This window comes from Undibacterium sp. Ji83W (genome assembly GCF_049340385.1).
Lineage (GTDB): Bacteria > Pseudomonadota > Gammaproteobacteria > Burkholderiales > Burkholderiaceae_D > Undibacterium.
The window spans coordinates 1-57,671 of the sequence record NZ_JBMPOZ010000009.1 but is presented as its reverse complement, the minus strand read 5'-3'; the positions used below and the strand labels follow the sequence as shown (position 1 = coordinate 57,671).

The following is a 57,671-nucleotide window of genomic DNA, read 5'->3' as shown; positions in this document are numbered from 1 at the left end:
GATTAGCCACGCCTTTGCCAGCGATATCCGGCGCAGAACCATGGGAAGGCTCATACAAACCCTTGTTATTCGCATCCAGTGAAGCAGATGGCAACATGCCGATAGAACCGGTCAGCATGGATGCCTGGTCAGACAGGATGTCGCCAAACATATTGCCGGTGACGATGACATCAAATTTCTTTGGTGCGCGCACCAACTGCATGGCGGCATTGTCAACATACATATGGTCCAGCGCCACGTCTGGGTATTCTTTATGCACTTCAGTAACGATATCTTTCCAGAACTGGAAAGTTTCCAGTACATTGGCTTTGTCTACACTGGTCAGGCGCTTGCCGCGTTTTTGCGCAGCCTGGAAAGCCACGTGGGCAATACGACGGATCTCTGACTCGGCATAACGCATGGTATCAAAACCCTCGCGCTCACCTTTGAACGGACCATCAGGACACTCACGCACACCACGTGGCTGGCCAAAATAAATATCACCAGTCAATTCACGGATGATCAGGATATCCAGGCCAGAAACCACTTCCGGTTTAAGTGTCGAAGCACCGGCCAGTTCCGGATACATGATGGCCGGACGCAAATTAGCGAACAGCTTGAGGTTTTTACGCAAACCCAAAATGGCTTGTTCGGGGCGTAATGGGCGATCCAGAGTGTCATATTTCCAGTCACCAACTGCGCCAAACAATATGGCATCTGCTTCCAGCGCCAGTTTCAGCGTCGCTTCTGGCAAAGGATGACCAGAAGCTTCATAGCCAGCGCCACCGACGGGCGCAGTTTCCATTTCAAAAGACTCGCCCAGCGCGTTCAAGACCTTGACTGCCTGTTCAACGATTTCCGGACCTATGCCGTCACCCGGCAAAATAGCAATTTTCATATTCTCAACAAATTAATTTAGATGGCTGATTCAGGTAGCTTATTTAGGCAACTTAGATAGTATTGGCAAGCCAGGGTTGCGCAGCGATATGGCGCTCTTCAAAGGCACGTATCTTGTCAGCCTGACGTAGCGTCAAGCCAATATCATCCAGACCATTGAGCATGCAATATTTGCGGAAGGCATCAACATCAAAGCCATAGCTGGCACTGCCATTGGAGGTGCGCACGACTTGCTGTTCCAGATCAACGATCAGACGATAGCCAGGGAAGGCTTTGACTTCATTGAACAGAGCATCAACTTGCGCTTCACCCAATACGATAGGCAGCACACCGTTTTTATAGCAATTATTGAAGAATATATCTGCAAAACTCGGCGCGATAATGGCGCGAAAACCAAATTGCTCCAAGGCCCAGGGGGCGTGCTCACGTGAAGAACCGCAACCAAAATTTTTACGCGCAAGCAAGATGGATGCACCTTGGTAGCGAGCCTGATTCAGGACAAAATCCGGATTGACAGGACGCTTGCTATTGTCCATGCCAGGCTCACCGTGGTCGAGGTAACGCCATTCATCAAACAGATTAGGGCCAAAGCCACTGCGTTTGATGGATTTCAAAAACTGCTTGGGGATGATAGCGTCAGTATCCACGTTGGCCCTGTCCATGGGCGCAACCAAACCATCAAGTAAAGTAAATTTTTCCATGTCGGTGCTTATTTTTTGCCTGCATTTTCGACTGCTTCGCCAGCCTTTTTAACGTCTTTACCCAAGCCCTGAACGGTATTGCAGCCTGCCAGGATGAAAGCGCAAATCGCCAGCGCAAATAATTTTTTCATGTCTTTCCTCCGCAATAATTAATTCAAGTTACGTACATCAACAAAATGTCCGGCGATACCAGCTGCAGCTGCCATCGCAGGCGACACCAGGTGGGTACGACCACCCTGCCCCTGGCGGCCTTCAAAATTACGATTCGAGGTAGAAGCGCAACGCTCACCCGGTTCCAGCCTGTCGGCATTCATGGCCAGGCACATGGAGCAACCTGGCTCGCGCCATTCAAAACCGGCCGCCTTGAATATCTGATCCAGGCCTTCACGTTCGGCCTGCTCTTTTACCAGACCTGAACCTGGTACGACCATCGCCAGTTTGACGTTTGATGCACGATACTTGCCACGCACCACCGCAGCAGCAGCACGCAAATCTTCTATGCGTGAATTGGTGCAGGAACCGATAAAGACTTTATCAATACGGATGTCAGAAATTGCAGTATTTGGTTGCAATGCCATGTAGATCAGGGCTTTTTCTATCGCATCGCGTTTAACGGCATCTTTTTCCTGCTCAGGATCAGGTACACGGCTATCTATCGCCACCACCATTTCAGGAGAAGTACCCCAGGTGACTTGTGGCTTGATTTCGGCAGCATTCAGCGTCACGACCATGTCGAATTTGGCACCCGCATCAGTATGCAAGGTGCTCCAGTATTCAACTGCCCTGTCCCAATGCGGACCAACCGGCGACAATGGGCGGCCTTTGACGTAGTCGATGGTAGTTTGATCTACCGCCACCATGCCAGCGCGCGCACCTGCTTCAATCGCCATATTACAAACGGTCATGCGTCCTTCCATGGACAAACCACGGATAGTCGAGCCAGCAAATTCAATTGCATAGCCCGTACCACCTGCCGTACCTATATTGCCGATAATGGCCAGGACGATGTCCTTCGCTGTCACGCCCACAGGCATGGCACCATCAACTTGCACCAGCATGGACTTGGATTTTTTGGCGATCAGGGTTTGGGTCGCCAGCACATGTTCGACTTCAGATGTACCAATGCCATGCGCCAGGCAGGCAAAAGCACCATGAGTCGATGTATGTGAATCACCGCAAACGACCGTCATACCTGGCAAGGTTGCACCTTGCTCAGGCCCGATGACATGCACGATACCCTGGCGTTTGTCGGCCATGCTGAAATAGGTTAAACCATATTCTTTGGCATTCGCGTCCAGTGTTTCAACTTGCAGACGGGAAATCGGGTCATCAATACCATTGATGCGGTTTGTGGTTGGCACATTATGATCTGCCACCACCAGATTGGCGGATAGGCGCCAGGGTTGACGTCCAGCCAGCTTCAAGCCATCAAAGGCCTGCGGACTGGTGACTTCATGCAACAAATGGCGGTCTATATAGAGAATTGCAGTGCCATCATCTTCGGAATGGACTACATGGGATTCCCATAATTTATCGTAAAGCGTTTTAAGCATAATCTGAAGCCTGGAAATAAGTCATCGGTTCTTGCTACATCCTGTACTGCATCTTTTTTTCGCATTTGATTATGCCACAATTGTGCAACGCAAAACCAACCCTCACGCCAAATTGGTGCATGAAAGTTTCAGTATAAATGCATGGGTTTGATGAAAATCGCCAAATTTTCATCTGGATTTTGATGGGAATCTGGAAAATTGCCAGTGAATATTTTGGGACACATCCAGAGACATGGCACACAGAATTGCGCCTGCGGGGAAGGAGTACGGCATCAGAAAAAGCAAGCACCCGTAAGATGCATAAGCCAGTGTAACATGTTCCTGCCCCACTCTTGAGAAGAGAAGGCACAGGAACAATGGGCAAATATCAATTACCCGGTTTGACGTCACCACATTGCGCCCTGTGACGCAAGGCATGATCCATCAAAACCAGCGCCAGCATGGCTTCTGCAATCGGGGTAGCGCGTATGCCAACGCAGGGATCATGTCGGCCAAAAGTTTCAACCATGACAGGATTACCGTCTTTATCCACCGATCTTCTTGGCGTGCGTATTGAAGATGTAGGCTTGATGGCAATGGAAACCGTAATATCCTGACCAGTGGAAATACCACCCAGTATGCCGCCAGCATTATTGCCGACAAAGCCCTCAGGCGTCAGTTCATCGCCATGCTCAGAGCCACGTTGTGCAACTGAGCGGAAACCGGCGCCAATCTCCACGCCCTTGACCGCATTAATCCCCATCATGGCGTAGGCAATTTCTGCATCGAGCTTGTCATAAATAGGCTCGCCCAGACCAATTGGCACATTGGATGCGACCACATCGATCTTGGCACCGATGGAATCACCATCCTTGCGCAAGGCATCCATATAGTCTTCAAGTTGCTGTATTAACGCAACATCAGTCGTAGGCGCGAAGAATGGATTAGCTGCAGCATGCTCCCAGGCTTGAAAAGGGATGACTATCTCACCCAACTGGCTCATACCACCATGGAACACTGTCCCATATTGTTGATTCAGCCATTTCTTGGCGATCGCCGCGGCACCAACAACTGGCGCAGTCAAGCGCGCAGAAGAGCGGCCGCCACCACGCGGATCGCGGATGCCATATTTATTCCAGTAAGTGAAATCGGCATGTCCAGGGCGAAAGGTTTCAGTAATATTGCCGTAATCCTTACTGCGCTGATCCTGATTACGGATCAACAGGCCAATAGGTGTGCCCGTGGTTTTACCCTGATACACACCAGACAGGATTTCCACCGTATCAGGCTCTTGCCGCTGGGTCACATGGCGCGAAGTACCTGGCCGACGACGGTCAAGTTCTGGTTGTATGTCTGCCTCAGACAATTCCATGCCCGGCGGGCAGCCATCAATCACGCAACCTATGGCCGGACCGTGGGATTCGCCGAAGGTTGTAACAGTAAACAAGGTGCCAAAAGTATTACCGGACATAATATTTCGAAAATGAGAGGTTAGACAGAATAAACCCCATTTTACCAGTGAAGCGCCCTGTACAGAATTTAGCCGTAGTCTGAAGTGGCAAAAGATTTCACTATTTTTCGCACTTTACAGCCGAATTCAGGGCATTTTTCTTCCCGTTCAGACGAATCTTGTTTTATTCTTACCAATGAAAAATATATGAAGCTTGGCTCTTGATACTTTTAGTGTCATAGTTCCGCAAGGAACCAATTTTGCAGTGCCCTTACCATACGATATGCCAAGCATGGAGCCGCATTACAGATGAATTCAACGATCCACTCTTCTGAAGATGATCTGGTTTTCCTAGACGAACCAGACAGCGATGAAACTGCGGCGACCTCGCGGCCAGCCCAGACTTGGCGGATCATGATTATTGATGATGATCCAGATGTCCACTCGGCCACAACGTTTGCGTTGGGCAGCCTGGAGATCCAGCATCGCGCCCTGAGTTTTCTGCATGCTTATTCAGCGGCAGAAGCACGCGACATTCTGAAAAATGAAACAGACATCGCCATCATCCTGCTGGATGTAGTCATGGAGCAGGAAGACGCTGGCCTGCAATTGGTCAGCCATATACGTAAAACTCTAAATCTGACTGATGTGCGCATCATACTGCGCACCGGGCAACCAGGTTATGCGCCAGAAATTGATGCGATACGCGATTACGACATCAACGACTATAAAACCAAATCCGAACTGACACGTACCAAGCTGTACACTGCGGTTACATCAGCCATCCGCTCTTACGAACAGATTTGCGCTATCAGTGCCAGCCGTCGCGGCCTGGAAATGATTATCCATGCCAGCACAGAGTTAATGGCCTTGCAGGGCCTGCAAAATTTTGCGGCGGGCGTACTGGTGCAGATTGCCGGCTTGCTGGGCCTCAATACCGAAGGATTTGTCTGCGCCAGGCAGGTGCCCGTGGAACTGCAGGATGATAGTGACGACCTGTACATTATCGCCACCACCAATATGTATCTGGGCAGCCTGAATAAGCCACTGGAACAGCTAAGTAGCCATGCAACTGGCGATATCGTCAAACGTTCGCTGGAAGCCCGTCAAAGCATATTTGAAGCCGAATCAACTGCACTGTACTTCAATAACGTTGCGCAAAAAGATTTCACGCTTTACCTCAATACCGGTCTGCACTTGAATGAAATGGACAAGCGCCTGCTAGGTGTATTCTGCGGCAATGTGTCGGTAGGCCTTGATAATGTCATGTTGACTTCACGTCTGCATAATTACGCCTTCTATGACCCGCTGACAGGATTGGCGAACCGTCTCAAGCTGTTACAGACCTTGAATGAGACCCTGCTGACCTCACTGAAAAACCACAGCTCACTGTCACTCATAGACATAGACCATTTTGCCGAAACCAATGATGCGCTTGGCCATCAGTTTGGTGACCAGTTATTGTCCTCAGTTGCACAAAGACTGGTGGCGAATTTTGGCGAGCATTGCCAATTAGCAAGAGTAGGCAGTGACACCTTTGCCTTGCTGGGTGATGAAACTTTGGTCTGCCCGGATAAAATTCTGGCCTTATTCAACTCACCTTTCGATGTTGATCAGCAAGATGTGCAGCTATCTGCGACCATAGGCCTGATCAAGCTTGATGATTATGACAGCGATGGCTCAGAAGCACTGAAGGACACCAATATCGCACTGAAACGTGCAAAAATGAACCGTCGTGGTGGTTACGAGTATTTCACCCGCAATATGGGTGTAGAGATACGTGAACGCGTCCTGCTCATGCATGCCCTGCGTGCAGCATTTGAACAAAAAAAATTATTCCTGGTTTTCCAGCCTCAGATCGATATGCGCGATGGTCGCGTACTCGGGGCAGAAGCTTTGCTTCGCTGGAAAACCGATGAGGGTAAATTTATTCCGCCAGATCAGTTTATTCCTATCGCAGAATATTCTGGCCTGATTGTCGATATAGGTGAATGGGTCTTGCGTACCGCATGCCTCGAGCTCGTGCATTTACGCAGCCTTGGCTATACCAATTTCCAGATGGCCATTAATGTCTCGCAGGCACAGTTTTCACACCCCCTGTTCATGCAATCACTGAACAAGGCGCTGGCCGATACCCAAGTACCGCCAAAATATGTAGAACTGGAAATTACCGAATCCATGGCCATGAAAGATCCGGAATTGCTGATCAAAACCCTGCATCAGATCAAGCAGCTGGGCATGAGTATCTCGATAGATGACTTTGGCACCGGATTCTCTTCACTGAGCCACTTGCAAAAACTCGATGTAGACAAATTAAAAATTGATCGTGCCTTTGTCAATGAAATCCAGAAAAACCCGAATGAGGGCAGCATTGCCAAAATGATTGTTCAACTCGGTAAAAACCTGGGGCTTTCCATCATCGCCGAAGGTGTGGAAAGTGAAATGCAGGCAAACACCCTGCTTTCTTATGATTGTCATATCGCTCAGGGCTATCTGTACTCCAAACCCCTGACCCGCGATGATTTGCATGCCTGGCTGGCAAGCAGATAATCCCATGGCACGCAGCAAGCTGCCTATAAAGCTCTGATGCGTGCAACAAAGCCTACCCTTCTGACACTTCTGCGTCTACAAGCATGCATATTAAATGAGGCATTTTCCATTCTGTCCTGCATTTTTTGCAGACTGTCGCAAGTCGCTATCCAAGCAAGGACGATTTCCCTACAGTATCAACATGGACTGAAGAGTCGCACGCAGCCAGTGCATGGCACTGCAGCTGATATGTCAGGGATAACCGTTAAAAGAGAAGCATCATGAATAATACCAATGCAGATACGATCAAGCAGCTCATGGCAGACCTCATGGTCTGGCTTAGCAAAAGCTTTGACACAACGGCAGCCTGGGTCACCAAATTATCCTGGTGGAAGTTTTTTTTATTTGCCATTATCACCATCACGGCTGGCAGTATGCTGCAAGACATGTTATTTACGTCTGAAGAAAATGTAGTGGTGACCAAAAGCAAATCACCCGGCAAATCAAAAAAAACCAGCAAGATCACTGATGGCGACACCAGTATAGAGATAGACAATACTGGCCTGCATATTCGCAAAAACAATATCGACGGCAAGGGCAAACAGATAGAGATCGATGAGAATGGCGTTCATATCCGCAAAGACGGCAACATTGTTCCACCTGCACCACCAGCCGCACCAGCAGCACCCAATGCTTCTGGTGTAATAGTGCCACCAGCACCACCAAGTCCGCCATCCATCTCGGAAGGTGACGATATTCACATCAAATTGCCTGCCGAAGTAGCAAGAGAAATCAGTGAGGAAATCAATAATGCCGTGGCCGATGCAGCCGATGAAGAGGTAAAGAGCTACAAACGTACATCATCTAAATGGTTTGTCAACTTCGTCGTCTTGCTGGTCTTTGGCCTATTCGGCATGAAGGCCCTGATGAGTGGCAAAGTCAAGGCGGAAGAAAAAGCCAAGGAAGCAGGTATGGCTGCAGAGCGTGAGTCACTGCTGCGTCAGGTCAGTGAAGCGCAGATGCAAATGATGCAGGCACAGGTGGAACCACATTTCCTGTTCAATACCCTGGCTTCAGTTGAGTATTTGATAGAAACCGACCCGCCACGTGCTGCCGCCATGCAGCGCAGCCTGATCGCTTACTTGCGTGCTGTCTTGCCACAAATGCGTGAAAACGCCAGCGTCACCAATCTGGGACGCGAAGCGGACATGATCAAATCGTATCTGGAATTGCTGAAAATGCGCATGGAAGAAAGATTGAATGTTGACTTCATCATGCCTGAAGGCTTGCGCAGTGCCTCCTTCCCGCCAATGATGCTGCAGTCACTGGTTGAGAATGCGATCAAGCATGGCCTGGAATGCAAGGCAGAAGGCGGCACTATCCACTTCCGTGCAGAGGTAGCGCATAACAAGTTGCGCGTTTCGGTCAGTGATGATGGGCTGGGATTTGGTGCCATGCCCAGCAACGGTACTGGCCTTGGATTGCAAAATATACGCGAACGCCTGAAATTGATTTATAAAGAAAAGGGACAAATGATCATTACCCCTAATCAACCTAGCGGAGTTTGCGTTACTATAGAAATCCCTTACGAATTAGCCAACTAGTTTCAATGACGCTGACCATGCCTACTGCCATAATTGCTGATGATGAAAGAATGATGCGCGACCAGTTAAAGTCGCGCCTGGAACAAGTCTGGCCTGAGCTGGAAATTCTGGATGAAGCAAAGAATGGCGAAGAAGCCGTCGCCCTGGTGGAAACACATAAACCAGACCTGGTTTTCCTCGACATACGCATGCCAGTTAAAACCGGCCTGGAAGCGGCCAAGGACATCGGCAACAAGGCCCACATCGTATTCATCACGGCCTATGATCAATATGCCATACAGGCTTTTGATCATGGCGCAGTAGATTATGTCCTCAAGCCTGCCGATGTAGAAAGACTGACACGCACAGTTGAAAGACTCAAGGCAAGATTGACTGCTCAAAGCCAGCCAAATGACATGAGCACCATGCTCTCGCAGTTGGCCAAGCAAATGGGCATAAGCCCCAAGCCCGATTACCTGCAATGGATACAAGCCTCTATAGGTCAGGAATTACGCCTGATTCCTGTGGAAGAAATTCTGTTCTTCCAATCCGATGAAAAATATACACGGGTGCAAACCGCAACTTACGAAGCCCTGATACGCAAGCCTGTGCGTGATCTGGCAGATGAACTGGACCCTGCCCTGTTCTGGCAAATCCACAGATCCACCCTGGTAAATGCCAAGGCGATCTCAGGTGTTGTACGTGACCTGCGTGGCCGCCATCTGGTGCAAATCAAGGGACTGACAGAAAAACTCGAAGTCAGTCGCAGCTTTGTGCATTTGTTCAAACAAATGTAGACGATTCCGGTAACAGGCCTGCAATAAAAAAGCGCCTCAGTTTTTCAACTGAGGCGCTTTTTTTACTGGCGATTACCAAGAATTATAGAATATGTCTGCCTATCCACCAGGCTATCGCGGCCACAAAAGCGGAGGCAGGTATGGTCAGGATCCAGGCCCAGACAATATTGCCAGCTACGCCCCAACGCACCGCAGACATTTTTTGTGCTGAACCCACACCGACAATTGCGCCAGTAATGGTATGCGTTGTCGACACAGGAATGCCCAATACAGTTGCCATGATCAGGGTGATAGCACCACCGGTTTCAGCACAAAAACCACCTACAGGTTTGAGTTTGGTGATTTTTTGACCCATGGTTTTCACAATGCGCCAGCCACCAAACAAAGTACCCAGACCGATCGCTGCATAACAGCAATACACTACCCAACCTGGTGGACCTTTATCGGCTTCGCTGGAATAACCTGCAGCGATCAACAACATCCAGATAATACCCATGGTCTTTTGCGCATCATTACCACCGTGACCAAGACTGAAAACAGAAGCCGACACCAATTGCAGGCGACGGAACCATTTATCTACTTTCCTTGGTGTTGATTTAACGAACAACCAGGATACGATCAGCATCATCAAAGAACCGAGGAAAAAGCCCAGCAGCGGTGACAAGACGATAAACAAAATGATTTTGTAGAGACCAGCAGCAATCAAAGCACTGGTACCCTCTTTCGCTACCGCAGCACCAATCAAACCACCGATCAGGGCATGGGAAGAGGAAGACGGGATGCCAAAATACCAGGTCACCAGATTCCAGAATATTGCCCCGACCAGCGCGCCAAAGATGACGTAGTGATCAACAATAACAGGATCGATTGTGCCTTTACCTATGGTTTTGGCCACCGACAAATTAAACACAAAAAAAGCAAATACATTGAATAAGGCAGCCATGGCCACTGCCTGACTGGGCTTCAATACCCCCGTTGAAACAACGGTTGCGATCGCATTGGCGGCATCATGGAAGCCGTTCATGAAATCGAATAACAATGCCAGCACCACCAATAAGATGACGACGTGCAGGCTCATATGAAAGGATTGCATAAAAGTGAATTCCCTTGTTCGCTCTCTGCATTGACAGAGAACTGTTAGGCGTCAAAATAAAAGAGTCAGACGCTTAAGCGTTCTCAACAATAATGCCTTCTATGATATTGGCAACATCTTCACAACGATCCGTTACTGTTTCCAGTATTTCGTAAATCGCTTTGAGTTTGATCAGATTGCGGACATCAGGTTCGTCACGGAACAGTTTGGACATGGCAGCACGCATGACATGGTCAGCATCTGATTCGAGGCGATCAATTTCTTCGCACAGCGCCAGAATTTCACGAGAATTATCCATGTTGTGCAACAAGGCGACGGCAGCTTTCACTTTTTCAGCGCAGCCCAGGCAAAGTTCTGCCAAGCGTTTTGCTTCTGGCGTGATTTCGCGGATATCGTACAGGGAGATAGTCTGGCCGGCATCTTCGAGCAAATCCAGAATGTCATCCATGCGCGTGATCAGTTTATGGATGTCATCACGATCAAGTGGCGTGATAAAAGTTTTGTGCAACAACTCTATCGTATTGTAAGTAACAGTATCTGCCTGTTTTTCTATGCTCTCTATAGCGTGAACACGGATCTCCAGATCATCAAAGTTCGTCATCAAGGCAACCATTTCCTTGGAACCTTTGACACATAACTCTGCATGTTGATTGAAGAGTTCAAAAAATTTGCCCTCAGTGGGCATCAAGCGTCCAAACATTTTATTCTCACTGAAAATATAAGATTTCTAGAATTACTCAGGCAAGTGCATGCAATCAAGCACGCCTGGCAACACAGTTCTACTTTTTAAGTCTTGATTTACTACTTTGCGTCTACCCACCAGCACCAGCATTTTTTCTTTGAAATTATTCACTATCACCATAAATCGACAGGGAACCAACATAATTATCGAACTTGGTATATTCGCCCAGGAAAGTCAGACGCACACTGCCAATAGGGCCATTACGCTGCTTACCAATAATGATTTCTGCCGTGCCCTTGTCTGGAGAGTCCGGGTTATACACCTGATCACGATAAATAAACATGATGACGTCAGCATCCTGCTCAATCGCACCCGATTCGCGCAAGTCAGACATGACGGGGCGTTTATTCGGTCTTTGCTCCAGCGAGCGGTTCAACTGGGACAAGGCAATCACCGGGCAATGCAGCTCTTTTGCCAGGCCTTTCAAATTTCGGGAAATCTCGGAAATCTCGGTCGCGCGATTTTCACCGGCAGAGTTGGCTGACATCAATTGCAAGTAATCGACAATTACCAGGCCCAACTTGCCACATTGGCGTGCCAGACGACGTGAACGTGCGCGCAATTCTATAGAGCTCAGCGCTGGCGTTTCATCGATATACAGTTGCGCTTCATTCATCTTTTGAATCGCGTGCGTCAGACGTGGCCAGTCTTCATCAGTCAGCTTACCAACGCGCAGACGGCTTTGATCCAGACGCCCTACCGAGCCCAGCATACGCATGGCCAGCTGTGCACCACCCATCTCCATGGAGAACACGGCAACCGGCAAGCCGCTGTCTATAGCCACGTTCTCACCGATGTTGAGTGAGAAGGCTGTCTTACCCATCGATGGACGACCAGCAACAATCACCAGATCACCAGGCTGCAAACCTGAAGTCATTTTGTCCAGATCGGTGAAGCCAGTAGGCACACCGGTAATATCATTTTGATTATCGCGGTTGTATAGCTCATCAATGCGCTCAACCACCTGAGTCAGCAAGGGTTGGATAGCCTGAAAACCCTGGGCACCACGGGCACCTTCCTCGGCAATCGCAAAAATCTTGGATTCGGCTTCGTCCAGCATTTGCTTGACTTCCTTACCCTGCGGATTGAAAGCATTGCCTGAAATTTCATCTGCAACGGTAATCAGCTTGCGCAGCACACCGCGGTCACGGACAATTTCTGCATAGCGGCGAATATTTGCGGCTGAAGGTGTGTTTTGTGCCAGTGCATTCAGGTAAGTCAAGCCACCAGCATCGTCTGCCTTGCCCGTGCTGGTCAGCGCCTCAAAGACGGTAATGACGTCAGCCGGACGCGAACTATTAACGAGTTTGACGATGCACTGGAAGATAATCCTGTGGTCATAACGATAAAAATCTTCTTCACCGATAAAGTCGGCGATACGGTCCCAGGCCGCGTTATCCAGCAATAGACCACCCAGAACAGATTGCTCTGCTTCTATGGAATGGGGGGGGACGCGTAAGGCGTCAACTTGAGGATCAGAACCAGCTTTCATGGCGCGCATTATAACCGTTAAATCAAATTACCAGAGCGTTCAAAGTACGAGAAGTTGGCGAGTTTGTGACAAGTTTGTGACAAACAGATAAATAGTGAAAAATTGCTGTCAAACATGAAAAAAGCCGGGAATCCCCGGCTTTTTTTCCAGCAATTTGCAAAAAGCAAATTACGCGTGCTCGCCCACTACTGCAACATTAACGTCAACAACAACGTCAGTGTGCAAAGCAACGGAAACACTGTGATCACCAGCGATCTTCAACGGACCTTGTGGCAAACGCACTTGTGCTTTTTCTATCGCGAAACCTTGTTTAGTCAGGGCTTCAGCGATATCAGCGTTAGTGACGGAACCAAACAAACGGCCATCTACACCAGATTTTTGTGTGATTTGTACGGTCAGACCGGACAGTTTTTCGCCTTGAGCTTGAGCAGTTGCCAATTTGGCTGCTGCTGCTTTTTCCAGTTCAGCGCGTTTTGCTTCGAATTCAGCAACTGCAGCTGTCGTAGCACGACGAGCCATACGTTGTGGAATCAAAAAGTTACGTGCATAGCCGTCTTTAACGCGAACTACATCACCCAGATTGCCGAGATTAACGACTTTATCCAACAGAATAACTTGCATATTTTTCTCCTTTACCTTGTCGTCAATTACGCTGTGTGCAAATCAGTGTATGGCAGCAACGCGAGGTAACGTGCACGTTTGATTGCAGTGTCAACTTGGCGTTGATACAGCGCTTTTGTACCGGTCAAACGTGCTGGCATGATTTTGCCGTTTTCTTGCACGAAATCTTTCAGTGTGTCGATGTCTTTGTAGTCAACTTTTTCTACATGTGCTGCTGTGAAGCGGCAGAATTTTTTGCGCTTGAACAAAGGGTTTTGTTGTTGACGCTTTTGCTTCAATTTGCTTTTGTCGAATTTTTTACCGAATGCCATTTTTGGCTCCTAATCTAGTAAATGTGTCTCGAATTCAGTGATATGAAAAACGAGACTTTTGCTATTGCGATTTTTGCGCGCTAAAAAACCAGTGAATTCCATGAACTGGTCCAGGGCAATTTCTGTAAAACGCTGGGATATTTCACCAGCAGCCATCGCAGAAATTTCAAACTCGACCTGCCGAACTGTGTTCGCCTCACGAGTTTCTGAACTATGCATCAAGGTAGCAGAAGCTATCGGGATACCGGCCGGGGTGTAGCGCAATGCGCTTTTTTCCACAATCCGGGCTACGAGCTTCAGCTGATTCACTATTTTTTACGCGACCTTTGTCAATTATTAAGCAGCAGGCGCTTCAACACGTTGCGCTTTTGCAGCATCTTCTTTCTGAACAGCTTTCATCATAGGAGAAGGTGTTGTTTCTGCTTTTTTCAATTTGACTGTCAGGTGACGCAAAACAGCATCATTGAATTTAAATGCTGTTTCCAACTCAAGCAGAGTCTCAGCATCGCATTCGATGTTCAAGCAAACATAGTGTGCTTTTGCCAGTTTTTGAATCATGTAAGCCAATTGACGACGGCCCCAGTCTTCAACGCGATGGATTTGACCACCACGGGCTACAACACTTGCCTTGTAGCGCTCGATCATTGCAGGAACTTGCTCGCTCTGATCTGGATGTACGATAAATACGATTTCATAATGACGCATATATTCTCCTTGTGGACAATAAAAATAGCCCGCCTCGGCGTCAAGACGAGTGCGGGAAGAGGAAAGCCGACAATAATAACCCAGTTTTTCATATTGATCAATTAGATCAGTGACTTAGGCACTTAATCCGCCAATTCTTCAAGGCAAGTGAGGTATTTTTTTCACATTTATGTGCAATTGAAGGCATTTTGACTTGCATATTCAGCTTTACTGTATAAAAATACAGACTGCTTGTATATACAGCACCTTAACACTAGAAAACGCCATGCTTAAACTCACCGCCCGCCAGGAACAAATCCTGAACCTGATTAAAGACGCCATTCAAAACACGGGCTTTCCCCCTACCCGTGCCGAAATTGCGACAGAATTGGGATTTCGCTCAACCAATGCTGCAGAAGAGCATTTGCAAGCCCTGGCACGCAAAGGTGTCATTGAAATTGCCGCAGGCACTTCACGTGGCATACGTCTGCTGGAGTCTGAGTTGTCCAGCCATATTACGGGCAAGCAACTGGCCCTGCCCCACCCAGCCCTGATGCAGCTGAGCCTGCCGCTGGTAGGGCGCGTCGCCGCTGGCTCGCCGATACTGGCCAGTGAACATATTGAATCCACATATCATGTGGACCCCGCGCTTTTCTCGGCCAAGCCAGACTTTTTGCTGAAGGTACGCGGCATGTCCATGCGCGATGCCGGCATATTTGATGGCGACTTGCTGGCAGTCAAAAAAGCAGACAGCGCCCGTAATGGCCAAATCGTGGTCGCACGTCTGGGTGATGATGTGACAGTGAAGCGCTATAAGAAAACTGGCAACCTGATAGAACTGATGCCAGAAAACCCGGATTACCCTGTCATCAAAATCGGTGATACTGAAGAAGATTTCGCGCTGGAAGGCCTGGCTGTCGGCCTTATGCGCAACTGGGTTTGAGATCCGCCCGGGCGTGATTCAGCCCTCTCATTTGCGTCATGCCCGGGCAGCATCTCAAACTTATTAGCAACTGTAATTAACCACTGATTATTAGCAAGTTTTTATAAGTGACAGGCATAAAAAAACGTCCGGATATCCGGACGTTTTTTCATTTCAGAGCAACAACTTAGTGCTTGACCACCGTAGTATCTGCAGGTGTCTCAGTTGGTGCTGTGGCAGGTGTCGCAGCTACCACTGGAACAGGCTCATCCACCAGAGGAACAGGCTGAGTTTCCAGCGCGATTTCCAGGACTTTGTCTATCCACCTTACCGGGATGATTTCCAGCTTGTTTTTGACATTATCAGGAATCTCTGTCAGATCCTTGGCATTTTCCTCAGGTATCAGCACAGTCTTGATGCCGCCGCGGTGAGCAGCCAGCAATTTCTCTTTCAAGCCACCGATAGGCAATACTTCACCACGAAGTGTAATTTCGCCTGTCATGGCAACATCAGCACGAACCGGGATGCCGGTGAACACTGATACCAGAGCCGTGGTCATGGCGATACCGGCAGATGGACCATCTTTTGGTGTTGCGCCTTCTGGTACGTGAATATGGATGTCACTCTTCTCGAATACATCCGCTTTGATACCCAGACGCTTGGCGCGGCTACGTACCACTGTGCGGGCTGCTTCGATGGATTCTTTCATCACATCACCCAATGTACCTGTGCGAATAACACCACCTTTACCTGGCATGGCTACGGCTTCTATGGTCAGCAAATCGCCACCCACTTCAGTCCAGGCCAAACCAACTACCTGACCAATCTGATTGTCTTTGACAGCTACGCCAAAGTCGTAGCGACGCACACCCAGGTACTTATCCAGATTCTTGGAATTGACCGTCGCTTTTTTCTCGGTCTTTTTCAGCAAGAGCATTTTCACGACCTTGCGGCAAATCTTGGAGATTTCCCTTTCCAGCGAACGCACACCAGCTTCACGTGTGTAATAGCGAATGATGTCGCGCAAGGCACTTTCTGCCACAGTGATTTCGCCGTCTTTCAAACCATTGTTCTTGATTTGCTTGGGCAACAAATAGCGTTGTGCAATGCTGGTCTTTTCATCTTCGGTATAACCCGACAGACGAATGACTTCCATCCTGTCCAGAAGTGCTGGCGGGATATTGTAGGAATTGGACGTCGCTACAAACATCACATCGGACAAATCGAAATCGACTTCGATATAGTGATCCGAGAAAGTGTGATTTTGCTCAGGGTCCAACACCTCCAGCAGGGCAGACGAAGGGTCGCCACGGAAGTCAGCACCCATTTTGTCCACTTCATCCAGCAGGAACAATGGATTACGTACACCGACCTTGGACAGGCTTTGCAAGATCTTGCCTGGCATGGAGCCTATGTAAGTACGACGGTGACCACGAATTTCAGCCTCATCACGCACACCACCCAAGGCCATGCGCACAAACTTGCGGTTTGTTGCACGCGCGATGGATTGCCCCAGCGAGGTTTTACCCACGCCTGGAGGACCTACCAGACACAAAATAGGCGCTTTCAGCTTGTCGACGCGCTGTTGTACTGCAAGATATTCCAGAATGCGTTCCTTGACCTTATCCAGGCCAAAGTGTTCGTCTTCCAATACTTTTTCAGCATTCGTCAAATCATTATTGACCTTGGATTTTTTCTTCCATGGCAAATTGACGATGGTATCGATGTAATTGCGCACGACCGTGGCTTCCGCCGACATCGGCGACATCATTTTGAGTTTTTTCAACTCGTTCTGCGCTTTGTCGCGGGCTTCTTTAGGCATCTTGGCGGCCAGGATTTTTTTCTCCAGTTCGTCAATATCGGCACCTTCTTCACCCTCGCCCAACTCTTTCTGTATCGCCTTGACTTGTTCGTTCAGGTAATACTCGCGCTGGGACTTCTCCATCTGGCGCTTGACGCGACCGCGGATACGCTTCTCAACTTGCAGGATGTCGAGTTCACCTTCGAGCTGACCCAGCAAGTGCTCAAGACGCTTGGCCACGCTGAAAATTTCCAGGATGACTTGTTTTTGTTCCAGCTTCAGAGGCAGGTGCGCAGCGATGGTATCAGCCAGGCGACCAGCATCATCAATACCGGACAGGGATGCCAGAATTTCTGGCGGGATCTTTTTGTTCAGTTTGACGTATTGATCAAATTGCTGAACGATAGTGCGGCGCATGGCCTCCACTTCCGACTCATCACCTTCGTCAACGGCGATAGGTGTCAAATCAGCAAAGAAATGCGATTCAGAATCATGGATCTTGCTGATCCGCGCACGTTGCGCACCTTCGACCAGCACCTTAACGGTACCGTCGGGTAATTTCAGCATTTGCAGGATATTGGCAATACAGCCAATTTCGTAAATGTCATCTGCCGAAGGTTCATCCTTGGCAGCGGCTTTCTGGGCGGCAAGCATGATGCTCTTGCCCTGATCCATGGCGGCTTCGAGGGCTTTAATGGATTTGGGGCGGCCCACAAACAGGGGGATTACCATGTGCGGGAATACAACGACATCACGCAGTGGCAACAACGGCAATTGGGTTTGTTCGGTAATCAGAGTAGTCGTCATGGCGCACCTTTCATAAATACTGGTTAACAATGTTGGCGCACTGGGCGGAAACACAAGCCCATTCTGGAAAAAAACAATAAAAAAAGCCACTCAGAGAGCTTCTCCGGGTAGCTTTACGATTGAAGCCAGAATCGTTTTGTTAATCCATTGTACTTCGAATCAAATTAAAACAAGGCAAATAAATAAAAAATGGGGAGTTAGCTCCCCATTTTTCTTACTTCTTAGCAAACAATACTATCAGGCACCTGAAACTTTTGGCTGTTCATGGTAAATCAACAAGGGTTTTGCACCATTGGTGATGGTACTTTCATCAATAACAACCTTCTCCACATTCTGGTGGCTAGGCAAGTCGTACATAACATCCAGCAAGGCATGCTCAAGGATGGAACGCAAACCACGGGCACCGGTTTTACGCTTAATCGCTTTTTTGGCAATCGCCTGCAAGGCAGCCGGGCGAATTTCCAATTCAGTACCTTCCATCTCCAGCAATTTTGCATATTGCTTGATCAGGGCGTTTTTTGGTTCGACCAAAATCTGGATCAGGGCAGCTTCATCCAGCTCATTCAAAGTGGCGATGACAGGCAAACGACCAACCAACTCAGGAATAAGACCAAACTTGATCAAATCTTGTGGCTCAGCATCTTGCATGACTTCGCTGGCGCTCTTTTCTGCCTGGCTCTTGACGCTGGCAGAGAAGCCTATGCCGCTGCGCTCAGAACGGTCAGAAATGATCTTGGCAAGGCCATCAAACGCACCACCGCAGATGAACATGATATTGGTGGTATCAATCTGGATGAAATCCTGATTCGGATGCTTGCGGCCACCCTGAGGCGGCACAGATGCCATCGTACCTTCAACCAGTTTCAACAAAGCTTGCTGCACACCCTCGCCAGAGACGTCACGGGTAATCGAAGGATTGTCTGATTTACGGGAAATCTTGTCGATTTCATCAATGTAAACAATACCCTTTTGCGCGCGCTCGACTTCATAGTTGCAATTTTGCAGCAATTTTTGAATGATGTTTTCTACGTCCTCACCAACATAGCCGGCTTCGGTCAGAGTAGTTGCATCAGCAATCACGAAAGGTACATTCAACATGCGGGCCAAGGTTTGCGCCAGCAAGGTCTTGCCGGAACCAGTTGGGCCAACCAGCAAGATGTTACTCTTTGCCAGTTCGACATCGTCTTTTTTACCCAGATGCTTGAGGCGCTTGTAATGGTTGTACACCGCTACCGCCAGAATACGCTTGGCGCCCAGCTGCCCAATGACGTACTGGTCCAGCAAGTCAGTGATTTCTTGCGGCGTGGGTAATTCAGTTTTCGCGCTGGCAATATTATCAATTTCGGACACTTCGTCACGAATGATGTCATTGCACAAATCGATACACTCGTCGCAAATGAATACGGATGGCCCTGCAATTAATTTTTTAACCTCATGCTGACTCTTGCCGCAAAACGAGCAATAGAGCAACTTTTCTCCGCTGGAGGATTTTTTATCGGGCATGATACGTATATGAAATAAACAAAATTAATCTATAAAATTAGCAAATAAGCTGCGGCTTGACAGGATTTCACTCAGGCTTTGCCCGCGCAAATCAAGCACAAATTTCCTCAGCTTCTTGGACTTGCATATTACCTGCAAAAACGGCTTTCGTCATGACATCAATATGCAATCATGGGGAGCAATGAGACATTATAGAACAGAATAAAAAAACGCCCGGACCATCACGGAACAGGCGTTCTTCTTTTGACAAGCTAGTTGATTAAGCGACTTAAGCGCGATGTGCCAACACCTTGTCGATCAGACCATATTCTGCAGCAGCGTCTGCTGACATGAAATTATCACGATCTGTATCTTTAGCAATTTGCTCCAGGCTACGGCCAGTTTTTTCAGCCAGTATGCCATTCAAACGCTCACGCAAGTACAGGATTTCACGTGCCTGGATCTCAATATCAGATGCCTGACCTTGGGCGCCGCCCAGAGGTTGATGAATCATGATACGAGAATTTGGCAAAGAAAAACGCTTCCCTTTGGCACCGGCAGCCAGCAAGAAGGCACCCATGGATGCCGCGAGGCCAGTACACAAAGTCGACACATCAGGTTTGATGAACTGCATGGTATCAAAAATCGCCATACCTGCAGAAACAGAGCCGCCCGGTGAGTTGATGTAAAGTGAAATATCCTTGTCAGGATTTTCACTTTCCAAAAACAACAACTGTGCAACGATGAGGTTGGCAGCCTGGTCATTGACCGGACCAACCAGGAAAATCACACGTTCCTTGAGCAAGCGGGAATAGATGTCGTATGCACGCTCACCTCGGCCACTTTGCTCAATCACCATAGGCACCATGCCCAGCATGTTTGTGTCCAGTGCCGAATTACGGATGATGCCTGTCATGTGTTTTCCTTTAATTGTTACGCTTGTGCGTTGTTACCCATCAATTCGTCGAAAGGCAGAACTTTGTCTGTGACTTTCGCTTTACCAAGCACATAGTTAACGACGTTTTCTTCTAATACAAGGGCTTCAACTTCAGCCAGACGATTGCGGTCGCTAAAATAATATTTAACGACTTGCTGTGGGTCTTCATAGCTTTGAGCAAAATCTTCAACTTGCGCTTTGATTTGTTCAGTTGTTGCTTGCAGGCTGTTAGCCTTGACCAGTTCAGCCAGGATCAAACCCAAACGAACGCGACGTTCAGCTTGCGCATTGAACAGGTCAGCAGGGAATGGTACGTCGTTGACATTCATGCCGCGTTGGGCCATGTCCTGACGTGTCATTTCTGCCAGACGTTCGCTGTCTTGGGCAACCAGGGTTTTAGGCACGTCGAATTCAACTGTTTTAACCAGTGCATCCATGACGCTTTCTTTGGTCTTGGACTTAACGCGACCGCGCACTTCGCGCTCCAGGTTTTCCTTGATGTCAGTGCGCATCTTGACCAGATCGCCGTCTTCTACGCCCAGCATTTTGGCAAATTCGGAATCTACTTCAGGCATATGCGCCCATTCCAGTTTTGTCAGAGTGATGGTGAATTCTGCAGTCTTACCGGCAACATCCTTGCCATGGTAGTCTTCAGGGAAAGCCAATGGGAAAGTCTTGGATTCGCCAACTTTCAAACCGATAGTTGCTGTTTCAAACTCAGGCAACATGCGGCCTTCGCCCAGTACAAATGCAAAACCATCAGCTTTGCCGCCAGCAAATTCGACGCCGTCGATCTTGCCTACGAAATCTACTGTAGCGCGGTCGCCATTTTGTGCGGACTGGTCTGCACCACCGTCACCATGCGCGCCCTGCTCACCTTTAACGTGGAAATGCACGCGTTGCTTGCGCAGGATATCGATCGTTTTATCGATTTCAGCGTCTGTCACGTCAGATTTGACTTGCTCTACTTCAGCAACAGACAAATCACCGACTGTGATTTCTGGATACACTTCAAAAATTGCATCGAATGCCAAGCTGCCTTCAGCCACGTCTGATCCAGACTTTGGCTCTATACTTGGGTAACCAGCAACACGCAATTTGTTTTCATTTGCAGCAGCAGCAAAAGCCTGGCCGACTTTGTCGTTCAGCACTTCTGTTTCTACTTGATAGCCGTATTGCGCAGCTACCATTTTCATAGGCACTTTACCAGGACGGAAACCAGGCGCTTTTGCTGTGCGTGCACGCTGTTTCAAACGTTTTTCAACTTCCGATTGCACATCGGCTACCGGGAAGGAAATCGTCAAGCGGCGTTCCAATTTATCTAAAGTTTCGACTGCAGTTGCCATGAAAATCGTCCAAATAGTAAAAATTCTGTGGTGCGAGGAGGGGGACTCGAACCCCCACACCATTGCTGGCGTCAGGACCTAAACCTGGTGCGTCTACCAATTTCGCCATCCTCGCGGGATGTATGTTTATGTTCACCGGCGCAATGCCGCCACACGTTGAGCACGGCCGTTACAAAAGCAAAGGGCGACCCGAAATTCAAGCGTCGCCCAAAACTGATGTATGTGGCATTACAACTCCAGCCCGATATTCTACTGGATTTTACCAGCATGTGCCTTATTTTTTTAAATACGAGCCCAATACAGGCAAGCTAAACACTTAATACAGGCACTATAACCCGATTTACCCCATTTTTAATCCCTGCCAGCGCATATGCACTGGCAGGGACAAGGTCACAAACGGGGTCAAATACTGGTTTTCTTGACCCTGAACCAGGCAGCATACAAAGCTGGCAAGAACAACAAGGTCAAGGCAGTGGCAATAATCAAGCCACCCATGATAGCGACCGCCATCGGGCCCCAGAACACGGAACGCGACAAAGGTATCATCGCCAGTACGGCTGCCGCCGCTGTCAGGATGATGGGACGGAAGCGGCGAACTGCCGATTCCACAATCGCATCCCAAGGCGCAACGCCCTCACCTATATCATGTTCAATCTGGTCAATCAGGATTACCGAGTTACGGATAATCATACCGAACAAGGCAATCACGCCAAGCTGGGCCACGAATCCGAATGGACGTTGCAGTATCAACAAGGCCATTGCCGCCCCTGCCACGCCCAGAGGTCCGGTCAGGAATACCAGCAAGGATCTGGAGAAACTATGCAATTGCAACATCAGCAAGGTGAAGATGATAAAGATCACCAAAGGTACGTTGGCTGCAATCGATTCTTGCGCCTTGCCACTATCCGCTGCTGCACCTGCCAGTTCTATCTTGTAACCCGGCAAGAGGCTGGCCCTGATCTGATCCAGCTTCGGTGATACCTGGCTAGATACTGTTGGGCCTTGTATACCATCCACCACGTCAGATTGCACGGTCACCGCCCATTCACGACCTTCGCGCCAGACTACACCCGGCTCCCAGACCAGGTTGATACGGGCAACTTGCGACAATGGTACATACTTGCCGCTGCCTGTAGGCACATTGGCATTACCCAATGCATCAATGGTAGAGCGCTCATCTACTGGCTGACGTACCACGATATCAATCAGCTTATTGCCATCACGGAACTGGCCTACGGTAGAACCTGTCAGGATAGTATTCGCAGCGCGCATGACAGCTTGCGAAGTAATGCCCAAGGCACGCAATTTATCCTGATCCAGATCGATACGCACCACCTTGACCGATTCATTCCAGTTGTCATTCACACCAACCGTGTTCGGATTGGCGCGCATGACTTCTTTCACGCGGTCCGCAATTTCCCTGACCTTGGTCACTTCCAGGCCGGTCACACGGAATTGCACTGGATAAGGAACTGGTGGGCCGTTAGGCAACAGTTTCACACGACCACGCACCTCAGGAAAATCTTTCTTGAAGGCTTCGATAATTTTCAAACGCAATGCAGAACGCGCTTTCAAATCCTTAGGCAAGACCACGATCTGCGACACGTTGGTTTGCGGGAAAATCTGATCCAGCGGCAAATAGAAACGCGGACTACCCGTGCCTACATAGCTGGTGACACTTTCCACCCCTTCCTGTTTCTGTATGAAGGCTTCAAATTTCTTGGCTTGCGCCTCTGTCGCCTTGAAAGAAGAACCTTCGGGCAACCACAATTCCACCATCAACTCAGGACGACTGGAATCCGGGAAGAATTGCTGCTCAATGAATTTGAATCCGTACACACCCAGCATGAACACGCCAAGCGTAATGACTATGGTCGTCTTGCGCCAGGTCACGCACCAGTTAACCAGTGCACGGAAGCGTGAGTAAAACGGTGTATCGAAAATCTCATGTTCGCTGCCACCACCACCGGCATGCGGCTTGACCTTCAACAGCAGATAACCCAGATACGGTGTAAAAATAACCGCAGCCAGCCATGAAATCAGCAAAGCCAAAGCATTCACCGAGAACATTGAGAAGGTATACTCACCCGCTGCAGATTTTGCCAGACCGATAGGCAAGAAACCTGCCGCCGTAATAAGCGTACCTGTCAGCATAGGCATGGCCGTAGAAGTATAAGCAAAGGTTGCCGCATCAAAGCGCGAGAAACCTTCTTCCATCTTCCTGACCATCATTTCAACCGCGATAATCGCATCGTCGACCAGCAAACCCAGGGCGATAATCAATGCACCCAGCGATATCTTATGTAAATCAATATCCAGTATGCGCATGAACAGGAAGGTAATCGCCAGTACCAAAGGTATCGTCAAACCGACTACCAGACCAGGCCAGATATCCAGGCGGAAGGGTTTGGTATGCAAACCCAGCGCCAGGAAACTGACGGCCAGCACGATAATCACCGCTTCGATCAAAGTGCGGATAAATTCACCGACGGAAGACTTGACTGCATCCGGCTGATTGGTTACCTGCTCCAGCGTAATACCCACTGGCAGTTTGGCCTTGATTTCAGCAACATTAATTTGCAAGTGCTTGCCCAACTCGATAATATTGCCGCCCTTTTCCATTGAGATACCCAGGCCGACAACATCCTTGCCATTGAAGCGCATTTTGTCTTGCGGTGGATTTTTATACTCGCGTTTGACTGTGGCAAAATCACCGAGACGGAAAGTCGTACCGTTGGCGCGCAACTGCAAATTCTCCAACTCTTTCACCGTCATCAGCGCGCCTGAAATACGCACTTGCAGATTGTCGGTCGATGTCGTTAATACACCTGTGGCTTCAACACCATTTTGTGAATTGATTTGCCCTACGATGGCGTCAAAAGGCACGCCCAGTTGCGAGAACTTCTTTTGTGAAAATTCAATATTGATTTTCTCATCCTGTACGCCGAATAACTCAACCTTGGCCACGGAAGGGATGCGCAAGAACTGCTGGCGTACGAAGTCTGCATATTCCTTGACTTCTTCATACTTGAAGCCGTCGCCGGATAAGGCAAAGATAGAACCGTAGGTATCACCAAATTCATCATTAAAGAATGGGCCGAGTACGCCTGGCGGCAAGGTTGAACGGATATCACCTATCTTCTTGCGCACCTGATACCAGGATTGCGCCGTATCTTTAGGCGGCGTCGATTCACGCAATTGCAGGATGATTAAAGTTTCACCTGGTTTGGAGTAACTGCGTATCTTGTCTATATACGGCGTCTCTTGCAGCTTTTTTTCCAGCTTGTCAGTCACCTGATCAGCCATTTGCAAGGCAGTCGCACCTGGCCAGATAGCCCGCACCACCATGGCACGGAAAGTAAACGGCGGATCTTCATCCTGCCCCAGCCTGCTATAGCTAAGTATGCCTCCCAGCAACAGCACGACCATCAGATAGCGCGTCAGCGGGATATGCTCCAGCGCCCATCTGGATAAATTGAAACCACGTGAAGAATCACTCATTTGGTCGCTCCTGCGACCGCTGCTGCCGGAGCTGTCTCACTGGCAGCGGCCACGGCCTTGGCAGGTGCTGCAGCGGCGGTTGGTGCTGGGGTCGGGGCAGCCTCCACTCCAAGAATAGTCACTTTTTGACCATTCTTGAGCAGGTTGGCTCCCGCTGTCACCACCACTTGACCTGGTTTAACACCACCAGCCAGCAAAGCTTCTTCGCCGGAGGAACCGGCAACTTGCACAGGCACCAATCTGACGACGCCAGATTCAACTACCCAGACTGAAGACGCATTTTTTTCCTGGAACAAGGCAGTCAAAGGTACTTTGATCGCATTGTTGGGATTTTTTGCATTGAAGCTAACATAAGCTGTCATGCCGAGTTGCACGTCTTTATTGTCACCACTGAGACTGACCTTGGCGGTATAAGTGCGCGTCACAGCATCTGCTATTGGTGACAATTCACGCAATTTACCAGGGATGGATTGACCTGGATTAGCCCACAAGCGCACATTCACGTCCGTCATCTGGCGGATGGAGTTGATTTTATCTTCAGGTATGCCGACTACCACATCCATGGCACCCATTTGCGCCACACGTACTACTGGCGTGCCAGCAGCAACCACTTGACCAACTTCGGCATCAATACCGGTTACCACACCATCCACATCCGCTACCAGACTGGTGTAAGAAGACTGGTTGGACTGGTTTTTATAAGCTGCCAGGGCCTGCTCGTAAGTTGATTGTGCCGACTTGGCCGCTACCTCTTTACCATCCAGCACGGCTGCCGCAACAAAATTCTTGGCGCGTAACTCTTGATAACGCTTGAGCTCTGCCTTGGCAAGATCACGGTTGCTTTCTGCTGCAGACAAGCCAGCTTTGGCCTGGACCTGTGCCAGTGCCAGGTCTTGCGGGTCGAGCTGCATCAATACCTGACCACGTTTGACAAGGGTGCCAGCATCGACCTTGCGGGCGACGATTTTGCCAGGAACACGGAAACCCAGGCGCGACTCTATGCGCGGGCGCACTTCGCCTGGCAATTCGGCATTGATATCTATATTGCTACTTGCCAGGGTAATGGTCCTGACTGGGCGTATATCTTCAGTTTTCTCGACAGGCTTGGAACAAGCGAGCAATAGTGTCGCAGAAGCAAGGATGAAGGCGAATGGAACAGCGCGCCTTCCAGCAAACTGCCTCGCTTGAGGATGGATGGTAGTTTCTGGTGTTAACACAGGAGTTTTCCTTTACTATGCAGGCTTTCTGGGCCGGAACAAAACGGGTAATAATGACAATGCGATTTTATTAATATTTTATATTGACTGCATGCTACTATCAAGTAACTGACTTTGCGGTTAGTAATTATAGTTAAGCATCTTGCTTTTGCCAATGACTTTTCGGTCATTAAGACTTTTCATGGAATTTATCTCAGCAAATGTCACGAATGTCACAAATATCAGTCAACCACTACGAAAACTTCCCGGTTGCCTCTGTTTTGCTCCCTGCCCGCCTAAGGCCTGCCGTCAAGGTCATTTACGCTTTTGCCCGTAGTGCCGATGACATTGCCGATGAAGGTGATGCCAGCCCCGAGCAAAGACTGAAAGAATTGGCGGAACATGAACAAGAACTCGATAACATAGAGAAAAATAGTAGCAGCGAATCACAACTATTCAAGGCGCTGGCGAAGGTGATCCGCGAATATGATCTGCCCTTGCAATGTTTTCGCGATTTATTATCGGCATTCAAACAAGATGTGGTGACAGCCAGATATGCAGATTTCCCAACCTTGCTGGATTATTGCGCCCGCTCTGCCAACCCGGTTGGCAAGCTTATGCTGCATCTGTATGGCGAAGCCAGTGCTGAGAATTTGCGCGACTCAGATGCAATTTGCAGTGCACTGCAATTGATCAATTTTTGGCAAGATGTCGCCATAGACTGGCAAAAGCAAAGAATCTACCTACCTCTGGATGACCTCAGCCGGTTTGGCATAGGTGAACAACAAATCGCCAGTGGCATGCAAAATGATGACTGGCGCAATCTGATGCGCTTTCAGGTCGCACGTGCCAGGAACATGATGCTATCAGGCAGCGGACTGGCCACGCGCCTGCCCGGCAGATTCGGATGGGAATTGCGCCTGGTAGTACAGGGCGGACTGCGCATCCTGGAAAAGATCGAAGCTGTCGATTGCAATGTATACAAGCACAGACCCAAGCTGGGTAAAACAGACTGGCTCAAATTGATCTGGCGTGCCAAGAATATGTAAAAAGCATGTGATTACAAATCGGTACAAATCAGTCTATGTAGATGACATACATAGCAAACCCATAGCAAACGATTGCGAACATCTTGCCGTATCAAAAAATAGCCAGAACATATAAATCATTCCTGTTTTTGTCCAATAGCAATAGGAGATATGCAGGATTGAACTTAAAATCAAACTATCAATCACACTAAACAGCGAGACTCTGGCATTCCTTCAATAAGCCAGGGTCTGCACCGAATTCTGGAGTCTGAATGCGAACTTGTATATATCGATGCGTTTTCCTACTATCTCTATTGTCACTTAACGGCTGTACCGTGATTGCGATCGCTGATGCTGCTGTTTCAACCACAGTTAAAGTAGGTAGTGCCGTAGTCGGAACTGCAGTGGATGTTACTCGCGCTGGCGTGCGTGCTGTCACCAGCAGTGATAGTGAAGGTGATAGCGATAGCAATAACGACGGGAATAACAGTAATAGCGACAGCAGTGACACCAATAACAATTCCAGCAGCAATCACCACAAATAAGCCCCGCATTTTGTACGATAGCCTACTCAATATCATGCCCACAGCATTGCAAATCGCCAAGCACAGGGAAATACAGGTCGCCGCCAAGACAGTACTGGCGCGCCTGGCTGGCATGATCACTGCTGAAGATACAGAACAAACCATCGCCGACAAAGCCTATGCCATGCTGTGCGAGTCTGGCTATTCCGAAACCTGGTACCACCAATGCCCTGCCCTGGTCTTGCTTGGCTCACGCAGCTGTGTTTCCATTTCTGGCAGCGATTATCAACCCGGCAAGGAAGTCGTCGGCAAGGCCAATTTGATCACCGTGGATTTGAGCCCTGTCCATGACGAATATTGGGGAGATTGTGCCCGCTCCTTCCCGGTAGAGAATGGCAAGGTCACGCAGACACCGCAACTGCTGGAGTTTCGCAACGGACTTTGCTTCCAGCAGCATTTACATGCACAAATGCTGGAAACCGTGACCCCAAAAACCACTTTTGGACAGTTATTTGACTGGGCCAATTTGCGCATACGGCAAAATGGCTTTGTGAATCTGGATTACCGCAATAATGTGGGGCACAGTATAGTCACAGACCGCGACCAGCGCCAATACATCCATTCAGATAATAAACAGGAATTGGGAGCAGTTGCCTTTTTCAGCTTTGAACCCTTCATACGTCTGAAAGGTGGTAAATGGGGCTTCAAGCATGAGGGTATTTTTTATTTCAATGACCAAGGCAAGCTCGAAGAATTATAAGCCTGGCAGACACAGCCCACTTGTTTTCTTGCCGATCAATATAAAAAAAGCTGAACAGATAAAATCTGCTCAGCTTTTTCACTTACTTCTGCATTACTGCATTACATACTCGGATCAGGTCTTGGCGCAATCTACAACCGCATTTCTTGAGGCGTTAGGATTGGCGGCATCAACAAAACCCGTGCCAGCAGTGACCTTACAAGTCTGACCGGTAGGCTGAGTATCAACTGTGATGTTGAATGCCCTGCCAGTCAACCAACTCCAGTTGAACTGATAATTACCCGGCGCACTGACTGCGAATTTATCAGCAAAACCATCCACAGTATTCACCATTGTCAGTACAGTACCTGCAGTCAGACCATTGACGGTGAATTGAACTGGCACAGCAGGCACACAAGTCACTACTGCGGTCAACGAAGCGGCAAGATTGGCATTATTCACTGTACCAGTACCATTCGCCACCGTGCAATATTGAGATGTTGGCGGGATACCTACAGTAATCGCAAATGGCTGGCCACTCACGCCATAAGCAGGGAATTGGAAAGCACCATTGGTGGTGACTGTTGCAGTAGTCAATGCATTATTGACGAGTACGATGGAACCAGTATCAGCCATACCAGATAAGGTGCCGCCAACAGGAACATTAGGTACACATGTTACGGCGATATTCTTGATTGCTGCCTCGCTGGACATTTTTCCTGAGCCATTGGCTACCGTACAGTTCACAGAATTTGGCTGTGTCAATACACTGATGGAGTAAGCACCATTACTGGCCACATTGAATGAGAAGGGACCATCCACGGTCAAAGTCTGGGTGTAATTGGCTTCATTACGCAAGACCAGGACGTCACCAGTACCCAAACCTGTGACAGTGCCACCAACCGTCGTATACACAAAGCCACCACATCCGGCGAGGACTATGCCCGCGCCAACTACTAATGCTGCAAATTTCGATTTATTCAAGATATTCGTCCGAATGAGTAATTATTTCAAAAGCCGCGCCGATTTTTCGTGGCGCTCTATCGCTCTATAACGCGCCGCCTATTATACGTTTAGTCCTGATGAAGAAGGCAGTTCTTCGTTTTCATTACAATATGTTACGATAAAACAGGTCTATTCTGACATCAAAATACACTTCTTATACAAAGCCTTCAGCTTGGCCAAACCGGTATAAAACCGTGTTCAGACGGAATGTCCTCTTACTTCATTAATAATAAATTCATATTTCTGCAGTAAACTGCCGGAAATTCCTCTATCGAAGCCATAATGACCATTGCAATCGCTACACAATCCAAGCAAGAGATTTGTGAGCTTTGCCACAGTTTGTTAACATAGCTACTTTTTTGGCTTTATTTTTGGCTTTAGCAGCCGCCACTTATTACTCACTCAGCATGTCTCCAGACGAATATTGCCAGCAAAAAGCTGCACAAAGTGGCTCCAGTTTTTACTATAGTTTCTTGTTTTTGCCCCAGGCCAGAAGGCGGGCAATTACCGCCCTGTATGCATTTTGCCGCGAAGTTGATGATGTCGTCGATGAAAGCACCGACGATATGGTGGCGCGCAGCAAGCTGGGCTGGTGGCGCAAGGAAGTCCAGGCGATGCTGGCAAATCAGCCTACGCATCCGGTGACCAAGGCTTTGTTGCCACACATGGCGGACTATAAGCTTGATGGCGCACACCTGCTGGCGATTATCGATGGCATGGAAATGGATTTGAACCAGACCCGCTACCTCGACTTCAACGCCCTGCAAAAATATTGCTGGCATGTCGCTGGCGTTGTTGGCATTTTGTCGGCCAGTATTTTTGGCATCACCAATCCGCAAACCCGTGAATTTGCCGAAAAGCTGGGCCTGGCTTTCCAGATGACGAATATCATCCGCGATGTGGGTGAAGATGCGCGTAAAGGCAGGATTTACTTGCCCGTCAACGAATTGCAACAATTTAATGTCACTGCAGCCGATATTTTGAACGCGCGCCATAGCACGCAATTTGAGGCCCTGATGCAATTCCAGTATGAGCGCGCGCAAAAGTTGTATGAAGAAGCCTTTGCCCTGCTGCCGCCGGAAGACCGCAAATCACAAAGAACTGGCCTGATCATGGCGGCAATCTATCGCGCCCTGCTGGTAGAAATCCAGCACGATGGCTTCCACGTACTGAATCAGCGTATCTCACTGACGCCTATACGCAAACTCTGGTTAGCCTGGAAAACCTACGTCCGTGGCTAAAAAAGAGACGCTGAAAAATAAGTCTGTCGCCGTCATCGGCGCTGGCTGGGCTGGTTGCGCGGCTGCCTGTGAACTGGCACAACAAGGTGCCACTGTCACTTTGCTTGAATCCAGCCGCTATCTGGGTGGACGTGCACGTGGTGTCGCTGTGCATGGACATGAACTGGACAATGGCCAGCATATTTTGCTGGGTGCTTACACCCAGAGTTTGCGCCTTATGCGCCTGGTTGGTGTGGACACCGAGACTGCCCTGCTGAATTTGCCATTACAAATGGTTTATCCGGCGCTGGAAGATGGCATGTCGTTTATTGCTCCGCGCTTGCCAGCACCTTTGCATCTACTACTGGCACTGGTTAAATCCAGTGGCCTGAGCTTTTCTGACAAAATGGCACTGGCCAGATTTTCTTCGACCGCTCGCTGGATGGGTTGGCGCCTGAACGAAGATTGCAGCGTCCTGGAATTGCTCGAACGCTTTGATCAGACACCCCGCCTATGCCGCCTGATGTGGATACCCCTCTGTATTGCTGCCCTGAATACACCACCAGAGCGAGCATCAGCCCAGGTATTTTTAAATGTCTTGCGTGACAGCCTGGGAGCCAGACGTGCAGCTTCTGACATGCTGATACCCCGCCTGGACCTGAGCAGCATTTTCCCAGAAAAAGCGGCTGAATTCGTACGCGCTCACGGTGGGCAAGTTTTGCCAGCCCATCCTGTAACTGGTCTGCAGCAAAATGAAAATGGTAAATGGCAAATACAACTGAAACAGGTCGAAGCACACGCTGAAGCGCAATTGCCGGTCTACGATGCAATCATACTGGCATGCGATTTCGCCAATGCAGACAGATTACTGTCCACGTTGCCAGCCAAAGACCAGCCAGCGCCAATCCCTGCCCTCAGTGACCTGAGCTACGAACCCATCACTACCTGTTATTTGCAATACGCACCAAGCGTGCGACTGCCGCGCGCCATGCTGGCCCTGCTTGACGACGTCGCGCAAAAAAAATGGGGACAATATGTATTCGACCGTGGCCAGTTGCAGCCAGATCAGGCTGGCTTGCTGGCAGTGGTTGTCAGTGTGTCAAAAGCAGCCACTGACATTGACAGGCATGAACTGGCAATGGATATTGCCGCCCAATTGGCACAGAGCCTGGGCATGCCAGAACTGGCACAACCGATATGGCATCAATGCATCTCGGAAAAGCGCGCCACCTTCAGTTGCACACCTGGTTTGAACCGGCCAGACAATCATACTGCTTACGCTGGCCTGTATCTGGCGGGCGACTATACCAAAGGCGATTACCCTGCCACCCTGGAAGGAGCAGTGCGCAGCGGCATAGCAGCCAGCCAGGCTATCTTGAAAGATTTGAAGGCAGCAAAAATCTAATCCTGGATTTCGCTATCAACATCGCGGATTTTGGACAAGGCCTCTTCTATCCTGTCCACACCTATGATGGTCAGGCCTTCAATTTTTTGTTTGGGCGCATTCGATTTCGGGATCATGGCGATGGAAAACCCCAGCTTGGCGGCTTCGCGCAAGCGCTCCTGTCCACGTGGTGCCGGACGTATCTCACCTGCCAGCCCAACCTCGCCAAACACCACCAGACCACGCGGCAGGGGTTTATTGCGCATCGAAGAGTTAATCGCCAATAGCACGGCCAGATCGGCAGCTGGCTCGGCAATCTTGACGCCACCCACGGCATTGATAAACACATCCTGATCAAACGCTGCCACGCCTGCATGCCTGTGCAACACTGCCAGCAGCATGGCAAGACGGTTTTGCTCCAGACCTACTGACAGGCGACGCGCATTGGGCGCATGCGAACTATCGACCAGCGCCTGTATCTCCACCAGCAAGGGCCGTGTGCCCTCTTGCGTAACCATGACGCAAGAGCCGGCAACCGGGGTGTCATGTTGGGACAGGAACAAGGCCGAGGGATTGGAGACTCCTTTCAAACCTTTTTCTGTCATGGCAAACACACCGAGCTCATTGACTGCGCCAAAACGGTTCTTGATCGCCCGCACCAGCCGGAAGCTGGAATGGGTATCACCTTCAAAATACAAGACCGTATCGACGATATGTTCCAGCACGCGCGGCCCTGCCAATGCCCCTTCTTTGGTGACATGTCCAACCAGTATCATGGTGATATCCATGGTTTTGGCAACGCGCGTTAACTGAGCCGCGCATTCACGTACCTGCGCGACTGATCCCGGTGCAGAACTCAGGGCATCGGAATACATGGTCTGGATAGAATCAATGACCACCACCTGGGGCTTATGCTCAGCCAGGGTATTAAGAATTTTTTCCAGCTGTATCTCAGCCTGCAATTGCAAGTCCTTGGCATCCAGTGACAGGCGCTTGGCGCGCAAGGCGATTTGCGCTCCCGATTCTTCGCCGCTAACGTACAAGACTTTTTTAATGCGTGCCAGGTTAGCTAGCGCCTGCAACAGCAAGGTCGACTTACCAATGCCGGGGTCACCACCTATCAGCACTACGCCACCCGCTACCAGCCCACCTCCCAGCACGCGGTCAAACTCATCTATACCAGTACCAAAACGCGGCACATCGAGCGCCTCAATTTCTGCCAGGTTCAGTACAGGCGCAGATTGTGCCAATCCCTGGGGTTTGGCACTAAAACGGTTACCGACTGATTCGACGATAGTTTCGACCAGGGTATTCCATTGCCCACAAGCCGGGCATTGCCCAGCCCATTTATTAACAATACCACCACATTCAGTGCAGGTAAAATTGGTTTTCGCTTTTGCCATCTTCAGACCTGAGGAAATTTTAAGAGACATGCGCAGTATAAAAATAGCGCTAACTGCAAGCATACCAGCCAGAAAAACACTGATATTTTAACCAGTATTCAGCAATTAGCTTGCCTTATTTCACTAATTCCGCACAATTTTCATGGTATAAAGCTGCCAGAGACATTTTGTAGCAGGTAGACATAGAGCATGAATAAAGCATGAAGAGCGGTTTTTATACGATCATGGCGGCGCAGTTTTTTTCTTCACTGGCCGACAATGCCTTACTGATAGCCGCGATGGCACTGTTGACGTCCATGCAATCTCCGGATTGGATGCCACCGCTATTGAAGTTGTTTTTTGTATTGTCATACGTCCTGCTAGCACCTTTCGTTGGTGCCTTTGCTGACTCACTGCCCAAGGGCAAGGTCATGCTCGTCACAAATATGATCAAAGTCGGTGGCTGCGCCCTGATGTTTTTTCATGTGCATCCTTTGATCGCTTATGCCGTCGTCGGCTTTGGTGCTGCTGCATATTCACCTGCCAAATATGGCATCCTCACTGAATTACTACCGCCGGAAAAACTGGTCGCAGCAAATGGCTGGATAGAAGGCCTGACTGTCTCTTCCATTATCTTTGGTACCGTACTGGGTGGTGCGCTGGTGAATACCAAAGTGTCGGCAGCCTTAATCAGTTTTGATTTCCCGCTCATCGACTTTAATATCACCACTGCATCTGAAGCAGCACTTTGCGTAGTCACTGCCTGCTATGCCATTGCCGCGCTATTCAATATGCGCATCCCTGATACAGGTGCGCGCTACAAGCACCAGCAGCGCAACCCGGCCAAACTGGTGACAGAATTTGCCGAATGCGTGACTATTCTGTGGAAAGACAAACTGGGCCAAATCACTCTGGGCGTCACCACCCTGTTATGGGGCACTGCTGCGACCTTACAATTTATAGTGTTGAAATGGGCTGAAAAATCCCTGCACATGACGCTGGACAGGGCCGCCATTCTGCAAGGCGTGGTCGCCATAGGGGTAGCGCTGGGTGCAGTAGCTGCAGCGCGCTTCGTACCACTGAAAAAATCCCTGAATGTCATGCCCATGGGTGTTGCCATGGGCATGGTGGTGATCACCATGATTTTTGTGCACACCGTCTGGATCGCCTACCCGCTGTTGATACTGGTGGGAGCGTTGGCTGGCTTCTTTGTGGTTCCCATGAATGCCTTGTTGCAGCACCGCGGTCACGTATTGATGAGCGCTGGACATTCAATTTCTGTTCAGAATTTTAATGAAAACCTGTCAGTACTGACCATGCTGGCGCTGTACACCCTGCTCAATTCCTTGAAGATAGACATCATGGTCATCATCGTGCTGTTTGGTTTGTTTGTTTCCAGCACCATTTACGGTGTGATGCGCAAGCATGCTGCCAATCAGCGTGAATTTGATTCACTGGCACTGATAGGCGAACACAAGCATTGATTAAAGAAGATGTGCCTGACAAGGCACATCTTAAGAAGCCAAGAGGCGTGCGCCGTTCTTATAGTGCGCGCTTCAGTTTGACGGCATCAGCCAGCTCAAACCAGTTATCCGGCACCACCATACCCCTGCGGCATTCCTGCATCACTTCCAGACCGTCCTGATCTTCCTGCATCAGTGCCAGCATGAGCGGTGTATGGGCGCTGGCAAAATAAGTTTGCATGCTATTCAGGATATCATCCTTGCCCTGTGTCATTCCCTTGCCGACCTGCGCCGGGGCCAGCCAGTCCAGCCTGTCGAGCAGCAAGGCATGTTCAAAATCCAGCACCTGCACTTCTGCTTGTGTCCATATCGCACCACGGTAATGATTCTGCGCCAAGCCGGCCATATGGCCATGTGCAGCGATGAAACTATCAACTATTTTTTCATCGCGATAAAACAACCAGCCCAAGACCAGGGCCTGCGCACTTTGTACAGCTTGCGGCAAAACTTGTTGCGCCAATGGGTGTAGGGATAATTGCAGCTGTTGGCCTAAAATCTTGTGCAATTTGGCACCCAGACTATCTGCCAGATTGGGGCCGAGATAGTCATACAAATCCGGGGCTGCCGCCGCATCAGCGTGATACAGATAGAATTTTGTCGCCAGTTCCAGATGCTGCAAACCAGCTTTGGTCTGCAATAAAAAATCAAACTCCCCGATGGTGCTGGCACCCTTGTTATGCACTTGTAAGCCGTGTGCATGCAGCAAGCCATGAGCACGCAGATAGAATTCATAAAGCCGTTCAGCGTACAAACCTAAGCGACGCGATGGATGGAGCCGTAAAAGATCAAGCAAGGGATCAGGATTGCAGTCAAGCTCCACCAGCCATTGCGGCAAAGCCTGTATATCTGTGTATGCAGCTGTCGCCAGCGCACCATGCCAGATAGGGGCATGTCCATCCAGCAAACCCGGCGCAGTCAGCATCCATGCCAGCGCCCGGACATGGGGGTGATGGAGATGTTGCCACTGGCGGTGAAATCCAGCGTGTGCGCTCTCCACGTGCTTCAACCTGCGGGTAACGCTTTAATGGCCAGGCACAAATCTGCCCAGGCCTTGGCCTTGTCTGCTGGTTTGCGCAAGAGATAGGCTGGATGGTAAGTTGCCACTACAGGTATGCCTTTGAATTGGTGCACCTTGCCGCGCAATTGTCCGACCGGGGTTTCCAGATCCATCCCCAACAAGGACACGGCAGCAGTCTTGCCCAGCGCTACAATGATTTGCGGTTTGATCAAGGCTATCTGTCTGTGCAAGTAAGGCAGGCATGCAGCGATCTCATCGGCAGTTGGCGGCCTGTCCTTGCCTTGCGCATCGGTAGGACGGCATTTCACAATATTGGCGATATAACTTTGCTCGCCACGTGGCACACCCAGCGACTTGAGCATATTGTCAAGCAACTGCCCGGCAGCACCAACGAAGGGCAAGCCTTGCAGATTCTCGTTATAGCCTGGGCCTTCGCCAACAAACAGCCATTTGGCCTGTTGGTCACCAGTGCCGAAAACAGCTTTCTTTCTACCCTGGCATAAACCGCACTGACGGCAACTTTCCACCATGGGCTGCAATTCATCCCATGACAAAGTGGCGATTGCAGGCTCCTGACTGGTTTGCGACATATCTTCTGTCTGCATATCAGGAACAATTTCCTGCACCAACCATGCATCTGGCTCAGACGTGCTTTCAAAAACTGGCGCTACAGGCTGCACTTCCGCTAAGTTTTTTGATTGCTCAACTTCAGGCTCTGACCAGGCTGATTTCAATGGAGGGCTTGCACCTGCCATTACAGGCTCCGGAACAGGAACGGGCATTGGTACAAGCACAGACTCAGATTGAGTTTCTACTGCAGCCACAGGTATCGCTGGCTCTGCGTCGCGCAGCAACCACATCGGACCCAAGCCAAGCTCATGCAGGGCTCTTTGCCTGTTATGACTATCAAACGTTTGCATCAACAATCCTCCGCATCACGATCGCATCTTCGCGCTGTCCATCATGCGCGGGGTAATAGCCTTTGCGCACACCAATGGATGCAAATCCCGCGCCTTCATACACAGAAATGGCGCGTGCATTGCTGCGTCTTACTTCCAGTAAAATCGAGGAATGGGCATGCTCACTGGTGTAGGTGAATAATTTGTCCATCAATAGTTTTGCATAACCCTGCCCCTGATATGGCAGGTCCACCGCAAAATTCAACAGATGTAATTCATCCAGTATCGGCATGACGACAAAATAGGCAAACAAATCCAGTTCTGTATCCCTGAAACCAAAAGCTTCATAGCCACTGGAAAAGGAGTCAGTAAAATTCCCACGCGTCCAGGGGTAGGCATACACCCGTTCTTCTATGGTGAGGATGCTGTCAACATCAGCAAACCCCAGCTTGCCATATTGCGGTGTTATCAATTTCAAATCCATAGCCAGTCCCATTACGCTGATGCTTTAGCTGCCTGGAGTTTGACTTGCTCACGCTCAGCCGTGGTCAGGGCGATTTTATTGCGCAGGTACAGTGGTTGTGCCTGGTCTGCCGGCAAACCTCGCCCTGCAGCGAAATCCAGGCGACCCAGTATGCCGACTTGTTTTGCATGCGGCATACATGACAAACTTGGCAAACTTGAATATCGCGTCTGCTCTGACTCAGGCAAGACCAGGCCATTGCCCAATACCAGTTGTGGATTTTCCAGCGTGATGGCAGCTAATGCTGACGCCAGTCCGGTCAAGGCAGGTGCGCTTACCTCCGTCCAGCCTGCGTCACCAAAACGATATTGTGCCCAGTACACTTCATTCATGCGCGCATCAAGTATGCATACAAATTCATTTGCGGCCACCTGTTCGCGCGCAGCTTCAGCCATGGCCAACAAGCTCACTACCGGCACCACTGGCAAGTCAGCACCGTAGGCCAAACCCTGCACAATGCCGCAAGCTGTGCGTATGCCGGTAAAAGCACCGGGACCACAGCCAAAGGCTATGGCATCGCAATCCTGCAAACGCACACCCGCCTCAACAAGCAAAGCCTGTATGGCTGGCAAAATACCCTGGGAATGAGTTTGCACGCCGCTGAGTTCGCGGACGAATATACCGCTATCAGTCAATATGGCTGCAGTGGCGAGTTCGGTGGAGGTTTCAATTGCTAAAATTCTGGTCATGCGCGTATTTTACCGTGTTCCATTGATTTCACGACTGGCTCTTTGCTATGCATTGCACCTTAGTCACGCCTTAAATCATCACTTCGTTTAAAATTGCACGATGAACTCGATAATGAATACCGAAGACATTTCCTCAGTAAAGGCTGAACTGGCAAATAAAGACTGGCTAGTCGCCTGCCTGTGCGCCGCCTGGTGCGACACCTGCAATTTCTACAGGTCATCCTTTGATGATCTGATGAGCAAGCATCCGGACAAATGCTTTGCCTGGATAGACATAGAAGATCAGGCGCATCTGGTTGACGAAGTGGATATAGAAAACTTCCCTACCATCCTGATACAGCATCGTGATCAGGTAGTTTTCCTGGGCACGGTCTTACCGGATGCGGCACAATTGCAACGCCTGATTCAGTCTATGACAGAAAAAACACCAGACCAACAAGTCAAGCGCAACGCCATGAACCAGGAAGCTCCAGAGGGCTGGAATATACGCGAATTGATACTCGCGAGCTAAGCAAGCATCAATGATCTGCAGCAATGCTGCAGATCAAAGCCATGTATTTCGCTAATTTCTAACGCCAAAAAGACAAAAGGGACTAGATTTGCATCTAGTCCCTTGAATCTGGTGCGGCTGGCAGGAATCGAACCCACGACCCCTTGGTTCGTAGCCAAGTACTCTATCCAGCTGAGCTACAGCCGCGAAAAACAAGATTATAGCGAGATTCAGGAAAAATGAAAAGCCCCAAGGGGTAGATTATTTTGAATTTGAACAAAATCAGCTCTCTTACTCCAGCTTCCCCCTATAAATTTGAATCAAATAGCAAAAACTGAAAAAGGCGTTTCGCAGAAATATCCCAGAAAAATGCTGCGAGGAAGAAAGCACTTCTGTCTGGACTTGCATCAAATATAAATATTATGACGCTGCTGAAGCAATTTTTTGCAAGCCCAAAAAGACAAAAGGGACTAGATTTTCATCTAGTCCCTTGAATCTGGTGCGGCTGGCAGGAATCGAACCCACGACCCCTTGGTTCGTAGCCAAGTACTCTATCCAGCTGAGCTACAGCCGCGAAAGACCGAGAGTATAGCACAGGCATTTTGATTTGATAAGCGCCCGTGCCAAGTTTTTAGATTTCCACTTGCGAACCCACCTCAATAACCCGGTTGCTGGGGATCTGGTAGAAATCAGCCGCATCGCGGGCAATACGGGACATGGCAACGAAAACACTCTCGCGCCACATAGCCATGCCACTGCCAGGACTGGAGATAATAGTCTGACGGGAAATGAAGTATGAAGTCTCCATAGGTTCAAACGTCAGGCCATATGGTGCGCACAATGCCAGGGCATTCGGGATATCAGGTTCATTCTTGAAACCATAATAGACATCAATCTGATAACAGGCGTTACCAAGATCAACGACCTTGATTCTTTCCGAGAATGGTACCCAGGGAATCTCTCGATTATGCAAAGTCAGGAAAATCACGCGTTCATGCAAGATCTTGTTATGCGAAAGATTATGCAACAGTGCATGTGGCACGCCATCGGCCTCGCCGCGCAGGAAGATAGCTGTACCCGCAACGCGCACTGGTGGTGAAACAAACAGGGATTCAAGGAAATCTTCCAATGGAATCGCATGTTTTTTCAGGTTATCAAACACCAATTCACGGCCACGTTTCCAGGTCATCATCAAGGTGAACATGACAATACCAAGTACAACCGGGAACCAGCCGCCATGGAAAAACTTCAGCACATTAGCAGAGAACAATGCCACGTCAATGAACAAGAAAAAACCTGTCGCTGCAAAACATAGAAAAGGATTGTATTTCCAGCCGTAACGAATCACGAAGAAGGTGAGCAACGAAGTGACCAACATGGTGCCAGTGACCGCAATGCCATAGGCTGATGCCAGGCTGGAAGATGAGCCAAATCCGACAACTGCAGCAACGACGACCGCGAGTTGCAACCAGTTGACTGCGGGTATATAAATCTGACCTATCTCTTTAGAAGAGGTATGAACGATCTCCATACGCGGCATGATGCCTAAGGAAATTGCCTGTTTGGTCATGGAGAAAGAGCCTGAGATCGTCGCCTGTGAAGCAATTACCGTCGCTATCGTCGACAAAATCACCAGAGGATAAACACTCCATGCACCAAGTTGCTGATAAAAAGGATTACTGACTGCTTCAGGAGTGGCAAGTAATAGCGCACCCTGTCCAAGATAGTTCAGCCCCAATGAAGGAAACACAATCATGAACCAGGCTGCACGTATGGGTTTACTACCAAAATGTCCCATATCTGCGTAGAGCGCTTCGGCACCTGTAAATGCGAGCACGACAGCACCCAAGGCAAGGAAAGCCAGCCATTTGTATTCAGTCAGAAAATGGAATGCATATGCAGGATTCAGCGCCCACAATATACCCGGCATCTTGGCGATATTATATAAACCCATGCCAGCAAGCACGATGAACCAGACCACCATAATGGGGCCAAACCATTTACCTATGCCTGCCGTACCTTTGTACTGGACAGAATATAACAGCAACAACACCACCAAGGTAATTGGTACAACATAGGGGGTAAATGCAGGTGTGGCGACTTCCAGACCTTCTATCGCCGACAGCACTGAAATGGCTGGGGTAATGACGCCATCACCATAAAATAGCGCAGCACCAAACAATCCCAAAACAAGTAAAGTGAAATGCCATTTTGAGGATTTGCCTACGGACTCCAGCGCTAACGCCGTCAAGGCCATAATGCCGCCTTCACCACGATTATCTGCCCTGAGTATTAAAGTCACGTACTTGATGGCGACAATGATCAGTAGCCCCCAGACAATCAACGAGACCACGCCGAAAATATTCGCCTCATTCAGGGGAAGACCATGTTCTTTTGAAAATACCTCTTTCATCGTGTAAAGAGGGCTAGTACCTATATCGCCATAGACGATGCCGACAGCAGCCAGGGTCAAGCCTGCAATGCTGCTTTTAGTGTGTTGATTAGCCAATTGTGTACCTTGTTATTATTGGTGCATTGCACAATAGGTGAATTCGACCGGATTTTCAAGTAAGTGCAACAAAAAAAGGATGCTTGACAAGGATCAAATTCAAGCGATTGCTTTTTCCTGAATATCCAAATTTGCGCATGCTGTTTTCTGCAATTCTGATTATTTTATCAATTTAATACTGGTGCCATCCATGAAACTCATGCTGCGAACTCATACAGTGGGCTCATGTAGTGAATTCATATAGCGAATTCATACAACGAGGGGTAAATCCAGATAAAAACTGGTTCCAGCGCCAAGACTGCTTTTGACACTAAGCTGTCCATGCAAAATCGAGGTAGTAATGTTGTAGCAAATATTTAATCCCAGACCACTGCCGCCCTGCCCCAATTTGGTAGTGAAAAAAGGATCAAAAATCCTCTTTTGATTTTCTTCGGGTATACCTGCGCCATCGTCACTGAATGCGATCAACACGCGCTGCGCATCCACCAGCGTGACATTGATATCCATATGACCCGCCTGTCTTTTATCGAAAGCATGCAGGATGGAGTTTTCCACCAGGTTGCTAATCACCTGCCCAAGAGACCCCGGATAACTATCCATGTGGATGTTATACGGCACATTCACTTGTATGCTGTGCCCGGTTTGAGTGATGCGTATATTCAGGGTAGCAATGATGTCATGCAAAACCTGGCGCAGGTCAAAGCTGCGCCTGTGCTCAGATGTGCGGTCTACAGCCACCTGTTTGAAACTGCTGACCAGAGTCGCGGCGCTACTCAATCCACGCATCAGTATTTCTGATGAGGTTTTGACTTCTTCACAAAAATTATTCAAGTCAGAACGCCTCAGGGTTTGTCCTGCCAGCTTGCTGCTCAGATAGCGGCTGCCATCCTGCAAGGTACTGGCAACCAGCAGGCAATTACCTATGGGTGTATTGAGTTCATGTGCAACACCGGCGACCAGTGAGCCCAGGGCAGCCAGTTTTTCTTGTGCCAGCAAATGCTCCTGGGTTTTTTGCAAGCGCATATATGCGTCGGCATTGCCAAGAGCAATCGCACCATAGGCGCATAGCGAACGAAAGATCATCCGTTCTCTATCACCATACACATGCTGACGCGAAGACTGTATGGTCATCGCCCCCAATATTCTGTCGCCAATAATCAGCGGTGCAAAAAGCATGCTGTGTACCATTTCCGTACCGGGTATCAGACCTGGCAATTCATCTTCGGCGGCCAGCTCTATGGCAACTTCACGGCGTTCTTTGACGCAGCGTATTGAGTTAGACACCGGGCTGGACATATATACCGTATCTGGTTCTATCGGTATGCCATTCTCGACACCAAAGGCTGAGGTCATGCTTTGCTGGTCGTCATCCATCATGTAGATGACGAAGGCAGTGACATGCAATAAATCATGGACATGGCGATTCAAGGCATCAAAGACCGCTGCAGCATCCAGGCTGGCGGTAATTTCCTGTCCTATGGTTCCCAATTTTTCCAGCACGACGCTGGTTTGTTGCAAGACCCCGGCGCGCTGGGCTTCGGCAGCGGCCAGTTGACGCAGGTGTTCGCTTTCTGCCTTCATGCGTTCAGTCTGCTGGCTAAGCTGCATGGCATTCAGGCGATTGGCAGATGCGCGGTTATGGCTTTTTTCACGGGCGGTCAAGGCAAGCTGACCAAATTCATAGGCTTCGCGAAAACTGTCAGCGGCGGCATAGGCATGGGCTATTTCTTCATACAGGTCAGCAGGTATAGTAAAGCCGCTGATATGCCCCGCCAAATCCAGTGCCATACGCAGATAATGCAAGGGGGCGCTGGCGGCCTGCATTTCTGCCGGTTCAGGCAAACTATGGCGCATATACAGAGCGGCAAGCACACGCAAGACTTCTATATGCCGGTAACTGTCGGTACTCTGGCGTGCAAGTGTCAGTGCTTCCAGCGCAGCAGCCAAAGCCGCCTTGGCCTGCCCTTGCATGGATAAGGCATTTGCATAACCACGGCGTGATCCTATACGAAAATCCAGATGATTTTTTTTATCCGCCCAGGAGATCAGATCAAAGAAACTGTTCAAGGCCATTGCATATTCGCCCATGTCGAGAGACAAGTCTCCCAGATAGCGCAGGGCCAGCAAATGCGAGCGAGAGCCTGCCACACGTGCAACGATAGGCAAGGCATTTTCCAACATTTCTTTGGCGGCTTCCAAACGCCCCAGCCGGCGCAGAGTCTCAGACATTTGTATCAGACAACTGGCAATGCTATTTGGCCAACCGGCAGCCCTGGCCAGATCCAGGCCATCCTGTATCCATTGCAATGCAGACTGATGATCACTCATGCTGTTGAAGGCATCGCCAACGTTGCTGGCAACATTGATCATGCGGCGCTTTTGTCCATAGTTCCGGGCAAATTCAAATACCTGTATTCCACGCGCAGCTGACTCACCGAAGTCACTGGTGAGGGAGTAGGTGTACATCAAAAATTCATTGATATAACTGCGCAAGAAAAGATCCGTGCTCTGGCTTTCAGGATTGCGGCTTGCGCCCCAACGCTCCAGCGCTAACGGCAGATTGCGCAATACCAGTTGATTTGCCAGCAGGGATTCAGCCGCCACCTCGCGCATACAATCTTTGGCCTGGCGGGCAAACTGCATGGCCTGGCCGATCTCAAACTCAACGACCGGCACTTCGCCTTTTTGCAAGCCCACACAGGCGAGCAAAAAACGTGCATCTGCAGTGCAACGGGCCGCCTCGATGGATGCACCATCTGCTGCCAGTTGCAAAGCCAGGTCTGATAACTGGGCCGACTTATCAAACTCGCCGTATAACCATGCAGCCTCGGCCCTGACCAGTACCAATCTTGACCGCATGAGCCTGAATTGCTCACTACCGGAATCTGTATCAGGATGATTGGGGAAGAAATCGTTCAGCAGATGCTCTGCCGTTTGCGCAAGATACAAAGCTCTGGCGGTGTCACGCTGCCGCAGATGCCATGCCAGACATAGCTGCATATCCAATAATTCCATCCCCCGCAAATCAGGTAATTCGCGTTCCCATTGTTCTACTTCGTCATTGGTAACGAACATTTCCATGGGATGAAATTAAGAAGGTTGAACGATTTTTGGAACTTGAATATTAAAGAAATAGTATCAGATCAAGAGGGAATTTGAAGTTAATCCGGCCGCCAGATGCCTGCATTTGAAGAATATTGACAAAACCATATACTGAAAAGTAACACTGGCTTGCGTTCAAGCGGAGAACGCAAGCCTTTAATTAACTTTAGGGCAATTTAATTAAATTTCAAATAATGTTTAATACTCAACAGCAGCTCAAGCTTGCTTCTTAGCCACCAGAGTTAAAATATCATAGGACGCCACCAGCTCATTATCCTGATTGGTCACTTCCACATCCCAGGCTACCACGCCCTGCCCCACACCTTTGGCATCTTTCTTTTGCCTGTCAATCTTGCGCTTGCAGGTCAGGCGTGCGCGTATGGTGTCACCTATTCCTACCGGCTTGATGAAGCGCAAGGTATCAAGGCCATAGTTGGCCAGGACAGGGCCGGGTGCAGGGGACACGAACAAACCCGCAGCCGCTGACAATACGAAATAACCGTGCGCAATACGCTTGCCGAAAGGGCTTTCTTTGGCAGCGATCTCATCGAAATGCATGTAGAAAAAATCACCGGACAAACCACCAAAGGCAACGATATCGGCTTCACTGACAGTACGCCTGTGTGTCAGCAGGGACATGCCAATCTGCAAGTCTTCAAAATAGCGGCGGAAAGGATGGACATCAGATTCCAGCACGGCAGCACCACGCACATGCTCTGCCGTCACTGCGGCCAGCATGGTGGGCGAACCCTGCACGGCAGCTCTTTGCAGATAATGTTTGACTGCACGGCTGCCACCCAGCTCTTCACCACCACCGGCACGGCCAGGGCCGCCATGCTTCAACTGCGGCAAGGGAGAACCATGGCCAGTTGATTCTGGTGCTGACTCTGCATTCAATATCATCAGGCGACCATGTCGTGCCGCCATATGCGGTATCGCCATAGCAGCGATATGCGGGTCTTTGGTGACCAAGGTAGCCACCAGGCTGCCGCAGCCTTTTGCCGCCAGCGTCAGGGCTTCCTGCATGTCCTGATATGGCATCAGTGTCGTTACCGGGCCAAAGGCTTCAATCTCGTGCACTGCCTGATTTTGCATGGGTTGACGACAGACGATCAGGGTTGGTGAAACGAAAGCGCCCTGCTCCAGTCCTTCGCCCTGCAATTGCGCTGGCACAGTACCACCACAGATGATTTGATTACCTGCTGCCAGTTGCTGAATACTGGCCAGTACGTCGTGTTGCTGGGCACGGCTGGCCAGCGGCCCCATGCGTACACCATCAAGACGTGGATCACCAACGATGGTTTTTTCCAGCCTGGCGCGGATTTTTTCTGCCACCACATCCAGTTGTGCTGCGGGCACCATGGCCCTGCGTATGGCCGTGCATTTTTGCCCGGCCTTGGCCGTCATTTCACGCACCACTTCTTTGACGTATAGATCCAGTTCTTCATCATCCACCGCTACATCCAGCCCCAATATTGCGCAATTCAGTGAATCAGCTTCGGCATTGAAAGGGATGGCACGGCGCACGATATTCGGATGCACCTTCAATTGCGCTGCCGTTGCAGCAGAACCGGTGAAGGTAACGACATCGGTTTCTTCCAGCAAATCAAGCAAGTTGCCAGTGGAGCCTATGATCAGTTGCAAACTACCCTCGGGCAGCAAGCCACTGGCATGAATTTGCCTGACCAGTGCCTCGGTCAGATACGAGGTCGCTGTCGCTGGTTTGACTATACATGGCATACCCGCCAAAAAGCTGGGTGCAAATTTTTCCAGCAAGCCCCAGACCGGGAAATTGAAGGCATTGATATGCACCGCCACACCCTGGCGCGGCACAAGAATGTGCGTACCAGAAAAATACCCTTGCTTACCCAATGGTATAGCCGGGCCTTCGTGCACCACATTCCCGGACGGGAATTCATTCGTGCCTATGCTCGCGTAGGCAAATACGGTACCTGCGCCACCTTCTATATCTATCCAGCTATCGCTACGCGTTGCGCCGGTGTGAGATGAAATGGCGTATAGCTCTTCCTTGTGTTCAGTCAGGTATTTGGCCAGGGCGCGCAAGATAGCAGCACGCTGCTGGAAGTCCAGCGCCAGCAATTTTTTCAGGCCAGTCTGTCTTGCATAAGTCAGCGCTGCGCCAAAGTCCAGGGCTTCGGCATGGCTGGCGTAAATTGCGCTGCCATCGATGGCGCTATGCAAAACTTGTTGAGGCTCTGCACCTGTCCACACACCGGCAATCCAGCTTTGCAAAATTTTCATGGGCTACCCTCTTAAATTCTTAGCTATTCAGATCAGGGCTTGGTGCCGTAAGTCGGCAAGCCTGCCGCGAGCGCAATGCGCGGGCGGTTTTCTTCTACTGCAGTCAGCGCTTCCACTTCCTGCATACTGGCGAGTGAGCGTCTGGCCAGTGCATGGTATTGCGCCGTACCTTCCGTCTTCCAGGCGATTTCTTCATCGCGCAAGACTCGCGCAATACGGGCTGGCGCGCCCATGACCAGGCTGCGTGACGGCACATCCATACCGGCTTTGACAAATGACATGGCAGCGACGATGGATGCTTCACCGATGACAGCCTTGTCCATGATCACGGCATTCATGCCGACCATGGCGTTTTTACCTATGCGGCAGCCATGTAATACTGCGCCGTGACCGATATGCCCGTCCTGCTCAACCACTGTATCGCTATCGGGGAAGCCATGGATGACGCAGGTATCCTGCACATTCGCGCCGTCTTCCAGAACAATGCGGCCAAAATCACCACGCAGGCTAGCAGACGGGCCGATATAACAACCAGGCCCGACGATCACATCGCCGATCAGCGTAGCGCTGGGGTGTACATAGGCGGTGGGATGCACCACCGGTATCAGGCCATCGATTGCATATATAGTCATGCCACTTCCTTGGCTTCAGACACGTTCTATGATGAGGGCAATACCCTGCCCTACACCTATGCACATGGTGCACAACGCATAGCGGCCATTGATACGCTCCAGCTGGTTCAGTGCTGTGGTTACCAGACGTGCACCGGATGCGCCCAATGGATGACCTATCGCTATCGCCCCACCATTCGGATTGACATGCGCAGCATCATCAGCCAGGCCAAGATCACGCGTGACTGCCAGTCCTTGTGCAGCAAAGGCTTCGTTAAGTTCGATGACATCCATCTGTGCCAGGCTCAAGCCGGTTTGCGCCAGCAGCTTACGTGTTGCAGGTGAAGGGCCAAAACCCATGATGCGCGGTGCCAGACCCGCTGTCGCCATGCCAACGATACGTGCACGTGGTGTCAGGCCATGCTGTTTTACTGCACCATCGGAAGCCAGCAATAAAGCGCAGGCACCGTCATTGACGCCGGATGCGTTACCGGCAGTGACTGTACCATCTGGTTTGACCACGCCTTTGAGGCGAGACAGCATGGCGATATCTGTATCCGGACGTGGATGTCCATCGGTAGTAAACAAAATGGCTTCGCCCTTTTTTTGCGGGATGCTAACGGGGATGATTTCCCCGGCAAAAAAACCGGCAGCGTGGGCTGCTGCCCAGCGCTGCTGGCTACGCAGGGCAAAAGCATCCTGGTCAGCGCGATTGATGCCAAATTGTTCGGCGACGTTTTCTGCAGTTTCGGGCATGGAATCTATGCCGTATTTCGCCTTCATCAAGGCATTCACAAAACGCCAGCCTATGGTTGTATCTTCTATTTTTGCCGCACGTGAAAAAGCACTGTCGGCCTTGGCCATGACAAAGGGTGCACGCGTCATGCTCTCTACGCCGCCAGCAATAATCAGCGAAGCTTCGCCCGATTTGATGGCACGCCCGCCTATGCCTATGGCATCCAGGCTGGAGCCACACAAACGGTTGATGGTGTTGGCTGGCACATCTACCGGCAAGCCAGCCAGCAGTGCTGCCATGCGGCCAACATTGCGGTTATCTTCACCTGCCTGGTTGGCACAACCGTAGTACACGTCATCAACCATTTTCCAGTCGACACCTGCATTGCGCTCCATCAATGCCTTGATCGGCAAGGCTGCCAGATCATCGGTACGTATGCTGGCCATGGCACCGCCGTAACGGGCGAATGGGGTCCTGACAGCGTCGCATATCCATGCTTCCATTTTCTTTCCTTTGTCTCTTATTTTTTGACTGGCTTACTCAATTACTCAAGCCTTTTTACGATTGTCCACAACGCGCCTGGCCTTGCCGACCATAGTGCGTTCTATGCTGTTGGCTGGCAGTATGCTGACGTTGCAACTGACACCTATAAAGGTCTTGATATGATGCTCAAGCTGCTGGTGCAATTGCTTCACATCCTGCTCTGACAAAGTGCCTGATACTTCAGGCCGCAGTTCAGCTACGATGTCAAGCTTGTCCATATGACCTTCACGCGTCACTACCAGTTGATATTGTGGTGCCAGTTGCGGATGTTTAAGTATCAGTTCTTCTACTTGTGTGGGGAATAAATTCACGCCACGGATGATGAGCATGTCGTCAGAGCGGCCAGTGATCTTGCCCATGCGGCGCATGGCGCGTGAAGTTGGCGGAAGCAGACGCGTCAGGTCACGGGTACGGTAGCGTATGACGGGAAAAGCTTCCTTGCTCAGCGAGGTAAATACCAGTTCACCTTCTTCGCCATCTGGCAAGACTTCACCCGTTTCGGGATTGATAATCTCCGGGTAAAAATGGTCTTCCCAGATCACCGGGCCATCCTTGCTTTCTATGCATTCGCTGGCGACGCCTGGCCCCATGACTTCTGACAAGCCATAGATATCAACGGCATCAATACCGGCACGCGTTTCGATTTCACTGCGCATGGCGTCGGTCCATGGTTCGGCACCGAAGATCCCTATCCGCAGGGACGTGTTGGCGGCATCTATTCCCTGGCGCGTCATTTCTTCTATGATATTAAGCATATAAGAAGGCGTGACCATGATGATGGATGGCTGGAAATCCTGTATCAGTTGCACCTGTTTTTCTGTCTGACCACCAGACATGGGAATGACAGTACAGCCCAGTCGCTCTGCGCCATAATGCGCGCCCAAACCACCAGTGAACAGGCCATAGCCATAAGAGACTTGCACGATATCACCCGCACGGCCACCAGCCGCACGTATCGAGCGCGCCACCAGGTCTGCCCAGTTATCGATATCTTTTTGCGTATAACCAACCACTGTCGGTTTGCCTGTAGTACCGCTGGATGCATGCACCCTCACCACCTTTTCACGCGGCACCGCAAACATGCCGAATGGATAGTTGTCACGCAAATCTTTCTTGCCTGTGAAAGGAAATTTCGCCAGGTCAGTCAGGGTTTTCAAATCATCAGGGTGTACGCCGGCCGCATCAAAACTGGCGCGGTAATGTGGGACATTGTTATACACATGCTGCAAAGTCCATTTCAAGCGCTGCAATTGCAAGGCCTGAAGTTCGTCCTTGCTTGCTGTTTCTATTGCGTCCAGGCCCGTAGCTGTTTTTCTGTCTGTGTTGTCTGCCATGTCTTGTCTCCTGCTCACTTATCCTGATAATGGTCTCTATGATGAATGACTGAACACAAGTTCAACTTGGAACTGAATTTTCTTGTAATACCAGGCCAGGCACCACTTCTGTATTCAGCTTATGCGACTTGCCTCGAAATAGCGCAATCAACTGACCGTCCTGATTGCTCAGGCGTGCGTCATAAATACCGGTGCGGCCAGTCAGTGATTGTTCTTTCGCCGTCGCAGTAATGACGTCACCTTCGCGTCCTGGAGACAGGAATTCTATGCTGCAACCGGCGGCGACTGTCACCTGATTACGGCTATTGCAGGCAAAGGCAAATGCGCTGTCGGCGAGGGTAAACAGATAACCGCCGTGACAGGTCTTGTGCCCGTTCAGCATGTCAGATCTGATCAACATGCTGAGTGTTGCAGTACCTTCAGCCACATGAGTTATCTGCATGTCCAGCCCGCGCGTTGCGGCATCGCTGGCGAACATGGCGGCGGCAGTGAGTTCTGCCATGTGCTGACTGTCTTTGGCAAATTGCGTGGTTTCTGTACTCATCTATGCTTTTCCTTGGGCAGATCAAACTTACTTGCCAACCTTACTTGCCAACAAACTTGGGGGTGCGCTTCTCTACAAACGCCGCAACACCTTCACGATAGTCTTCACTTTGCCCCAGTTCACGCATCATCTTGGTTTCCAATATCAGTTGCTGTTCCAGGGTGTGCTGCGGGCTGGCGTAGATTGCCTGCTTGGTGAAGGCCAGGCCCTTGGTTGGTGCAGAAGCAAAATGCGTAGCCAAAGCCATGGCTTCAGTCTGCAACTGATCATCATCCACACACTTCCAGATCAGGCCCCATTGCTCTGCCTGTTCAGCACTGATTTTGCCACCTAGCATGGCGGCGCCCATGGCTCTGGCTGTGCCCAGGGCGCGTGGCAGGAAATAAGTGCCGCCGGTATCCGGTATCAAACCCAGTTTGCAAAAAACTTCAACAAAGCTGGCTGAACGTGCAGCCAATACAATGTCGCAGGCCAGCGGCAAATTGGCTCCAGCACCGGCTGCTACACCATTTACTGCGCAAATAACCGGGATGGGCAAAGCACGTAAGGCCAGTACCAAAGGTGCATAGTATTTTTCTACGGATGCCCCCAGGTCAGGCGGCGCAGCGTCGGCCGCATTATCTCCTTTCACGGCGCGGTCAGATAAATCCTGGCCTGCACAAAAGCCGCGCCCGGCGCCAGTCAGCACCATGACCCGTACAGAGGCGTCGGCCCGCAAGGTGGCCAGTGCATCCTGTATTTCCAGATGCATGGCAACGTTGAAACTATTAAGCTTTTCCGGGCGGTTCAGGGTCAGGTGGGCAATGCCGTCGCTGACGTGAAACAGGATGTGGGAATAGTCCATTCAATTCTCGCTATCAAAATCCAGGGTCAGGGTATCGCTGACCGGGAAGCTCTGGCAGGTCAGCACGAATCCGCGTGCCACTTCATAATCTTCAAGGGCATAATTCCTGTCCATATCGACCTTGCCGTCCACTACTTTGGAACGACAGGTAGAACACACGCCACCTTTGCAGGAATAACGCATATCATGCCCCAGCTTCAGGGCTGCATCCAGTACAGATTCCTTATCTTTTTCCATATCGAAATGGGTATGATGACCATCCATGATAATCGTCACGGCGCAAGACGATTTGCCAGGCAGAGGCTTGGCGCTGGCGACATGCCGGTGCGCCGGTATGCTGGCGGCAAACAACTCGACCTTGATCTGCTCTTTGGCCATTCCACGCTGTTGCAGCGCAGCGCTGACGGCGTGCATCATGTCTTCCGGCCCGCAGATGAAGGCGGCATCCATGTCGTCTATGCGTATCCATTGATCAAACAGGTTCAGGCATTTTTCTGCAGTAATGCGGCCATTGAACAAGTCTATATCCTGCTGCTCGCGACTCATGATGTAGATCAGGTTCAGGCGTTGCAGATAACTGTCTTTCAGCGCTGCCAGTTCTTCCTTGAACATGACTGTCGATGACGCGCGATTGCCATACACCAGGGTAAATTTGCTCTGCGGTTCTGTCTGTAACGTAGTCTTGATGATGGACAGCAAAGGCGTAATGCCACTGCCCGCTGCAAATGCCAGGTAGTGCTTTTCATGCTCAGCAGCCAGTGGCAAATTGAAATGCCCCATGGCAGGCATGACTTCAATATCCATACCTGGGCGCAAGCTGTCATGCACCCAGTTGGAAAATGCGCCGCCCTGCACACGCTTGATGGCAACCCGCAATTGCCCATCCTGTACGGCAGAACAAATTGAGTACGAGCGCCGTATATCTTCGCCTGCTATCTTGGCGCGCAAGGTCAGGTGTTGCCCTTCGCGGTAGGCAAACTGCGCCTGCAGATCGGCTGGCACGGCAAAGCTCAAGACTACGGCATCACGGGTTTCTGGCCGTATCTGGCTGACTGTCAGCGGGAAAAATTTACTCATGTAGAGTGGTCTCCTTTTATTTTTATTATTCGCTTAATGCGGTTTGAAGTAATCAAAAGGTTCCAGACAAGCCTTGCATTTATACAGCGCCTTGCAGGCAGTTGATCCAAACTGGCTGACCAGTTGGGTATCGACAGAACCACATTGTGGGCAAGAAATGGCTGGCTGTACTTCGCGATAACGCTGAATGGAGGAGATATCCACTACCTGTTGCTGTGGCGGTGCAATGCCATAGCCGCTGAGCTTTTGCCTGCCGGCTTCTGTCATCCAGTCGGTACTCCAGGCGGGTGACAGTTGATACACGATGCTGGGTGTGTTGATGCCGTGCGCCTGTAGTGTCTTGCCGATTTCCTCGGCAATCACCTCCATGGCCGGGCAACCAGAATAGGTGGGGGTAATCGTGATCACACATTCTGTGCCCTGCCATTCCACTGCGCGGATAATGCCCAGGTCTGTCACCGAAATGACCGGAATTTCAGGGTCACTGACTTCCCCCAGCCATTGCCAGATCTGCCCTGTGCTGGCAGGTGGGGTTTGCACATAGTCCATTGCAGAAGCTACCATTGCGCCCCCGGATAGGCACGTTGCAGGAACTGCATTTCTGCCAGCAGGTAACCTATGTGTTCAGTATGCACACCTTGCTTGCCGCCCTTTTGCATCCAGCTATTAGCGTCAGGCAGGCGCAAGGTGGCGGCATGCATGACATCGGCCAGATGGGTATCCCAGGCGGCTTTCAAATCGGAGGGTAATGGAGCGATGCCTGCCGCATGCATGGCGACATCGACCTCATCGTCCATGAACATTTCACCAGTGAATCGCCACAATTCTTCGAGAGCGGCCTGCATCATTTTCTGGCTCAATTCAGTACCATCACCCAGGCGTACCACGAGGTCGCTACTGCGACGCAAATGATAAGTGACTTCTTTCAATGATTTTTCTGCGATAGCAGCAATCTGCTGATCAGTAGATTGTTTCAATGCCTGCAGATAATGGTAATGCCAGGTATCGAACAGGAATTGCCGCATCAGGGTATCGGCATAAGTACCGTTCGGCTGTTCGAGCAATAAAAAATTATGAAAGTCGTGGGCGTCACGCAAAAACGCCAGATCGTCTTCTGTACGCCCTTTGCCTTCCAGTTCTGCTGCATAAGCATACCAGAGCCTGGCCTGACCTATCAGGTCCAGTGCCACATTGGTCAATGCCATATCCTCTTCCAGCGCCGGCCCCTTGCCACACCATTGCGACAGACGCTGGCTGAGTATCATGGCATGATCTGCCAGGCGCAAAACATGGCTGAACTTGTCATTGCGCTCGCGATTGAACTCATTCTCTGACATCTCAATTCTCCAGAATTATTTAGCTATGATGTATAGACTCAGTTCAATTACAGATTCTTGACTTCATCCGGCATGGGGAAGAAGGTTGGATGACGGTATACCTTGCTGTTTGATGGCTCAAATAACGCTTCCTTGTCGCCTGGACTGCTGGCAAAAATATCGCCTGCACGTGCCACCCAAATGCTGACACCTTCATTGCGGCGCGTATAGACATCACGCGCATGGTTGATCGCCATCTCTGCATCCGGTGCATGCAGGCTGCCTACATGCTTGTGCGCCAGTCCATGCTGGCTGCGTATGAATACTTCCCACAAGGGCCATTCTTTGCTCATGATCTGTCTCCAGTTTTCTTATGCACTGTGCTTTTTATTTTTTTGCTTGTCTGCGTGTGTTTGCAAGGCATCACGGAACCATGCACCATCGTCATATGCCTTGACGCGGGTACGCAGGCGTTCACGGTTACAGGGGCCATTGCCTTTCAAGACCTGGTAAAACTCATCCCAATTGATTTCACCAAAATCATAATGGCCACGTTCTTCATTCCATTTGATAGCTGGGTCAGGCAGTTGCAGCCCCAGGTATTCAATCTGCGGCACAGTCTGGTCCACCATGCGCTGACGCAATTCGTCATTGGAAAAAAGCTTGATACGCCATTGCGCGGATTGAGCGCTATTCACCGATGCTGCATCGGACGGCCCAAACATCATCAGAGCAGGCCACCAGTAACGATTCAACGCATCTTGCGCCATGGCTTTTTGTTCTGCCGTGCCACGGCACAGTGTCATCATGATGTCGTAACCCTGGCGCGCATGGAAGGATTCTTCCTTACAAACGCGTATCATGGCGCGGGAATACGGGCCGTAAGAGCAGCGGCATAAAGGTATCTGGTTGATGATGGCGGAACCGTCGACCAACCAGCCTATCGCCCCCATATCAGCCCAGCTCAGGGTCGGGTAATTGAAGATGCTAGAATACTTGGCTTTACCAGAATGCAGGTCGGCCAGCAGCTCATCGCGTGACACGCCCAAGGTTTCGGCAGCGCTGTAAAGATACAGGCCGTGCCCAGCTTCATCCTGGATTTTTGCCAGCAAGATGGCTTTACGTTTTAAGCTTGGTGCACGGGTCACCCAGTTGCCTTCAGGCAGTTGACCAACGATTTCAGAATGGGCATGCTGAGAGATTTGCCGTATCAAGGTTTTTCTGTAGGCGTCCGGCATCCAGTCTTTGGCTTCAATACGGATACCGGCATCGATGCGCGCCTGAAAAGCGCGCTCGGCATCGCTCAACTCTTCCGCAGTTTTGAGCTTGCTCAAGCCAGTCTCGACTAATTGTGCATACATGAAACACTCCTTGGCATCCTGAGGATGCGAACATGGAAGATTGATCTGCGTCAAACAATTATATGATACAGTTTTTATTAATGTTGAAGTTTTTTTGTATCATTTTAATTTTTTGATAGATTTACGCCTTATCAGCTACACCATAGGTAAAATCTGGACAACAACCAATACTTACATACCATCACTTATACAGCCGCATGCAGACCAGCACTGCCATCCAAAGCTGGATAGACCAGCAACTCACCAATAATCCGCCAAGGGCAAAATCCCTGGTGATGACAGTATTTGGCGATGCCATTGCCCCGCATGGCGGTACGATATGGCTAGGTAGTTTAATCTCATTAATGAGTCATTTTGGCATTAATGACAGATTAGTACGCACCAGTGTCTTCAGACTGGCTGAAGAAGGCTGGCTGGAAGCCAAACGGGATGGCCGACGCAGCACTTATCAACTGGCAACCGCAAGCTATGCCAGGTTCCAGCATGCCTACAAGCGCGTATATGTGCCACAAACAGGCAAGTGGGATCACTACTGGACATTGGTCATCATGAGTGGCGACGATACATCAACCGGCAACAAAGCCAGCCTGAAAAAAGAATTGCTGTGGGAAGGTTTTCGCATGATAAATGCAGGCGTATTTGCGCATCCCCAGGCAGATACTGCAGCCTTGCAAAATGTACTTGGACGTAATGGCTTCGCTGGATTATGCACAGTATGCCGCGCCAGCGATTTGAATTTGCCAAATGCCCGCCCTTTACCGTCACTGATCGCCAGCCACTGGCAACTCGATGAAGTGAATGTCGCCTACAAGAATTTTATTGAAGCATTCTCACCGCTGAAAAACCTGGTGCAAGGACAGTATCTTCCAGAGCACGCTGCCTTTGTCATCCGCAGCTTGCTGATACATAGCTTCCGTCGCACTCAATTGCACGATCCCAATTTGCCAAGCACTCTTCGGCCAGAGGGTTGGCTGGGTGATGAGGCATACCGGCTCTGCCGCGATCTGTACCGGGCTTGTTTTCGACCGGCAGAAAACTTGTTAAGCCAGGCCCTGGATCCTGAACATCGACAAGATAGCGGTTTGAGTTTACAAGAAAGGTTTGGCGGGCTTTTTTGAGGTCATGGATCTGTTTATATCATGTTGGCTGGCGCAGTATTAAAACCACGCGCGCGTTGAAGTACCCGCTTATAGTCACGTCTTAGGCAGTTGCTCGGCAAGCGCAACAATGATGCCCTCAGGTCCCCGGATATAAGCCAGGTTATACGTATTCTCATACTGCATTTCGCCAATCAGCTCTGCCCCGTGTTCAAGCATGCGGGCAACGACAGTATCAATTCCATCGACAGCGAACATTACACGGCGCAGGCCAAGCGTGTTCACCGGTGCATTTACCGGCCCAAATCTGATCGCGTCCGGCGTGTGGAATTTGTCCAGCTCAATCCCTAGTCCATCAGGCGTCCGCAACATAGCGAGAGTCGCGCGGACATCCTTGAGACCGATCAGATTTCCAACCAGTGGGCCTTCGACTGTTGTCTCGCCCTCCAGCCTGAGGCCAAGCGCAATGAAAAAGGCTTTGACAGCTTCGAGGTCATCGACAACGATGAGGATGTTGTCCATACGTTTAATTGTCATATCCTTGCTTCCTCACTTAATTGTTGATGCATATACCCGCCGCACTTGATGTGTGACGAGTTAACAATCCGGGGGATTCATCGTCACACAAGAAGTTATCATAAAAATGACATGGGCTCTTTACAGGCCTGACATTTGCGAATGTTATTTCAATTAAATCACTCGGCAATCACATCGTTTTTTATTGAGCGTAAATTGATACAGTAGATTTATGCTAAAGAGAAATAATACTCAAGTTGTAGCTACAAAAAAATGAACGTCTGTAAACCAATGAAGAAGTCGAATTAATGCAAATCCACAAGCGAGCATTTCTGTTGATCCGCGAACGCCACTGGAGCGCGAGCCCGGTAGCCTCCTGCCTGCGCAGGAGCGACAATTTGGAGGATTGTCATCTCAAGGTGGATATTGGTGTTCAAAGAGTTAGTTAAAACGATCAGGAGAGCGACGATACACGCATCTAACGCAAAAACTTGAACAGCAACTTTGCCGACAAGACTGGCGATGCAAGCAGTAAGCCGTCCAGATTGCAAGAGAATTAGCCTCCCCCCGTCGCTCCAGCGCAGGCTGGAGCCTAGCGTCGTTGGTTGATGAGCCGTGGCGACAGTAGTGATTCAGTGACGGAGAAGCGGTGTGGCCTGCAAACAGATAAAAAAACCAAGACACAGAGTAAAAAAGCAGAGATTTCGCATGTTTTTGCTGCTCTTTTGTCTTTCTTGCCTTCCTCTGTGGAACTCTGTGTCTCCGTGCCTCTGTGTTGAGAGGTCTTGACCCTTGTTTTTGTTTGCTACGGTCCGGTACATTTTCCGTTCGCACAAAAGCAAAACCCCCACTCAAGTTCATGAGTGGGGGTATGCGGAATAAAAGCCTGACGATAACCTACTTTCACACTGGTTGCAGCACTATCATTGGCGCGTAATCGTTTCACGGTCCTGTTCGGGATGGGAAGGGGTGGTACCGATTAGCTATGGTCA

50 protein-coding genes, 3 tRNA genes and 1 rRNA gene (1 of these 54 running past the window's edge) are annotated in these 57,671 nt (G+C 50.0%); 12 read left to right on the top strand and 42 right to left on the bottom strand.

The genetic code is table 11. The annotated features are described in order from the left end of the window. The 5 genes from leuB to aroC all read right to left on the bottom strand — a co-directional run. Nucleotides 1–877 carry the 5' portion of a 3-isopropylmalate dehydrogenase gene (leuB, locus tag ACO0LD_RS16035; protein WP_423008521.1) on the bottom strand. Its footprint begins 194 nt before the window's first position, so 877 of the gene's 1,071 nt are visible here — the first part of the coding sequence; its start codon is at nt 875–877; its stop codon lies beyond the left edge, outside the window. A 52-nt stretch (nt 878–929) separates the two neighbouring features. Next, complete coding sequence (leuD, locus tag ACO0LD_RS16030; RefSeq protein WP_423008519.1) at nt 930–1,577, bottom strand: 3-isopropylmalate dehydratase small subunit; 648 nt, start codon at nt 1,575–1,577, stop codon at nt 930–932. Between the two features lie 8 nt (nt 1,578–1,585). Then, complete coding sequence (locus tag ACO0LD_RS16025) at nt 1,586–1,708, bottom strand: entericidin A/B family lipoprotein (RefSeq protein ID WP_186945679.1); 123 nt, start codon at nt 1,706–1,708, stop codon at nt 1,586–1,588. 18 nt (nt 1,709–1,726) lie between these two features. Further along, nucleotides 1,727–3,130, bottom strand: a complete 1,404-nt coding sequence (gene leuC, locus ACO0LD_RS16020; RefSeq protein ID WP_423008516.1) for a 3-isopropylmalate dehydratase large subunit — start codon at nt 3,128–3,130, stop codon at nt 1,727–1,729. 367 nt (nt 3,131–3,497) lie between these two features. After that, a complete protein-coding gene (gene aroC, locus ACO0LD_RS16015; protein ID WP_423008514.1) occupies nt 3,498–4,580 on the bottom strand; it encodes a chorismate synthase in 1,083 nt (360 codons plus the stop codon). 288 nt (nt 4,581–4,868) lie between these two features. On the opposite strand from aroC, the gene ACO0LD_RS16010 reads away from it, so the two are divergent. The 3 genes from ACO0LD_RS16010 to ACO0LD_RS16000 all read left to right on the top strand — a co-directional run bounded on the left by ACO0LD_RS16010 (nt 4,869) and on the right by ACO0LD_RS16000 (nt 9,468). After that, on the top strand, nt 4,869–7,109 hold the full coding sequence (locus ACO0LD_RS16010) for an EAL domain-containing response regulator (RefSeq protein ID WP_423008512.1): 2,241 nt from the start codon (nt 4,869–4,871) through the stop codon (nt 7,107–7,109). Between the two features lie 260 nt (nt 7,110–7,369). After that, on the top strand, nt 7,370–8,692 hold the full coding sequence (locus ACO0LD_RS16005; RefSeq protein WP_423008510.1) for a sensor histidine kinase: 1,323 nt from the start codon (nt 7,370–7,372) through the stop codon (nt 8,690–8,692). Between the two features lie 17 nt (nt 8,693–8,709). Next, nucleotides 8,710–9,468, top strand: a complete 759-nt coding sequence (locus ACO0LD_RS16000; RefSeq protein ID WP_423008508.1) for a LytR/AlgR family response regulator transcription factor — start codon at nt 8,710–8,712, stop codon at nt 9,466–9,468. 82 nt (nt 9,469–9,550) lie between these two features. Here the strand turns inward: ACO0LD_RS16000 and ACO0LD_RS15995 are convergent, their stop codons facing one another. The 7 genes from ACO0LD_RS15995 to rpsF all read right to left on the bottom strand — a co-directional run bounded on the left by ACO0LD_RS15995 (nt 9,551) and on the right by rpsF (nt 14,432). After that, a complete protein-coding gene (locus ACO0LD_RS15995; protein WP_423008506.1) occupies nt 9,551–10,561 on the bottom strand; it encodes an inorganic phosphate transporter in 1,011 nt (336 codons plus the stop codon). Nucleotides 10,562–10,634: 73 nt separating this feature from the next. Continuing rightward, nucleotides 10,635–11,261 carry a DUF47 domain-containing protein gene (locus ACO0LD_RS15990; RefSeq protein WP_110252962.1) on the bottom strand — a complete coding sequence of 209 codons (627 nt, stop codon included), beginning with the start codon at nt 11,259–11,261 and terminating at the stop codon, nt 10,635–10,637. A gap of 145 nt (nt 11,262–11,406) precedes the next feature. Continuing rightward, the gene (locus ACO0LD_RS15985) at nt 11,407–12,795 is read right to left on the bottom strand and encodes a replicative DNA helicase (RefSeq protein WP_423008504.1); all 1,389 of its coding nucleotides are present in this window, start codon (nt 12,793–12,795) and stop codon (nt 11,407–11,409) included. Between the two features lie 168 nt (nt 12,796–12,963). Next, entirely contained in the window at nt 12,964–13,416 is a 453-nt protein-coding gene (rplI, locus tag ACO0LD_RS15980) for a 50S ribosomal protein L9 (protein ID WP_423008502.1), read from the bottom strand. Nucleotides 13,417–13,442: 26 nt separating this feature from the next. Beyond that, entirely contained in the window at nt 13,443–13,727 is a 285-nt protein-coding gene (gene rpsR / locus ACO0LD_RS15975) for a 30S ribosomal protein S18 (protein ID WP_110252960.1), read from the bottom strand. A 9-nt stretch (nt 13,728–13,736) separates the two neighbouring features. Then, nucleotides 13,737–14,036: a primosomal replication protein N gene (priB, locus tag ACO0LD_RS15970; RefSeq protein ID WP_423008500.1), complete on the bottom strand. Its 300-nt coding sequence runs from the start codon at nt 14,034–14,036 to the stop codon at nt 13,737–13,739. Between the two features lie 27 nt (nt 14,037–14,063). Continuing rightward, entirely contained in the window at nt 14,064–14,432 is a 369-nt protein-coding gene (gene rpsF / locus ACO0LD_RS15965; RefSeq protein ID WP_110252958.1) for a 30S ribosomal protein S6, read from the bottom strand. 265 nt (nt 14,433–14,697) lie between these two features. Between rpsF and lexA the strand changes: the two genes are divergently transcribed. Further along, nucleotides 14,698–15,354: a transcriptional repressor LexA gene (gene lexA / locus ACO0LD_RS15960; RefSeq protein WP_423008498.1), complete on the top strand. Its 657-nt coding sequence runs from the start codon at nt 14,698–14,700 to the stop codon at nt 15,352–15,354. A 166-nt stretch (nt 15,355–15,520) separates the two neighbouring features. Here lexA and lon read toward each other — a convergent pair whose 3' ends face one another. From lon to ACO0LD_RS15925, 7 genes are all read right to left on the bottom strand, one after another. Next, a complete protein-coding gene (gene lon / locus ACO0LD_RS15955) occupies nt 15,521–17,941 on the bottom strand; it encodes an endopeptidase La (protein WP_423008496.1) in 2,421 nt (806 codons plus the stop codon). A 237-nt stretch (nt 17,942–18,178) separates the two neighbouring features. After that, on the bottom strand, nt 18,179–19,444 hold the full coding sequence (clpX, locus tag ACO0LD_RS15950; protein WP_423008494.1) for an ATP-dependent Clp protease ATP-binding subunit ClpX: 1,266 nt from the start codon (nt 19,442–19,444) through the stop codon (nt 18,179–18,181). 268 nt (nt 19,445–19,712) lie between these two features. Continuing rightward, nucleotides 19,713–20,339 carry an ATP-dependent Clp endopeptidase proteolytic subunit ClpP gene (gene clpP / locus ACO0LD_RS15945; RefSeq protein ID WP_423008492.1) on the bottom strand — a complete coding sequence of 209 codons (627 nt, stop codon included), beginning with the start codon at nt 20,337–20,339 and terminating at the stop codon, nt 19,713–19,715. 17 nt (nt 20,340–20,356) lie between these two features. After that, the gene (gene tig / locus ACO0LD_RS15940) at nt 20,357–21,706 is read right to left on the bottom strand and encodes a trigger factor (RefSeq protein WP_423008490.1); all 1,350 of its coding nucleotides are present in this window, start codon (nt 21,704–21,706) and stop codon (nt 20,357–20,359) included. Between the two features lie 28 nt (nt 21,707–21,734). Then, nucleotides 21,735–21,821: transfer RNA gene (locus ACO0LD_RS15935), tRNA-Leu, on the bottom strand. A 287-nt stretch (nt 21,822–22,108) separates the two neighbouring features. Further along, entirely contained in the window at nt 22,109–25,207 is a 3,099-nt protein-coding gene (locus ACO0LD_RS15930; RefSeq protein WP_423008488.1) for an efflux RND transporter permease subunit, read from the bottom strand. After that, the gene (locus tag ACO0LD_RS15925; protein WP_423008486.1) at nt 25,204–26,424 is read right to left on the bottom strand and encodes an efflux RND transporter periplasmic adaptor subunit; all 1,221 of its coding nucleotides are present in this window, start codon (nt 26,422–26,424) and stop codon (nt 25,204–25,206) included. Before ACO0LD_RS15925 ends, ACO0LD_RS15930 begins: the two co-directional genes overlap by 4 nt. A gap of 218 nt (nt 26,425–26,642) precedes the next feature. Here ACO0LD_RS15925 and hpnC point away from each other — a divergent pair, with 218 nt between their 5' ends. The 3 genes from hpnC (at nt 26,643) to ACO0LD_RS15910 (ending at nt 28,715) form a co-directional block, all read left to right on the top strand. Further along, nucleotides 26,643–27,452 carry a squalene synthase HpnC gene (hpnC, locus tag ACO0LD_RS15920; protein WP_423008841.1) on the top strand — a complete coding sequence of 270 codons (810 nt, stop codon included), beginning with the start codon at nt 26,643–26,645 and terminating at the stop codon, nt 27,450–27,452. 314 nt (nt 27,453–27,766) lie between these two features. Beyond that, nucleotides 27,767–27,976, top strand: a complete 210-nt coding sequence (locus ACO0LD_RS15915; protein WP_423008484.1) for a hypothetical protein — start codon at nt 27,767–27,769, stop codon at nt 27,974–27,976. A gap of 34 nt (nt 27,977–28,010) precedes the next feature. Next, nucleotides 28,011–28,715 carry a M24 family metallopeptidase gene (locus ACO0LD_RS15910; protein WP_423008482.1) on the top strand — a complete coding sequence of 235 codons (705 nt, stop codon included), beginning with the start codon at nt 28,011–28,013 and terminating at the stop codon, nt 28,713–28,715. Nucleotides 28,716–28,829: 114 nt separating this feature from the next. Here the strand turns inward: ACO0LD_RS15910 and ACO0LD_RS15905 are convergent, their stop codons facing one another. Beyond that, on the bottom strand, nt 28,830–29,678 hold the full coding sequence (locus ACO0LD_RS15905) for a hypothetical protein (protein ID WP_423008480.1): 849 nt from the start codon (nt 29,676–29,678) through the stop codon (nt 28,830–28,832). Between the two features lie 428 nt (nt 29,679–30,106). On the opposite strand from ACO0LD_RS15905, the gene hpnD reads away from it, so the two are divergent. After that, the gene (hpnD, locus tag ACO0LD_RS15900) at nt 30,107–30,940 is read left to right on the top strand and encodes a presqualene diphosphate synthase HpnD (protein ID WP_423008839.1); all 834 of its coding nucleotides are present in this window, start codon (nt 30,107–30,109) and stop codon (nt 30,938–30,940) included. Beyond that, nucleotides 30,933–32,324 carry a hydroxysqualene dehydroxylase HpnE gene (gene hpnE / locus ACO0LD_RS15895; RefSeq protein ID WP_423008478.1) on the top strand — a complete coding sequence of 464 codons (1,392 nt, stop codon included), beginning with the start codon at nt 30,933–30,935 and terminating at the stop codon, nt 32,322–32,324. The genes hpnD and hpnE overlap by 8 nt, the downstream gene beginning before the upstream one ends. On the opposite strand, the gene radA is transcribed toward hpnE, so the two are convergent. Further along, a complete protein-coding gene (radA, locus tag ACO0LD_RS15890; RefSeq protein ID WP_423008476.1) occupies nt 32,321–33,706 on the bottom strand; it encodes a DNA repair protein RadA in 1,386 nt (461 codons plus the stop codon). The genes hpnE and radA overlap by 4 nt on opposite strands. 200 nt (nt 33,707–33,906) lie before the next feature. Here radA and lplT point away from each other — a divergent pair, with 200 nt between their 5' ends. Then, nucleotides 33,907–35,169, top strand: coding sequence for a lysophospholipid transporter LplT (gene lplT, locus ACO0LD_RS15885; RefSeq protein WP_423008474.1), 1,263 nt, complete (start codon nt 33,907–33,909; stop codon nt 35,167–35,169). A 58-nt stretch (nt 35,170–35,227) separates the two neighbouring features. Here the strand turns inward: lplT and ACO0LD_RS15880 are convergent, their stop codons facing one another. The 4 genes from ACO0LD_RS15880 to tsaB all read right to left on the bottom strand — a co-directional run bounded on the left by ACO0LD_RS15880 (nt 35,228) and on the right by tsaB (nt 38,337). Continuing rightward, nucleotides 35,228–36,205, bottom strand: coding sequence for a DUF1853 family protein (locus ACO0LD_RS15880; protein ID WP_423008472.1), 978 nt, complete (start codon nt 36,203–36,205; stop codon nt 35,228–35,230). Nucleotides 36,206–36,210: 5 nt separating this feature from the next. Then, nucleotides 36,211–36,981, bottom strand: coding sequence for a uracil-DNA glycosylase (locus ACO0LD_RS15875; RefSeq protein ID WP_423008470.1), 771 nt, complete (start codon nt 36,979–36,981; stop codon nt 36,211–36,213). A gap of 151 nt (nt 36,982–37,132) precedes the next feature. Further along, on the bottom strand, nt 37,133–37,609 hold the full coding sequence (gene rimI / locus ACO0LD_RS15870; protein ID WP_423008468.1) for a ribosomal protein S18-alanine N-acetyltransferase: 477 nt from the start codon (nt 37,607–37,609) through the stop codon (nt 37,133–37,135). Between the two features lie 11 nt (nt 37,610–37,620). Next, entirely contained in the window at nt 37,621–38,337 is a 717-nt protein-coding gene (gene tsaB / locus ACO0LD_RS15865; protein ID WP_423008466.1) for a tRNA (adenosine(37)-N6)-threonylcarbamoyltransferase complex dimerization subunit type 1 TsaB, read from the bottom strand. A gap of 112 nt (nt 38,338–38,449) precedes the next feature. On the opposite strand from tsaB, the gene ACO0LD_RS15860 reads away from it, so the two are divergent. Continuing rightward, entirely contained in the window at nt 38,450–38,848 is a 399-nt protein-coding gene (locus ACO0LD_RS15860) for a thioredoxin family protein (protein ID WP_423008464.1), read from the top strand. 109 nt (nt 38,849–38,957) lie between these two features. Here the strand turns inward: ACO0LD_RS15860 and ACO0LD_RS15855 are convergent. From ACO0LD_RS15855 to paaA, 15 genes are all read right to left on the bottom strand, one after another. After that, nucleotides 38,958–39,034 (bottom strand) — tRNA-Arg (locus ACO0LD_RS15855). A 290-nt stretch (nt 39,035–39,324) separates the two neighbouring features. Next, nucleotides 39,325–39,401: transfer RNA gene (locus tag ACO0LD_RS15850), tRNA-Arg, on the bottom strand. Between the two features lie 57 nt (nt 39,402–39,458). Further along, the gene (locus tag ACO0LD_RS15845) at nt 39,459–41,336 is read right to left on the bottom strand and encodes a potassium transporter Kup (protein WP_423008462.1); all 1,878 of its coding nucleotides are present in this window, start codon (nt 41,334–41,336) and stop codon (nt 39,459–39,461) included. Between the two features lie 249 nt (nt 41,337–41,585). Beyond that, nucleotides 41,586–44,417 (bottom strand): ATP-binding protein, encoded by a 2,832-nt coding sequence (locus ACO0LD_RS15840; RefSeq protein WP_423008460.1) that lies wholly within the window; start codon nt 44,415–44,417, stop codon nt 41,586–41,588. A gap of 237 nt (nt 44,418–44,654) precedes the next feature. Next, nucleotides 44,655–46,700 carry a phenylacetic acid degradation bifunctional protein PaaZ gene (gene paaZ, locus ACO0LD_RS15835; protein ID WP_423008458.1) on the bottom strand — a complete coding sequence of 682 codons (2,046 nt, stop codon included), beginning with the start codon at nt 46,698–46,700 and terminating at the stop codon, nt 44,655–44,657. Between the two features lie 32 nt (nt 46,701–46,732). After that, complete coding sequence (locus ACO0LD_RS15830; RefSeq protein ID WP_423008456.1) at nt 46,733–47,332, bottom strand: phenylacetic acid degradation protein PaaY; 600 nt, start codon at nt 47,330–47,332, stop codon at nt 46,733–46,735. Between the two features lie 15 nt (nt 47,333–47,347). Continuing rightward, entirely contained in the window at nt 47,348–48,550 is a 1,203-nt protein-coding gene (gene pcaF / locus ACO0LD_RS15825) for a 3-oxoadipyl-CoA thiolase (RefSeq protein WP_423008454.1), read from the bottom strand. 45 nt (nt 48,551–48,595) lie between these two features. After that, complete coding sequence (paaK, locus tag ACO0LD_RS15820; RefSeq protein ID WP_423008452.1) at nt 48,596–49,924, bottom strand: phenylacetate--CoA ligase PaaK; 1,329 nt, start codon at nt 49,922–49,924, stop codon at nt 48,596–48,598. A 61-nt stretch (nt 49,925–49,985) separates the two neighbouring features. Then, a complete protein-coding gene (gene paaI / locus ACO0LD_RS15815; RefSeq protein WP_423008451.1) occupies nt 49,986–50,468 on the bottom strand; it encodes a hydroxyphenylacetyl-CoA thioesterase PaaI in 483 nt (160 codons plus the stop codon). A gap of 40 nt (nt 50,469–50,508) precedes the next feature. Beyond that, the gene (paaG, locus tag ACO0LD_RS15810; protein ID WP_423008449.1) at nt 50,509–51,312 is read right to left on the bottom strand and encodes a 2-(1,2-epoxy-1,2-dihydrophenyl)acetyl-CoA isomerase PaaG; all 804 of its coding nucleotides are present in this window, start codon (nt 51,310–51,312) and stop codon (nt 50,509–50,511) included. Beyond that, nucleotides 51,313–52,389 (bottom strand): 1,2-phenylacetyl-CoA epoxidase subunit PaaE, encoded by a 1,077-nt coding sequence (gene paaE, locus ACO0LD_RS15805; RefSeq protein ID WP_423008447.1) that lies wholly within the window; start codon nt 52,387–52,389, stop codon nt 51,313–51,315. A gap of 33 nt (nt 52,390–52,422) precedes the next feature. Then, nucleotides 52,423–52,953 (bottom strand): 1,2-phenylacetyl-CoA epoxidase subunit PaaD, encoded by a 531-nt coding sequence (gene paaD / locus ACO0LD_RS15800; RefSeq protein ID WP_423008444.1) that lies wholly within the window; start codon nt 52,951–52,953, stop codon nt 52,423–52,425. Next, on the bottom strand, nt 52,947–53,726 hold the full coding sequence (gene paaC, locus ACO0LD_RS15795; protein WP_423008442.1) for a 1,2-phenylacetyl-CoA epoxidase subunit PaaC: 780 nt from the start codon (nt 53,724–53,726) through the stop codon (nt 52,947–52,949). Before paaC ends, paaD begins: the two co-directional genes overlap by 7 nt. A gap of 47 nt (nt 53,727–53,773) precedes the next feature. After that, the gene (gene paaB / locus ACO0LD_RS15790; protein WP_110252930.1) at nt 53,774–54,058 is read right to left on the bottom strand and encodes a 1,2-phenylacetyl-CoA epoxidase subunit PaaB; all 285 of its coding nucleotides are present in this window, start codon (nt 54,056–54,058) and stop codon (nt 53,774–53,776) included. Nucleotides 54,059–54,076: 18 nt separating this feature from the next. Beyond that, the gene (paaA, locus tag ACO0LD_RS15785; protein WP_423008440.1) at nt 54,077–55,066 is read right to left on the bottom strand and encodes a 1,2-phenylacetyl-CoA epoxidase subunit PaaA; all 990 of its coding nucleotides are present in this window, start codon (nt 55,064–55,066) and stop codon (nt 54,077–54,079) included. A gap of 197 nt (nt 55,067–55,263) precedes the next feature. Between paaA and paaX the strand changes: the two genes are divergently transcribed. Next, on the top strand, nt 55,264–56,184 hold the full coding sequence (gene paaX, locus ACO0LD_RS15780; protein WP_423008438.1) for a phenylacetic acid degradation operon negative regulatory protein PaaX: 921 nt from the start codon (nt 55,264–55,266) through the stop codon (nt 56,182–56,184). A gap of 75 nt (nt 56,185–56,259) precedes the next feature. Here paaX and ACO0LD_RS15775 read toward each other — a convergent pair whose 3' ends face one another. Both ACO0LD_RS15775 and rrf read right to left on the bottom strand, forming a co-directional pair. Continuing rightward, nucleotides 56,260–56,700, bottom strand: coding sequence for a VOC family protein (locus ACO0LD_RS15775; protein WP_423008436.1), 441 nt, complete (start codon nt 56,698–56,700; stop codon nt 56,260–56,262). A gap of 863 nt (nt 56,701–57,563) precedes the next feature. Then, a 5S ribosomal RNA gene (gene rrf / locus ACO0LD_RS15770) occupies nt 57,564–57,671 on the bottom strand; the annotation flags it as partial.

Coding starts and splice junctions, on each gene's coding strand:
- leuD (WP_423008519.1), bottom strand. CDS start 1,577: ATGGAAAAATTTACTTTACTTGATGGTTTGGTTGCGCCCATGGACAGG.
- ACO0LD_RS16025 (WP_186945679.1), bottom strand. CDS start 1,708: ATGAAAAAATTATTTGCGCTGGCGATTTGCGCTTTCATCCTGGCAGGC.
- leuC (WP_423008516.1), bottom strand. CDS start 3,130: ATGCTTAAAACGCTTTACGATAAATTATGGGAATCCCATGTAGTCCAT.
- aroC (WP_423008514.1), bottom strand. CDS start 4,580: ATGTCCGGTAATACTTTTGGCACCTTGTTTACTGTTACAACCTTCGGC.
- ACO0LD_RS16010 (WP_423008512.1), top strand. CDS start 4,869: ATGAATTCAACGATCCACTCTTCTGAAGATGATCTGGTTTTCCTAGAC.
- ACO0LD_RS16005 (WP_423008510.1), top strand. CDS start 7,370: ATGAATAATACCAATGCAGATACGATCAAGCAGCTCATGGCAGACCTC.
- ACO0LD_RS16000 (WP_423008508.1), top strand. CDS start 8,710: ATGCCTACTGCCATAATTGCTGATGATGAAAGAATGATGCGCGACCAG.
- ACO0LD_RS15995 (WP_423008506.1), bottom strand. CDS start 10,561: ATGCAATCCTTTCATATGAGCCTGCACGTCGTCATCTTATTGGTGGTG.
- ACO0LD_RS15990 (WP_110252962.1), bottom strand. CDS start 11,261: ATGTTTGGACGCTTGATGCCCACTGAGGGCAAATTTTTTGAACTCTTC.
- ACO0LD_RS15985 (WP_423008504.1), bottom strand. CDS start 12,795: ATGAAAGCTGGTTCTGATCCTCAAGTTGACGCCTTACGCGTCCCCCCC.
- rplI (WP_423008502.1), bottom strand. CDS start 13,416: ATGCAAGTTATTCTGTTGGATAAAGTCGTTAATCTCGGCAATCTGGGT.
- rpsR (WP_110252960.1), bottom strand. CDS start 13,727: ATGGCATTCGGTAAAAAATTCGACAAAAGCAAATTGAAGCAAAAGCGT.
- rpsF (WP_110252958.1), bottom strand. CDS start 14,432: ATGCGTCATTATGAAATCGTATTTATCGTACATCCAGATCAGAGCGAG.
- lexA (WP_423008498.1), top strand. CDS start 14,698: ATGCTTAAACTCACCGCCCGCCAGGAACAAATCCTGAACCTGATTAAA.
- lon (WP_423008496.1), bottom strand. CDS start 17,941: ATGACGACTACTCTGATTACCGAACAAACCCAATTGCCGTTGTTGCCA.
- clpX (WP_423008494.1), bottom strand. CDS start 19,444: ATGCCCGATAAAAAATCCTCCAGCGGAGAAAAGTTGCTCTATTGCTCG.
- clpP (WP_423008492.1), bottom strand. CDS start 20,339: ATGACAGGCATCATCCGTAATTCGGCACTGGACACAAACATGCTGGGC.
- tig (WP_423008490.1), bottom strand. CDS start 21,706: ATGGCAACTGCAGTCGAAACTTTAGATAAATTGGAACGCCGCTTGACG.
- ACO0LD_RS15930 (WP_423008488.1), bottom strand. CDS start 25,207: ATGAGTGATTCTTCACGTGGTTTCAATTTATCCAGATGGGCGCTGGAG.
- ACO0LD_RS15910 (WP_423008482.1), top strand. CDS start 28,011: ATGCCCACAGCATTGCAAATCGCCAAGCACAGGGAAATACAGGTCGCC.
- hpnD (WP_423008839.1), top strand. CDS start 30,107: ATGTCTCCAGACGAATATTGCCAGCAAAAAGCTGCACAAAGTGGCTCC.
- radA (WP_423008476.1), bottom strand. CDS start 33,706: ATGGCAAAAGCGAAAACCAATTTTACCTGCACTGAATGTGGTGGTATT.
- lplT (WP_423008474.1), top strand. CDS start 33,907: ATGAAGAGCGGTTTTTATACGATCATGGCGGCGCAGTTTTTTTCTTCA.
- ACO0LD_RS15875 (WP_423008470.1), bottom strand. CDS start 36,981: ATGGCAGGTGCAAGCCCTCCATTGAAATCAGCCTGGTCAGAGCCTGAA.
- rimI (WP_423008468.1), bottom strand. CDS start 37,609: ATGGATTTGAAATTGATAACACCGCAATATGGCAAGCTGGGGTTTGCT.
- tsaB (WP_423008466.1), bottom strand. CDS start 38,337: ATGACCAGAATTTTAGCAATTGAAACCTCCACCGAACTCGCCACTGCA.
- ACO0LD_RS15860 (WP_423008464.1), top strand. CDS start 38,450: ATGAATACCGAAGACATTTCCTCAGTAAAGGCTGAACTGGCAAATAAA.
- ACO0LD_RS15840 (WP_423008460.1), bottom strand. CDS start 44,417: ATGGAAATGTTCGTTACCAATGACGAAGTAGAACAATGGGAACGCGAA.
- paaZ (WP_423008458.1), bottom strand. CDS start 46,700: ATGAAAATTTTGCAAAGCTGGATTGCCGGTGTGTGGACAGGTGCAGAG.
- ACO0LD_RS15830 (WP_423008456.1), bottom strand. CDS start 47,332: ATGACTATATATGCAATCGATGGCCTGATACCGGTGGTGCATCCCACC.
- pcaF (WP_423008454.1), bottom strand. CDS start 48,550: ATGGAAGCATGGATATGCGACGCTGTCAGGACCCCATTCGCCCGTTAC.
- paaK (WP_423008452.1), bottom strand. CDS start 49,924: ATGGCAGACAACACAGACAGAAAAACAGCTACGGGCCTGGACGCAATA.
- paaI (WP_423008451.1), bottom strand. CDS start 50,468: ATGAGTACAGAAACCACGCAATTTGCCAAAGACAGTCAGCACATGGCA.
- paaG (WP_423008449.1), bottom strand. CDS start 51,312: ATGGACTATTCCCACATCCTGTTTCACGTCAGCGACGGCATTGCCCAC.
- paaE (WP_423008447.1), bottom strand. CDS start 52,389: ATGAGTAAATTTTTCCCGCTGACAGTCAGCCAGATACGGCCAGAAACC.
- paaD (WP_423008444.1), bottom strand. CDS start 52,953: ATGGTAGCTTCTGCAATGGACTATGTGCAAACCCCACCTGCCAGCACA.
- paaC (WP_423008442.1), bottom strand. CDS start 53,726: ATGTCAGAGAATGAGTTCAATCGCGAGCGCAATGACAAGTTCAGCCAT.
- paaB (WP_110252930.1), bottom strand. CDS start 54,058: ATGAGCAAAGAATGGCCCTTGTGGGAAGTATTCATACGCAGCCAGCAT.
- paaA (WP_423008440.1), bottom strand. CDS start 55,066: ATGTATGCACAATTAGTCGAGACTGGCTTGAGCAAGCTCAAAACTGCG.
- paaX (WP_423008438.1), top strand. CDS start 55,264: ATGCAGACCAGCACTGCCATCCAAAGCTGGATAGACCAGCAACTCACC.
- ACO0LD_RS15775 (WP_423008436.1), bottom strand. CDS start 56,700: ATGACAATTAAACGTATGGACAACATCCTCATCGTTGTCGATGACCTC.